The sequence below is a fragment of the Actinomadura sp. B10D3 genome (assembly GCF_039871695.1).
Lineage (GTDB): Bacteria > Actinomycetota > Actinomycetes > Streptosporangiales > Streptosporangiaceae > Spirillospora > Spirillospora madurae.
The window spans coordinates 1-55,721 of the sequence record NZ_JBDPLY010000003.1 but is presented as its reverse complement, the minus strand read 5'-3'; the positions used below and the strand labels follow the sequence as shown (position 1 = coordinate 55,721).

Below are 55,721 nucleotides of genomic sequence, written 5' to 3'. Positions count from 1 at the left end.
ACCTGGTCGCCTTCCCGGAGATGGCGCTGACCGGCTACCCGGTGGAGGACCTCGCGCTGCGCACGTCCTTCGTCGAGGCGTCCCGGCGCGCGCTGGAACGGCTCGCCCGCCGCCTCGCCGACGAGGACCTCGGCGACCTGCCGGTCGTCACCGGGTACCTCGACCGGCGAGCGGTCGGCCGCACCGCCCGGGCCGCACGCTCGGGGCAGCCCGCCGGGGCGCCGCTCGACGGCGCGGCGTGGCTGCACGGAGGGGAGGTCCTGGCCCGCTCGGCCAAGCACCACCTCCCGAACTACGGGGTGTTCGACGAGTACCGCATCTTCGTGCGCGGCGACCGGCTGCCCGTCGTCCGCGTCCACGGCGTCGACGTGGCCACCGTCATCTGCGAGGACCTCTGGCAGGACGGCGGCCCGGTCAGCGTCACCCACGCGTCCGGGGCGGGCCTGCTGCTCTCCATCAACGCCTCCCCCTACGAGCGCGACAAGGACGACGTCCGCCTCGACCTGTGCGCCGAACGCGCCCGCGAGGCCGGCTGCGCGCTCGCCTACGTCAACATGGTCGGCGGCCAGGACGAGCTCGTCTTCGACGGCGACTCGGTCATCGTCGGGCCCGACGGGACCTCACTCGCCCGCGCACCCCAGTTCACCGAGCACCTCCTCGTCGCCGACCTCGCGCTCCCGGCCGCCGACCCGTCGCGCGAACCCGGCAGCACGCCGGTCGACGCCCTGGACGGCACCACGATCACCATCGACCGGCACATCCTGTCGCCGGACCCGCTGCCCGCCTACCCGGCTCGGCCCCCGGCCGTCGCCGAGCCGCTGGACGACCTCGCCGAGGTCTACGCGGCGCTGGTCCTCGGCACCCGCGACTACATCCGCAAGAACGGCTTCCGCTCGGTCGTCCTCGGCCTGTCGGGCGGCATCGACTCCGCCCTGGTCGCCACCATCGCCTCGGACGCGATCGGCCCGGAGAACGTCCACGCGGTCCTGCTACCGAGCCGCTACTCCTCCGAGGGGTCCGTCGTGGACGCCGAGGAGCTCGTCAAGCGGCAGGGGATCAACTCCCGCATCGTCCCCATCGCCGACATGGTGGAGTCGTTCGAGAAGCATCTGGACCTGCACGGCCTCGCCGAGGAGAACCTCCAGGCCCGCATCCGCGCCAACGTGTGGATGGGCCTGTCCAACGAGCACGGCCACCTGGTCCTCACCGGGGGCAACAAGAGCGAGCTGGCGACCGGCTACTCCACCCTCTACGGCGACTCCGCGGGCGGCTTCGCCCCCATCAAGGACGTCTTCAAGCTCACCGTCTGGGAGCTCGCCCGCTGGCGCAACGCCCAGGCGGGCCGCGAGCCGGCGCTCCTGCACCGGTTCGCGCAGGAGCCCATCCCGCAGGCGATCATCGAGAAGGAGCCGTCCGCGGAGCTGCGCCCCGACCAGCGCGACCGCGACACCCTCCCCGAGTACGCCGAGCTCGACCCGGTGCTCACCGACTACGTCGAGGGCGACATGGGCCGCGACGCGCTGGTCGCCGCCGGCCACGACCCGGCCCTCGTCGAGCGCGTCATCCGCCTGGTCGACATCGCTGAGTACAAGCGCCGCCAGTACCCGCCCGGCCCGAAGATCACCCCGAAGAACTTCGGCCGCGACCGCCGCCTCCCCATCACCAACGCCTGGCGCGAGAAGTAGCGCCCGGCGCGAGCAGGTGGCGCGCGCTACTCGCGGTGGTGGTTCTCGCCCGGCCAGGCCTCGTCCGGCCAGGCGGGGACCTGCTCGGAGGCGTCGGGGTCGATGCCGGGGACGATCTGCTCGCACCAGACGACCTTGCCCGCGGCGGTCCGGCGGGTGCCCCAGCGGTGCGCGAGCTGGCTGACGACGAGGAGGCCGCGGCCGTTCTCGTCGTCGTCCTCGGCGCGGCGGAGGCGGGGCAGCGCGGCAGAGCGGTCCAGGACCTCCAGGACGAGCGTGCGCTCCAGCAGGAGGCGCAGCTCGATCGGGCCGGGGGCGTAGCGGAGCGCGTTCGTGATCAGCTCGGACGCCAGCAGCTCGGTGGTGTAGTCGAGCTCGTCCAGCTCCCACTCCTCCAGCCGCGCCCTGACCAGGCCGCGGGCGCGGCGGACGGCGGCGGGGTCGGCGGGCAGCGTCCAGGAGGCGTAGCGGTCCTCGGGGAGCCGGCGCAGCCGGGCGATGAGGACGGCGATGTCGTCGCGGTGCTGGTCGGCGTAGACGCCGGCGAGGGTGGCCTTGGCGAGGTCCTCCATCGAGCGGTCGACCGAGTCGGGCCCGAAGATCCGCTGCAGCCGGGCGAGGCCGTCGTCGATGTCGCGGCCCCGGTTCTCCACGAGGCCGTCGGTGTAGATCACGAAGAGGCTGCCGTCCTCGACGGTGAACTCGCGGCTCTCGATGGCGGCGCCGCCGGCGACGCCGAGCGGCGGCGCGGGCGGCACCTGGAGGTACTCGTTGTCGCCGCCCGGTGCGGCCAGCAGCGGCGGCAGGTGCCCGGCGGAGGCGATCTCGATGGTGCCGGTCGTCGCGTCGTAGACCGCGTACACGCAGGTCGCGAAGTGCGGCTCCTGCTCGCCCAGCTCGATCATCAGCTCGTGCATGACGTGCAGCGCGTCGGCGGGCGGCAGCTCCAGGTTCGCGAGCGTGTGCAGCGCGGTGCGCAGCCGCCCCATCGTCACCGCGGCGCGGACGCCGTGCCCGGCCACGTCCCCGACGATCAGGGCGACCCGGGCGCCCGGCAGCGCGATCGACTCGTACCAGTCGCCGCCGACCTCGACGAGCTTGCTGCCCGGCAGGTAGCGGTGCCGGACCTCGACCGAGGACGGCGCGGACAGCCGCATCGGCAGGAGGCTGCGCTGCAGCGCCAGCGCGGTCGCGCGCTCCCGGCTGTACCGCCGGGCGTTGTCGATGACGATCGCCGCGCGGGCCGCGAACTCCATGCCGATCTCGACGTCGTAGGCGTCGAACTTGCGGAACCCGGGGACGCGGGTGCAGGCGATGAAGCCGAGCAGCGTGTCGCGCGCGATCATCGGCAGCAGCACCATCGACACGTTGGACAGCAGCTCGCCCGCCGGACCGCGCCGCCACAGCCGGCCGATCTCGCTCGCCCGGTCGAGGTCGATGTGCGGCAGGTGGACGGGCCGGGCGGTCTCCATCACCTGCCGGTAGGGGGTGCCCTCCGGGAAGACCAGCACCTCGCCGACGGGGAACGTGGACGTCCACGCCGGGTTGCCGTCGTCGGAGGTGACCGCGATGCGGCGCAGCACCGCCGAGCCCGACTCGGTGTGCACCTCGTCGGCGGCGACCAGGCTCTCCAGCACCAGCACCGACGCGGCGTTGCAGAAGTGCGGGACGACGACGTCGACGAGCCCGCGGGCGGACTGGTCGAGGTCGAGGGTCGCGCCGAACCGGGTGAGCGGGTCGTCCATCAGCGCGCGCCGCATGAGCGCGGGGTCCTGGTAGCGCTCGCTCGGCGGCAGCTCGACCCGGACGAACAGCAGCGCGGCGGGCGCCGTGCCCGAGTCGCCGCCGACCATCGGCTGGACGGTGACGAGCGCGCTCGCGGTCGCGCCGTCGTCGCCGCGCAGCACGGCCATCACGCCGTTGCGCTCCTGGCCGGCGTCGTTCGGCTCCAGCAGCGCCTCCAGCTCGGCCTTCGCCTCGTCGCCGACCAGGTCGGTGGCGGGGCGGCCGATCAGGTCGCCGGGGGCGCGGCCGAGGACCCCCTTGGCGTTCGGTCCGCACTGCACGATGCGCCGGGCACCGTCTATGCCCAGGACAAGGGTCCGGGACGCCGAATCGGTGGCGGGCGCCTCGCCTCGCGGCGCCATCACGGATCTCACCTGCGCGCTCCAGACAGCCGGTCGTCTCAGCACTACCCAGCGACAGTATGGGGCATGACACCGCCGCAGTGGGAGAAGATCACGCTTACCACGCCGAATTGGGCGCGGTTCACCCGCCCCGGGGTCATCGCGGCCCGGTCCCGATGCCGCGCAGGAGGGTGTCGACGGCGGCCTCGGCGTAGCCGGCGGGGACCGTCTCCTTCGGCCGCCGGGCGGTCAGGGAGCCGAGCAGCAGCGACAGGACGACCTCCACGTCGAGGTCGGCGCGCAGCTCGCCGGTCTCGATCCCGTGCCGGATCACCCGGCGGATGATCTCGCGGCGCGGCTCGATGACGTCCTGCTGGTAGCGGGCGTACAGGTCGGGATACTTCTCCGCGCTTCCGGTGACGTTCCAGAAGCACCGCGAGTACCTGCTGTGCCGGCGGCCGGCGAGCCGGCGCGCGATCGCGGTGAGGTCCTCCCGGGCGGACCGGCCGGACGGCTCGGGCAGCGGCTCCTTGACGGCGCCGAGCGCGTGCACGATCAGCGCCTCCTTGCTCGGCCAGCGCCGGTAGATGGTCGTCTTGCCGACGCCGGCGCGGGCGGCGACCGCCTCGATGGAGACGCCCGCCACCCCCGACTCCTCGGCCAGCAGGTCGAGGGTCGCCTCGACGATGGCCTTGTCGGCGCGCTCGCTGCGGGGCCGGCCCGCCTGCCGCCGCTCGGTCTCAGCGCTCGGCCCGGTCTCAGTGCTCATCGCGGATCACGCTCTCACACGCCGGCCCGCTCCGGTCGCGACTCCGGCTCCGGCGCCGGGGCGGGCTCGGCGGGCGCCGCGGCGCGTCCCGGCATCCACTTCAGGACGACCAGGGCGCCGATGAGGGAGACGACCGCGGCGGCGGCCGACGCGGCGTGCATGCCGTGCACGAAGGCGGCGTCGGCGGGACCGACGAGGCTCTGCCCGGCCGGGCCGAGCTGCGCGGCGACGGCGTGCGCGCCCTCGATCGACTCGCCGGCGGCCTCGCGCGCGCCCGCGGGCAGCGCGGCCAGCCGGTCGCGCAGGTCGCCGCGGTAGACGGACGCGACGACGGAGCCGAGCACGGCCACGCCCATCGCGACGGCGACCTGCCGGGCGACGTTGTTGATGGCCGACCCGCCGCCCGCCTTCTCGCGCGGCAGGGCCGACATGACCGACTCGGTCGCGGGCGGCATGACGTTGGCCATCCCGGCGCCCTGCACGAAGAAGATCGCACCGAGGACCCACAGCGAGGTGTGGGTGCCGACGAAGTGGTAGCTCGCCAGCGCGACGGTGACCAGCGACAGCCCGGTCGTGCAGACCGCCTTGGCGCCGAAGCGGCGGACCATCGCGGCGCTGCGCGGCGCGAAGGCGAGCTGGGCGATGGCGAACGGGAGCACCATCGCGCCGGACTGCAGCGGGGTCAGGCCGCGCACCGACTGCATGTAGAAGTTGGCGAAGAAGAACACGCCGGTCGCGGCGAAGAAGCACAGCGCGATGGAGGCGACGGCGGCCGACATCCGCGGGTCCCGGAACAGCTTGACGTCGAAGGCCGGGGACGCGGTGCGGGCCTCGTGCCACGCGAACAGGGCGAGCACGGCCAGGCCGGCGAGGATCGGGCCGAGCACGGGCGTCTCCAGCCAGGTCCCCTTCTCACCGCCCTCGATGATCCCGTACGACAGGGTGACCAGGCCGACGACCGACAGGACGACGCCCAGCGGGTCGAGCCGTCCGGGCCGGGGGTTGCGCGACTCGGGGACGAGGAAGGCGATCAGGAGCACGCCGGCCGTGATGACCGGCACGTTGATCAGGAAGACCGAGCCCCACCAGAAGTGGGCGAGCAGCAGGCCGCCGGTGAGCGGGCCGATGGCGACGGCGAGGCCGACCGCGCCGGCCCAGATGCCGATCGCGCGGGCGCGCTCGTGCGGCTCGAACACGTTGGTGATGATCGACAGGGTCTGCGGCATCACCGCGGCGCCGCCGAGGCCCATCAGGGCACGGGCGTAGATGAGCTGCTCGGGGGTCTGGGCGTACGCCGACAGCAGCGAGGCGACGGCGAACACGATCATGCCGCCGGCGAGCACCCGCCTGCGGCCGAGCCGGTCGCCGATCACACCGAAGGTGAACAGGAGCCCGGCGAAGACCAGCGTGTAGGAGTTGATCGCCCATTCGAGCTGGCTCTGGGTCGCGCCGAGCCCCTTCTGGGGGTCGGCGATCGTCTTGAGCGCCACGTTGAGGATGGTGTTGTCCAGCACCACCACCAGCAGGCTCATGGTCAGGACGCCGAGGATGTACCACCGGCGCCGCTGGATCGTCTGTGGGTCCATACCGATACGGAACCGTATCGTTTCTGAACTCATTCCCGGAATCTCAGGGAATCTCGGGGTCTACCGAAATCGTTTCTCTAGTGGCACGATCGGTTCCGTCTGGGTACGCCACCGTGGCGCCTCAAGACCGGAGGTTCACACGCATGTCCTCATCCGTCGCACCCCCTGCACAGCCGACCGCACTGTACGGCGGTACGAGCGGGCGAAGGGTCACCGTACGCGACATCGCCGCCGCCAAGGAGCGGCACGAGAAGTGGCCGATGCTGACCGCGTACGACGCCCTCACCGCCCGGATCTTCGACGAGGCCGGCATCCCGGTGCTCCTCGTCGGCGACTCCGCCGCGATGGTCGTGTACGGCTACGACTCCACGATCCCCGTCACCGTCGACGACCTGATCCCGCTGACCGCGGCCGTCGTCCGCGGGTCCAAGCGCGCGATGGTCGTCGCCGACCTGCCGTTCGGCTCGTACCAGACGGGCGTCCCCGAGGCGCTGTCGGCCGCCACCCGGTTCCTCAAGGAGACCGGCGCGCACGCCGTCAAGCTGGAGGGCGGCCGCCGGATCCTCCCGCAGGTCGAGGCGATGGTCGCCGCGGGCATCCCGGTGATGGGCCACCTCGGCCTCACCCCGCAGTCGGTGAACGTCTTCGGCGGCTACCGGGTGCAGGGCCGCGGCCAGGACGGCGACGAGCTGATGGCGGACGCCAAGGCGCTGCAGGCCGCCGGCGCGTTCTCCCTCGTCCTGGAGTGCGTGCCCGAGGACCTCGCCGCGCGGGTCACCGCGTCGCTGTCCATCCCGACGATCGGCATCGGCGGCGGCAACCAGACCGACGCGCAGGTCCTCGTCTGGCAGGACATGGCCGGGCTCACCCCGCGCACCGCGAAGTTCGTCAAGAAGTTCGCCGACATGAACACCCTGCTCGGCGAGGCGGCGCGCACCTACGCCGAGGAAGTCGTGAGCGGCGCCTACCCGGCGCCCGAGCACTCCTACCGCTAGCCGGACCCTGTCCCGCCGCCGCCCACCCGGCCGTGCGGGACGTCCCCGCCCGCACGGCCGCCCCCGCCCCGGCGTGGCCGTGCGGGCGTTCCGGCGTCCGGGCCCGCTCGCCCGAAGGGGCCGGCTACTGGTCGGGGTTGGAGCGGGCCGGTTCGGGAGGCTGCGTCCCGCTCTCGCGGGTCTGGCCGTCGCGCGGCGCCGGGACGCGGCGCGGCTCCGCCCCGTCCGCCATGATCTCGCCGTGCAGCGTCTCCACGGCGGAGCGCAGCACGTCGGGGCCGGCGACGTTCATCAGCAGCAGCCCGAGGTTGAGGGCCATCTGCCCGTCGGTCATCTCGCTGCCGGCAAGCGCGTCGACGGCGGTGCGCAGGTCGGCCTGGTCCTCGGCGGACACGTTCTGCAGCAGGCCGAGGCAGTAGGTCGGCAGCGCCAGCCGCGACTTGGCGAACGAGACGCCCCGCATGATCTCCCCCGCCTCGTGCGCGCGGGTCTTGGCCTGCATCCGGTCGACGCCCCGGTCGGCGGCGGCGAGCAGCGAGGTCAGCAGCGTGCTCGGGCCGACCGCCACGTCCTCGTCCCCGACCCGGACGGTGAACACCGCGCTGCGGAACACCATCATCGAGCCGAGGCTCGCCACGAGCACCTGCGTGGCCGCGGCGACGTCCCCCGACCGGACCCCGAACCGCCAGTCGAAGGTGTGCAGGAGCAGCAGCGAGCCCGCGCCCGCTCCCCCGTTGATCAGCACGTACGCCCAGGTGCTCGGCACCCGGACCAGCGTGGTGGGCCGGTCCCGGTAGCGGCTGACGAGCTCGGCGATGCCGACCAGGCAGCTCAGCGAGACGGCGACGACGTATCCGATCATCGGGCCCGGTCACTCCCCGGTCAGCCGGACGACCTCGTCGATCTCGCGTTCCACGGCGACCAGGCCGCGCTCGCGCAGCATGTCCACGGCCTCCGCGACCTCCATCAGCCCGAGCCGCGTCGCATGGTGGATCTGCTCCAGCGAGAGCGGGCCGCCGGCCGATTCCAACTGCCCCAGCACCCGCCGGCACGCGTCCTCGGCGCCGGGCTCGGCATGCGGGGGGGTGTGGCCGGGCTCACCCGCGGGCGCCGCACCGGGGGGCCGGCGCCCCGCGTCCCGTCCCGAAGGCGTGAGGAACGCGCTCCACGGATCTGCCGACCGGATCTCTCTCATCTCCACCCCGCATGTCGCCACCACGATGGTACGTCAGCCCTTGGACGCGGCATGCGTCCGGTCCGCTCCCTATTTCCGCGAGGAACGCACCACGATCAGCAGGTCGCCCGGTTCGAGGGCGCCGCACCCGGCGTCGTCGAACGGCAGCATCCGGCCGTCCCGGACGAGCGCGAGCGCCGGCTCCCGCACCGCGCCGAGCGGGCCGCCGACCTCCTCCGGGCGGACCTCCCGCTCCACCAGGTCGAGGCCGCTGCCCTGGTCCAGCAGGTCCTCGATGACCTGGCTGACGCTCGGCTGGGTGCTGGACACCCCGAGCAGCCGCCCCGCCGCCTCCGACGAGGTCACCACGCGGTCGGCGCCCGACTGCCGCAGCAGCGGGACGTTCTCCGACTCGCGCACCGACGCCTGGATGCCGGCGTGCGGGTTGAGCTGCCGGGCGGTCAGCGTGATCAGCACCGCGGTGTCGTCGCGGGCGCTCGCCACCACGATCTCGCGGGCCCGGTGGACCGACGCCTGCTTCAGCACCGAGCTGCGCGTCGCGTCCCCCACGATGCCGACGAACCCGGCCTCCGCCGCCTCGGCGACCACCCGCGGGTCCGGGTCGACGACGACGATCGAGCCGGGCTCCACCCCGCTGCTCAGCAGGGTCTTGATGGCGCTGCGGCCCTTCGTGCCGTAACCGGCCACCACGATGTGGTCGCGCACCTGCGCCCTCCAGCGTGACTTGCGCCAGTCGTCGCGGGTGCGCTCCGCCAGCACCTCGAGGGTCGTGCCCACGAGGACGATGAGGAACAGCACCCGGACGGGCGTGATGAAGACGATGTTGACGAGCCGCGCGCCGGCGCTGACCGGCGTGATGTCGCCGTACCCGGTGGTGGAGATGGTCACCGAGGCGTAGTAGAAGGCGTCCAGCAGCGACACCGTCCCGTCGCTGCCGTCGCGGTAGCCGCCGCGGTCGGCGTACACCACCGCCACGACCGCGAACATCAGCAGCAGCGCGATGCCGACCCGCCGGGCGACCGCGCGCAGCGGCCCCTGCCCGGGGGACGGCAGCAGGACAAGCGGGCGCCGCGCCGCGTCCGCGTCGTCGATGCTCGGCACCGTCCCGAGACTAGCGATCAGACGTCGGTGATGCGCAAGCCCGCGTGCGCCTTGTAGCGGCGGTTGATGGAGATGAGGTTGGCGGTGAACGCCTCGATCTGGCCGGCGTTGTGCAGCCGGCCGCCGTAGACGCCGCGCATGCCGGGGATGCGGCCGGCGAGGGCCTGGACGAGGTCGGTGGCCTCCCGGTCGTTGCCGAGGACGAGCACGTCCAGCTCCATCCCGGCCACCCCGGGGTCGAGCAGCAGCTTGGCCGACACGTGGTGGAACGCGGCGACGACCCGGCTGTCCGGCAGGACGGCGGCGGCCTGCTCGGCGGCGCTGCCCTCCTCGACCGGCAGCGCGAACGCGCCCTTGCCCTTCTCGAAGCCGAGCGGGTTCACGCAGTCGACGACGATCTTGCCGGCCAGCTCGGCGCGCAGCGACTCCAGCGTGGCCCTGTGGCCGTCCCACGGCACCGCGACGATCACCACGTCGGACTCCCCGGCCGCGACCGGGTTCTCCGCGCCGGAGACCGGCAGGCCCTCGCCCTCACCGGCCAGCTCGTCCGCGGCGGCCTGGGCGCGCTCCGCCCTGCGCGACCCGATCGTCACCCGGTGCCCGGCGAGCGCGAACCGGCGCGCGAGCCCCTTGCCCTGGTCGCCGGTCCCGCCGAGGATGCCGATGGACAGGCCGCTCACGTCAGGGAGGTCGTAGGGAGTCTTCTGCTGCTGCTCAGTCATGCGGCCGAGTCTGCCAGGCGGCCCGTGCGGCGGGCCGCGGAGGGTTCCGGCATGGCGGAAAACCGCCTGACCAGGACGTCCGATGCGGCACCATGGTGGCCGTGGACGCCGAGCAGATCACGATGTTGCGCGAGGTCCTGTCGACGACCGGCTGGCTGGAGCAGACCCGGGAGTTCGGGCACGCGCTGCGGACCACCTCCCGCACGCCCGGCGGGCTGCTGCTGGTCGGCACGCCCGCCGGAGACCCCTGGCACCTCGCGGCGCACCTGGACGACGAGAGCCGGCTCGGCGACGCCCCCGGCCTGGCGCCCACGCTGGTGCGCTGGAAGCCCCCCGCGGACGCTCCCGGGCACCTGCGGATCGGGCTGGAGCGGCTGGAGGCGGCGCGGCGCGGCGAGACGCTGTTCGTCGTCGCCGAGGAGGACGCGCCCGCCCCGCTGCTGGAGCGGGTCGACGACGCGCGCCGCACCGGCGCCACGGTCCTGGCCCTGGAGGGCGGCGACCGCGAGCTGCGCGGCCTCGCCCACGAGGCGCTGACCGTCCCGCCGGGCGAGGCCCTCCTGTCGTTCGACGGCGCGCAGCACCTCGTCAGCGCCGCGGCCGGCGAGGAGCCGGGCCGCGGGCCGCGCGGGCTCCGGCACCGGCTCGCCCGGCTGCTCGACGCGGTGTCGGGCCCGGTCGTCGACTGAAGCCCGCCGCGTCGGTCCCCGCCGTTCAGGCCCGCCGTTCAGTCCTCGCCGTTCTGCCTGCGCCACGCCTCGTCGCGCTCGCGCGCGAGGGCGAGCGCGCCGGCGGCGGCGCCCTCGGTCTCGTACGGGCCCATCCGGTCCTTGCCGGGGCAGCCGGGCCCGTGCTCGACCTTCATGTGCTTCAGGCAGAACCACCAGTCACCGTCGTCACCGGCCATCGGCGCTCCTCTCGATCACGCGTTCGCGGGGATTCGTTGCCCCGATCCCGCTGACTACACTCCATCACTATGACGACCCAGCTTCTCCGGCCCGGCCGGGTTTCCCCGATGCGCAAGGTCCCGTCGAGCATCCCGCGCCCGGAGTACGTGGGGAAGAAGCGGCCGAAGACGGGCGAGCCGGACGTCAAGACACCCGAGATCATCGAGAAGATGCGGGTGGCCGGGAAGATCGCCGCGCAGGCGCTGGAGGAGGTGGGCCGGCACGTCCGGCCCGGGATCACCACCGACGAGCTGGACGCCGTCGGGCACGAGTTCCTCCTCGACCACGGCGCGTACCCGTCCACGCTCGGGTACCGCGGCTTCCCGAAGTCGCTGTGCACCTCGATCAACGAGGTGATCTGCCACGGGATCCCGGACGACACGGTCCTGCGCGACGGCGACATCATCAACATCGACATCACCGCCTACATCGACGGGGTGCACGGCGACACCGACGCGACGTACCTGTGCGGGGACGTCGACGAGGAGTCGCGGCTGCTGGTGGAGCGGACCCGCGAGGCGGCGATGCGGGGCATCCGCGCGGTGAAGCCGGGGCGGGCGCTCAACGTGATCGGGCGGGTCATCGAGTCCTACGCCAAGCGGTTCGGGTACGGGGTCGTCCGCGACTTCACCGGCCACGGCATCGGCACGACGTTCCACTCCGGCCTGGTCGTGCCGCACTACGACGACCCGCGGGCGACGACGATCATCGAGCCGGGGATGACGTTCACGATCGAGCCGATGCTGACGCTCGGCACGCACGACTACGACATGTGGGACGACGGCTGGACGGTCGTGACCAAGGACCGCAGGCGGACGGCGCAGTTCGAGCACACGCTCCTGGTGACCGGGGACGGCCACGAAATCCTCACCCTGCCGTGACCCATCTCTTGATCTAGAGTCCGATTCGCCCCCACTTCCGGCCGGGAGACCCTCTGGAGATGAACGCCCCAGCGCCGTACGAGCCGAGGGTTCCGTCCGACAGCATGCCCCCCGGACGCGCGGCGCTGAGCGTGACGTGGGCGGCCCTGCCCTTCCTGACCCTCGGGTACGCCACGCCGTTCACCTTCGCGGCGGCGCTGCTGTGGCGGCGGAGCATGCATCTGCTGGTGTCGACCGCCGTGTACGCGGGCGTGTTCGCGCTGATGCTGGCCCTGCTGCCGGACATCGGCGAGGAGGAGGGCACCGAGCGGGCCGTCGGGGTGCTGCTGTTCCTGCTGGCGGTGGTCGGCTGCGGGCACGCGTTCCTGATCCGGCGCCGGGTGTTCGATCCGCACGGGCTGTCGGCGGTGGACAACGAGGCCGTCGTCGAGCGGGTCAAGCGCCGGCGGCTGCTGCGGGAGAAGGCGCGCGAGCTGGCCGCGTCCGACCCGGGCCTCGCCAAAGAGCTGCGCATCGGACGCCCCGACCTGCCGCGCCAGTACAACGACGGCGGGCTGATCGACGTCAACCACGCCCCCGCGGAGGCGCTGACGCTGCTGCCCGGCATCACCCCGGAGCTCGCGGCGAAGATCGAGCGGGTGCGCGCGGAGACGGGCGGGTTCATGTCCGCCGAGGAGCTGTCGGCGGTGGCGGGGCTGCCGCCGTCCCTCACCGGCGACGTGGCCGACTACGCCGTCTTCATCCGCTGATCGCGGGTATGCACCCGGCGTGAGCCCGAAGAAGCCGGAGAACAACGCGAAGCCCCCCGCGCGCGAGGGCGACCGGCTCGCCGAGTACCGGGGCAGGCGGGACGCCGGGAGGACGCCGGAGCCGGTCCCGGACGAGAAGGCCCTGCCGCACGGTGACGACGACACGTTCGTCGTCCAGGAGCACCACGCGAGCAGCCTGCACTGGGATCTGCGCCTCGAACGCGACGGCGTGCTCGTCTCCTGGGCCGTCCCGAAGGGCCTGCCGTGGAGCCCCGACACCAACCACCTGGCCGTGCACACCGAGGACCATCCGCTGGAGTACGCCTCCTTCGAGGGCGAGATCCCGCGCGGCGAGTACGGCGCCGGAAAGATGATCATCTGGGACCGCGGGACGTACGAGACGGAGAAGTGGTCCGAGCGCGAGGTGAAGGTGGTCATCCACGGCTCGCGCGTGTCCGGCCGGTACGTGCTGTTCAGGACGCGGGGCCGGAACTGGATGATCCACCGGATGGACCCGCCGGAGGATCCGGACGCCGAGCCGCTGCCGGAGTCGCTGCGGCCCATGCGCCCGGTCGAGAAGGCGCGGCTGCCGCGCGACCAGGAGGCGTGGGGGTTCGAGTTCGCGTGGGGCGGCAGGCGGATGCTCGCCTACGTCGAGGGCGGCCGGACGCGGTTCACCGACGAGCGGGGCCGGGCCGTCGACGGCCCCGGCGGGCTGGGCTCCCGGCTCGGCGCCGAGCTGGGGGCCCGGCCCGCGGTGCTCGACGGGGAGCGGGCCGTCCTGGACGGCCGCGAGACGTACATGATCTACGACCTGCCGCACCTGGACGGCCGGCCGCTGCTGGACGTCCCCTACCGGGAACGGCGGGAGCGGCTCGACGACCTCGGGCTGTCGGGGCGGCTGTGGCAGACCGCCCCCTGGTTCCCGGGCGACGGCGGCGCCGTCCGGGACGCGGCCCGCGAGCAGGGTTTGCCCGGCGTGGTCGCCAAGCGCCTCGACTCCCCCTACGCGCCCGGCGAGGAGTCGGACGCCTGGCGCTTCATCCCGTCGTAGCTAGTACCCGACCGTGATGCGGCGCTGGACGGCCTCGCCCTTCTCCAGCTCGTCGACCAGCGCGACGGCGTAGTCCTCGGCGCTGATGCTGCTGGCGCCCTCGGCGTCGGTGAGGAGCTGGTCGCCGCCCACGCGGAACGTGCCGGTGCGCTCGCCGGGCTCGATGACCGCGGACGGCGAGATGTACGTCCAGTCCAGGTCGCCGGCCTCGGCCCGGATGACGCCGAGCTGCTCGGCCGCCGCGAGCGACTCGGCCTTGTAGACGGCGGGGAATTCGGGGGTGTCCACGAGCCGGACGCCCGGGGCGGCCTCCAGGCTGCCCGCGCCGCCGACCACGATCAGGCGCCGGACGCCGGCCCGCCGCAGGCCGTCGAGCACGCCGCGGGTGACGGCCAGCAGCGGCCCCGTCGTCTCCGAGCCGTCCCGGGGCGGCGGGACGGTCAGCACGGCGGCGTCGTGGCCCGCGGCCAGCCGGGCGATCGCGGCGGCGTCGCTCGCCTGCGCGGCGGCCGTCCCCTCGTTCCCGGTGCGGGTGACGCCGGTGACCTCGTGGCCGCGCTCGCGCGCCTCGGCGGCGATCCGCCGCCCGATCATGCCGGTCGCGCCGATCAGCAGGATCCTCATGTGACCTCCTCCGATGTCGTCGAACGTGACGGTATCCATCGGATACTGGTTACTTCAACGTGCCATTGGTACCCTATGGAAACCATGAGAGGTGACGCGTTCGACCCGAACTGCCCGACCCGGCTGATCCTGGACCGCATCGGCGACAAGTGGTCGGTCCTCGTCGTGCTCCTCCTGGCCGGCGGGCCGCGCCGGTTCACCGAGCTGCGCGACACGATCGGCGGCGTCACCCCCAAGGTCCTCACCCAGACGCTCCGCGCGATGGAACGTGACGGCCTCCTCACCCGGACGGTCTTCGCCGAGGTCCCGCCGCGCGTCGAGTACGCCCTCACCCCGCTCGGTCATTCGCTCCAGACGCCGATCAAGGCCGTCAGCGACTGGGCCGAGGAGAACGTCGAGGCGGTCGTGTCCGCCCGCGAGAGGCACGCCGGCTAGCACGGAACCGGCGGGCCGCGCCCCGCATCAAAGGGACACGGCACCCCGTACGGCGCGTCGCCGCTGAAAACGATCAGGAGCGGAATAGAGTCCCGCCCTGAGACGGGCGGCGGTACGCGCTGAAAGGCGGGGGAACAGCACATGATGGGCAAGACGCACGCCCTGAGCGGCGCGCTGGCATGGCTGGCGGCCGTCCCGGTGATCGCGCAGGAGCGGCTGCTCGGCGACCACGCGGTCTCGCTGTCGGTGGAGCAGATCGCCGCCGGCGCCGTGGTGTGCGCGGGCGCGGCCATCCTGCCCGACATCGACCACCACAACGGGCGCATCGCCAACACCTTCGGGCCGATCACCGGCCACATGTGCAAGTGGATCGGCAAGGTGTCGGGCGGGCACCGGCAGGCGACCCACTCGATCCTGTTCGCGGTCGGCATCGGCTGGGCGATGGACGCCCTCGCCACCCACTACGTGTACGCCTGGTGGGCCTGCCTCTTCATGATCGTCGGGCTGGGGCTGCGCGGCGTCGGCCTCGACTTCGAGGGCAAGGAGCCGCAGTCCGCCCTCGCCGACTGCGCGCTCGCGCTCATCGCGGTCTGGCTGATGCACAACCTCGACATGAGCTTCGTCGGGTTCGCGGTCACGCTCGGGTGCCTGGCGCACGTCGCCGGCGACTGCCTGACGCCGCGGGGATGCCCGGTGTTCTGGCCGCTGCCCTGGCGGATCGACGTCCCCGTCATCCCGAGGACGGACGGCAAGGTCGAGCGCTGGGTGGTGATGCCGTTCCTGTCCCTCGGCATCGCGATCCTCGCCGTCCGCTCGGTCCTCGGCGACGCCACCGCCCAGTGGCTCACCCGGGGCTGATCAGCCGAGCAGATCGGAGAACCGGTCGCAGTTCGTCGTCTCCCTCGCGTCCGGGTCCGCCTCGTTCATGATCTGCACATCGGACACGCCGGGAGCGGCCTGCGCGGTGCACACCACCTGCGCCAGTGCGATGCGGGACCAGCGGCCTCCCGACCGCACGGCGCCGTCCGCGCCGAACCGGACATCGGCGAGCCGGACGACCAGCACGCTCCGCTCCGCCAGGTACGGCCAGAGGCCGCCCGGGCCGCGGACCTCGGTGTGCAGGCCCTGGCGGCGCTCGCCGACGGTGACGGGCACGGCGAGCTGCGACAGGGACAGGTAGGGATGGCCGGGCAGCCCCGGCCGGACGACCTTGACCAGCCGCGCCTCCCGCACCAGGTAGAGCGTCATGGTGGACGCCCGCCCGTTGGCGATCGGCTTGGTGCCCGCGCTGAGGATGCCGGTCGGCCGCACGCCGCAGCCGAGCGTCGCCGCGACGGCCGCCGCCGCGAGCACCGCCGCGATGGCCCTACGCATCGCGTCTCCCGTCCGCGTCCTCGGAGCGGGCGGGCAGCCACAGTGTGAACACCGCTCCCCCGTCCGCCCTGTTGGCCGCCTCCAGTGCGCCGCCGTGCAGGACGGCGTTCTCCTTCGCGATCGACAGCCCGAGGCCGCTGCCGTCGCTGCGGGAACGGGCCGCCTCCGCCTTGACGAACCGGTCGAAGACCACGGCGAGCAGGTCCGCCGGGATACCGGGCCCCCGGTCGGCGACCACGATCTCCACGCCCGGAACGCCCGCGCGGTCTCCCTCGCCGAAGCGCACCGAGACCGGCGGGCCGCCGTGCCCGAGCGCGTTCCCGACCAGGTTCGCCACGATGACGTCGAGGCGGCGCGGGTCGACCCGGGCGGCCAGGCCGTCCGGCCCCTCGACCTCCACCTCGCCCGTCCAGCCGCGCGCCGACAGCGTGCCTGCGACGGCGGCCGCGAGATCCACCCCGTCCAGGACGAGCGCGGCCGCGCCGGCGTCGAACCGGCTGATCTCGATCAGATGCTCGACCAGCCGGCCGAGCCGGCGCGTCTCGTCCGCGACGAGTTCCGCGGCGCCGCCGTCGGGCGAGCCCGCGGCCTCCTCGGCCAGCACGCCGGTCATCGCGATCATCGAGGTGAGCGGGGTGCGCAGCTCGTGCGAGACGTCGGCGACGAACCGGCGGGACGCCTCCTCCATCGCGCGCAGTTCCGTGACCGTCCGTTCGAGCGTCTCCGCGGTGCCGTTGAAGGTGCGGGCGAGGTCGGCCAGCTCGTCCCGGCCGCTGACCCGCACCCGGCTCCCCAGCTCGCCCTCGCCGAGGGCGCGGGCCGCCGCGCCCAGGCGGCGCACCGGCCGCAGCACCCCGCGGGTCGCCAGCAGCGCGAGCAGGAGCGCCGACAGCAGCGCCAGCGCGTCGGCGGTCGCGAGGACCCTGGTGAAAAGGCGCAGGTCGGCGGCCTCCCGGCCCAGGCTCACCGAGACGAAGACCAGCGGCGGGGTTTGGCGCTCCGGCTCGTCCCATGTCGTGGCGTAGCCGGTGACGTGCGCGCCGACCAGCAGGTACGGATGCGCGGCGGCCGACCGGTCCTTGACGACGATGCGCTGGAAGACGAGGCCGCGCATCGCGCGCCGTGCGAACTCCTCGCTGACCGGGACGTCGAGGGACCCGGGCGGCGGGAGGAGGACGGGCCCCCGCAGCCCGGCGGGAACCACCGCCACTTTGCGTCCCTCCATGTCGAGGGCCGCCTTCAGGTCCGCGCCGAGGGTGACCTGCGAGTCCGGCGGGATCTTCTCCGGGACGTTCTGGGCGAGCGTGCCGCGGACGTCGGCCAGCACCGCGTCCTGCGCGCGCTGCAGCATCGCCCGGCGCAGCAGCACGTAGGACATGCCGGACGCGAGCACGGACGCCAGGAGCGCGACGGCGACGAAGGCCGCGGCGAGCCGTGCCCGCAGCCCGGTGAACCGCAGACCGCGCATCACGGCGCGGTGAAGCGGTAGCCGAAGCCCCGGACGGTCTCGATCAGCCGCGGCTCGGCCGGCTCGTCCTCGATCTTGGCGCGGACGCGCTGGACGCAGGCGTCGACGAGCCGGGAGTCGCCGGGATAGGTGTGCTCCCACACCTCGGCGAGGAGGTGCTGGCGGGTGAGGGCCTGGCCGGGACGGCGGGTCAGCTCCAGCAGGAGCCGCAGCTCGGTCGGCGTCAGGCGCAGGTCGGTGCCCGCCTTGGTGACCTTCAGCGAGGTCCGGTCGATGACGAGGTCCCCGTGGACGGACCGGTCGAGGCGGGTGCGGTCGGCGCGGCGCAGGACGGCGCGGATCCGGGCGTCCAGGACACGCGGCTCCACCGGCTTCACCACGTAGTCGTCGGCGCCCGCCTCCAGCCCGAGGACGATGTCGAGGTCGTCGCCGCGCGCGGTCAGCAGGATCACCGGGAGCGCGTCCTCCCGGCGGATGCGCCGGCACACCTCGATCCCGTCGATGCCGGGCAGCATCACGTCCAGGATCGCGATCTCGGGGCGCCGCGCCCGCAGCGCGTCCAGCCCGTCCTCGCCGGTGGACCGGGAGGTCACGCCGTGCCCCTGGCGGGTCAGCGCCAGCTCCAGGGCCGTCCGGGCGGACGGATCATCCTCGATAAACAGAATGCTCGCCACCTGGACATTATTGGGCGCCCGTGCACCTCCCGGCGCGCTGTGTCACGAGATCCGGACATCGCCGCCACAAGATCATGACAGCGCGGCGGAACCGTGGGGCGCATGACGCTCGCGCTCGTTCCGCCCTTCCAGGACGTCCGGCCGGCTCCCCCGCGGCCCGCCCTCCGTCCTTCCCGCGCCCTGCCGTGGCTGCTCGCGGCCGGGTTCCTCGCGCAGGCGGCGGCGCGGTTCTGGTCCGCCTGGGCCCGGACGGCGCCGGCCGCGAACCCGGACGAGACCGGCTACCTGGTCGCCGCCCGCTGGCTGGCCGGCGGGCCGGGGGCCGACCTCTCGGGGAACACCCTCTACCAGGGCGGGTACCCGCTGCTGCTGGTGCCGGCGTACTGGACGTCGCACGACCCGGCGACCGTCTACACGATCGTCATGGTGATCAACGCGCTGCTGGGCGCGGCGCTGTTCCCGCTCGGGTACGCGGCGGCGCGCCGGCTCGGTCTCGCCCGGCGGCCCGCCCTCCCGCTCGCCTTCGGGGCGGCATCGCTGCCCGCCACGACGTTCTTCGGCGCCTTCGCGCTCGCGGACGCCGTGCTGCCGGCGGTCGTCCTCGCCTGGCTGCTCGCCCTCGACCGCTTCGTGCGGAGCGGCCGCACCGTGGATGCGGCGACCGCGAGCCTGATCGCGGCCTACGCGGCGACCGTGCACACCCGCGGGATGGTCCTCCTCGCCGTCCACGTCGCCGCGCTTGCCGTCACGGCGGTGGCCCGGCGCCGGCGGATCCGCGCCGCCTGGCCCGGGTGCGCGGCGGGGATCGCCGGGTACGCGGCCGGGGCGGCGCTGAACGCCTCCGTCCGCGCCGAGCTGTATCCGGGCGGCGCACGGGACCTCGCCGGGATCCTGGAGTCGCGGCTCACCACGGTTCCCGGGCAGGCGTGGGCGCTGTCGGGAGCCGCCGGCCAGCTCTGGTACCTGGTGGTCTCCACCTGGGGCCTCGGCGGGGCGGGCCTCGCCGCCGTCACCGCGATGCTCCTGCGGCGGCGTGCTCCGGCGGCCGACCGGCTCATGGCGGGCGTGCTGCTCGCCGCCACCTGCGCGATCGCGTACGCCTCGTCGGCGGCGCTCCCGGACGAGCACCGCGTCGGCAACTTCGCCTACGGGCGGTACCTGTCCTGCCTCGCGCTCGTCTACGCCCTCGCCGGCGCCGCCGCGCTCATGCGGGCCGGCATGCGGACGGCGATCGGGCTGGCGGCGGCCTCTGCACTCCTGGCGGTGGTCACCGGGCTCTGGGTCGCCGCCTACGCGGGCGCGCGGCTCCGCACGCACACGTTCATCGCGTTCGACTTCCCCGAGGTCACGTTCCTGGCCGGCGACCGCGGCGCGCTGCACCTGCGCGCGACGACGCTCGCCGCTTGCGTCCTGCTCTGCGGGCTGGCCGCGTCGTCCAGGCTGGGCAGGCGGCAGGCAGTGCCGGTGACGGCCGCCGCACTGGCCGCCGTCAACGCCGCCGCGCTGGCCTTCGCCCTGGGGCTCCCGGCGCGGCGCGCCCGCCCGGCGCCGCCGTTCCCCGGCCCGGAGGCGGGCGGCGTCGTCGCGGACAGGTCGCTGCACTGGGCGGTCAGGACCGCACTCCACCATCCGGTGTGGTGGACGCGCGTCGGCACCGTCGACATCCGGGACGGGCGGCCTCCCGCGCCGGGCGTGTGCACCGTGCTGGTCCCCCTGCCGGACGGGAGGCCGCCCGCGCGCTCATGGCCCGCCCGCCCCGCGGGCTGGCGGCCGCACGAGGAGCGCACGTGGTCGATCGGCTGGGTGAGCTGGCACGCCCCCTCCTGCGGGGACGCGGATCAGTAGCGCGTCACCAGGGCGATGCGGTCGTGGTCGACCAGGAAGCCGTCCGAGACGAAGGTGACCTCGCCGCCGTACTCCAGCGTCGTCTCGATCACGTCGTCCACGGCGTCGTCGACGACGTCCGCGCCCTTGAGGACGCCGGGCTTGCCCTCCACCGGGACGAGGTCGCCCTCCGACCGCACGGCGGGCGCGTAGTAGCCGCGCTCGACGACCAGGTGCTCGCCGCGCCCCTCCTCGACCAGGCGCGCCACCTCGCAGAGCCCGCTCGCGTAGCGCTGGATGCTGCGCGCGGCCTCCAGCTCCGACAGCACGCCGACCTCGCGGAGGTCCTCGTAGGCGGCGAGCGCCGGGCGGGCCGCCTCGGCGAGCACGCTCGGCGGGGCGCCGTCGAAGCTGCCCTCGACGCGGCCGGCCACGGTGACGTGCGGTCCGGCGACCTCGTCGAAGAGCGCCTGGTGCCGGGTCACGCCGGCGACGATCAGCGGGCGGGGGTCGCGCGCGAGGACCCGCTCGACGGCGGCCACCGCGTCCCGCACCGCCTGGCGGCGGCGCTCGCCGTCACCGCCCTGGGCGGGTCGGCGCGCCAGCCGCCCGGCGCTCGCCTCGTCGATCGGCGCGGGCGCGAGCGGGAACCCGTCGCGGGTGTGCTCGGTCAGGTCGCCGCCGAGGCCGTCCCAGAGCCGCGTCCGGTGGTCCGACAGGGACAGCAGCCAGTAGCGCGGCGTGCGGGTGAAGTCGGCGACGAGGTCGCGGGTCGCGAACCCGGTGTCGACGACCACCCGCTCGTCCACGGGCTGCCCGATCGTGAACGCGTGGTGCTCGCCGTTCGGGGCGGCGAACAGCGCCAGCCCGTCGGAGCCGTGCCGCGGGCCGGCCTCCTCCGCCGCGCGCTCCAGGCCCCGCAGGACCTGGTCGGCGGCGTCGGGCGCCACCCGGGGATCGTCCCGGAGCCGGTGCCGCACCTCCGCGAGCAGGTTGCGCAGCCGGATCCGGTCCTCGCGGTTCTCCCTGCCGGACCGGTGCGTCGGCATCAGCACCGACACCGCCGGATAGGGCCTCGGCTTGCGCAGCTCGGACAGGGTGACGGCGTCCATGATCCCCCGATCGTCGGACCTGTCGGTTATGTCTCTTTTCTAGCTACTCGCAGGTAAACCGGGCGTAAGCGCTACCCGAAGGCACGTTCGATCACCGGGCCGAGGACGTCCATGAACGGGGAATGCACCGTGACGTAGGTGAACCCGAACCGCTCGCGCCGCTCCCGGATCTGCTCGGCGATCTGCGCCTCGGTGCCGAGGAGGACGAACGGGGTGTCCAGGATCTCCTCCACCGGCATCTCCGGCATCCGCTCCGCGTGGATCCGCTCCGCCTCGGCGCGCCGGTCGGGAGTGACCTGGACGTGCTGGACGAGCACGTTCCACTCGATGCCGTCCGCCCGCCCGCCGGCGTGCTCGCGGACGAACCGGACCCGTTCCTCGGCCTCGGCGGCGGTGCCCAGCCGGAACGTCCCCGGCGGCCGCCCCTTCACCTGGTACGCCCCGGCGATCCCGACGATGTCGGCATGGCGGGCGGCGGTCCGCAGGACGGTGTCGCCGGTCCCGCCGACGAGCAGCGGCGGGCCCGAGCCGCCGAACCCCACCCGCTGGACGGGCGCCAGCTCGGCCAGCCCGAAGTGCTCGGCGATCGGCCGGTGCGCCGCGTAGCCGTCGCCGCCGAACAGCCGGCCCAGCTCCGCGATCAGCCCGGTCATCCGCTCCGCGCGGGCGCCGAACGGCTCCCAGGGGATGCCGGCCGCGTCGAACTCCCACTTCATGTGCCCGGCGCCGAGGCCGAGCTCCAGCCGCCCGCCGGTGAGCCGGTCGGCGGTGGCGACCTCGCGGGCGAGCAGGTGCGCGTTCCAGAACCCGGCGTTCAGCACCAGCGTCCCGACGCGCAGCCGCTCGGTCGCGTCCGCGGCGGCGACCAGCGTCGGGAACGGCGCCGGGGCGCCGAGGTGGTCGGGCACGAGCGCGGTGGAGTAGCCGTAGCGCTCGGCCCGGCGGCAGCGCTCCACGAAGTCGGCGTGCGAGGCGATGTCGAAGACGTTGAACCCGAACCGGAAGTCCCTCATGGGCTCACCCTGTCAAATCAGCCGGGGGTGATGAAGCCCGTCTCGTAGGCGAAGATCACCGCCTGGGTACGGTCGCGGGCCTGCAGCTTGGCGAGGATGTTGCCGACGTGGGTCTTCACCGTCTGCGGGCTGACGAACAGCTCCTGGGCGATCTCGGCGTTCGAGCGGCCCTTGGCCATCAGCCGCAGCACGTCCCCCTCCCGCTCGGTCAGCCGGTCGTGCCAGCGCGCGCCGCCGCCCCCGGCGCCGGACGTCCCGTGCCGCGCCGCCAGCTCCCGGATCGCCGCCGGGAACAGCAGGCTGTCGCCGTGCGCGACCATCCGGATCGCCTGCAGGATCTCCTCCGGCCGCGTCCGCTTGAGCAGGAAGCCGTTCGCGCCCGCCTTCAGCGCGTCGTAGACGTACTCGTCGTTCTCGAACGTGGTGACGACGATGATCCGCGGCGGCTCCGGCACGGTGTCCAGGATGTGGCGGGTCGCCTGGATGCCGTCGAGCCGCGGCATCCGCACGTCCATCAGGATCACGTCCGGGCGCAGCCGCTTCACCTCCCCCGGCACCTCCGACCCGTCGGACGCCTCGCCGACGACCGCCAGGTCGTCCTCGGCGTCGATGATGGCGGCGAGGCCCGCCCGGATCAGCCGCTCGTCGTCGACCAGCAGAACCTTGATCGTCATGTTCCGGACCTTAGCGGCAGCGAGACGCGGAACCGCCAGCGGTCGCCCTCGGCGCCCGCGGTCATCTCCCCGCGCAGCACGGTGACGCGCTCGCGGACGCCGCCGAGGCCGCGCCCGCCGCCGTGGTCGGCGCCGTCGCCGCGATGGGCGCCGAGCGGATTGCTCATCTCCACCTCCAGCCGTTCCCCGTCCGTGCCGAGCCGCAGCCGCACCGGGACCCTCCCCGCGTGCCGCAGCGCGTTGGTCAGGCCCTCCTGGACGATCCGGTACGCCTCCCGCGACACCGCCGCCGGGACGTGCTCCACGTCGGGGTCCACCTCCGCGTCCAGTGTCACTCCGGCGATCCGCGTCTGCTCCAGCAGCCGGTCGAGATCCTTCAGCGTGGCCTGCGGCGCCGGGCGGGACGGGTCGTCGCGCAGCAGCCCGAGCACGTGGTCGAGGTCCTCCAGCGCGGCGCGGGCCGACTCCTCGATCGCGCCTAGCGCCTCGCGGGCGAACGCGGGGTCGCTGTCGAGCACCCGCCCGGCCGCCCCGGCCTGTAGCGTCACCACGCTGAGCGCATGCCCGACCGAGTCGTGCAGTTCCCTGGCCAGCCGGTTGCGCTCGGCGAGCTTGACCGCCTCGGCCTCCATCGCGGTGATCCGCTCGGCGGCCGACGGCCCGAGGAACCAGGGCGCCACCCGGGACAGCAGCGCCCCCGCCACGACGATCAGCGCGAGCAGCACCGCCAGGGACGCCGTCCCGATCAGCGGCGCGGGCCACTGGTGCCAGGAGTCCTCCCAGCCCCAGGAGTCCAGGAACCGGGTGTCCCAGGTCACCGCGGGCGCCAGGATCATCACGACCGCGAACGGCGGCACCGCCAGGCTGAGCCCGCTGACGACCACGCCGGTGGCCAGGTGCAGCGTGAACCACGCGCCGGCCCGGATCCGGCTCTCCCACGAGGCGGCCGACCCCGGCACGAGCGCCCTCGCCGGGCCCCGGAGCAGCTCCTTGGCGAGGGAGCTCTCCAGGAGCCGCACGGTCGGCACGAGGCCGGTGACGAAGGTCGCCGCCGCCGGCAGGACGACCAGGATCAGCACGATGATGACGATGGGGTCGCGGACCCGCAGCACCGGCGCCAGGCTCATGGCGAGGAACCAGTACGGCATGAGCAGCGCGCCGCCCACGACGAGATGGGACCAGCGCCGCCAGGTCGTCCGCTCGATCAGCGGCCGGAGGACACGGAGCACATACCGATCCTGGCAGACCGGGCGCGCCGGCCCCTCCCCCGCCAGGGGGAACCGTGTCAGGCCTTGGGCTGTTTGCCGGGTTTCGCCCGTTCCCCGGCCGACTCCCGGTCGCGCTCGGCGAGCTTGGCCAGCCGGGCGTTGTAGGCGGCCAGCTCGTCGTCCTCGCCGCCCCCGCCGGCCTTCGCGGCGCGGTCGGCCTTGCGGTCCATGCGCCGGGCCTGCCGCTGGTCGTCCAGGTACCACTGGATCGCCAGGACGATCAGGACGATGAACGTCGGGACCTCGCCGAACCCCCACGCGATCGCGCCGCCGGTGTGCTGGTCGTGCAGCGTCGTCGTGCCCCACGGCGGGTCGACGGAGGCGTACCAGCCGCGGGCGAGCGCCTGGCTCATGTTCATCAGCGCGATGCCGAAGAACGCGTGGAACGGCATCGTCACGAACAGCAGCAGGAGCCGCCCGGGGTAGGGCAGCTTCCTCGGCGCCGGGTCGACGCCGAGCAGCACCCAGAAGAACAGCGACCCGGCGGCCAGGAAGTGCGCCGTCATGGCGATGTGCCCGAGGTGGTTGCGCATCGCGGCCTCGAACAACGGCGTGAAGTACAGCGCGAAGGTGCTCGCCACGAAGATGACGGTCGCGACCGCGGGGTGCGCGATGACCTGGAGGTACCGGCTCTTCAGCATGGCGGACAGCCACTCGCGCGGGCCGCGGTCGCCGCGGATCCGGGCGGGCCTGAGCGCCCGCAGCGCCAGCGTGACCGGCGCGCCGACGACCAGGAAGATCGGTGTCAGCATGTTCAGCACCATGTGCTGCGCCATGTGCACGCTGAACAGGATCGGCGCGTACTTGGCGACGCCGGTCTGGGTGACGGCCACCATGGTCAGGAGCCCGAGGAACCAGGAGGCGGTGCGGGGGGCGGACCAGGAGTCGCCGCGCCGCCGCAGCCGGACCACCGCGGCCAGGTAGAGGCCTGCGAGGACGACGACGAGGACGGCGAAGAACAGGTCGAACTGCCACAGCGTCAGCAGCCGCGCCGGGGTGATCTCCGGGGGCATGTCGTAGCCGAGCTGCGCCTTGACCGCCGACTCCGGCTCGGCCGGCGGGGGCGGCGCGGTGCGCGCCAGGGCGACCGCGAGGCCCATGGTGGCGGCCATCACGGCCGTCTCGACCGTGGCGAACCGGCCGAACGACCACGGCCGGCCGGCGGCGAGGGCGGGCAGCGTGCGGCTGCGGTGCCACCAGCCGAACCAGCCGAGCACCGCGAACGCGATGATCTTGCCGAGCGCGAGCCGCCCGTAGTTCGTCTCGACCAGTTCCGCCGGGTCGGGCAGCCTGGCGACGACGTTCACCAGGCCGCTGACGCCGACGGTGATGTAGCACCACAGGGCCATGCGGCTGAACCGGTCCGCCATGAGCGGGAGCCGGTCGCGGCGCAGCAGGGCGTGCACGCAGACGACGGCGAGCCCGCCGACCCACGGCGCGACCGCGGCCACGTGCAGGGCGACGCCGGTCGTCGCGACGGAGTGGTTGGCGGCCGAGGCCGAGTGCCCGGTCAGCGGCGCGGGCAGCAGCGCGATCCCGGCCAGGGCGAGCAGGCCGAACGCGGCGGCGGGCGTGGTGGTGGTGCGGGCCAGCAGCGCCACGACCACGGCGAGCAGCACGACGATCATCAGGGCGGTGCCCTGCGGGAGCGAGCCGACGTAGCTGCTCAGCTCGCTGCCGGTGAGGACGGTCCCGGCCGGCTGGCCGAGGACGTCCGCGACCGTGAAGACCAGGGTGGCGGCCGCGGCGGCGGCCCACCCCGCGGCGATCCAGGAAGCGGCGTTCAGGTACCCGACGGCGTCCTTGGACAGCCGCGGGGCGCCGCGCCCGCCCTCGACCGGCAGAAACGCGGCGGCGGCGAGCAGGGCGCCGACGGCGAGCGCGGACAGCAGGTCCATCGCCGCCCGCGAGGCGGGCAGCCCCCACCGGGTGAGGGCCCCCGCGTCGCCGAGGCCGGGGACGACCTTCTCGGTGACCGAGCCGCCGAGCACGAGCCCGGCCACCAGGGCGGTGGCGGACGCGGCCAGCGCGGCCCCGCCGCCCGCCCAGACGGCCCGGCTGCTCCTACTCACTTCCGGTCGTCACCTGCTCCTTCTCGCTCTCGGCCGGAGCCGGCTTCTGCGTGCGCTTGGCGCGGAACACGATGGCGACGCCGATGCCGGCGCCCACGAGGAGCCCGGCGCCGATCAGGACCCACAGCACCATGCCGGAGCCGGAGTCGTCCTTCTTCTCCTCGGCCTGCTGCTGGTCGATCTTGAGCGGCTGCTCGTCGGCGGTGGCGGCGTCGCCCGTCTGCTGCTCCGCGCCGACCCCGCCGGCGCCGGGCGCCCCGGACGCCCCGGCACCGCCCTCGCCCACGCTGAACGTCAGGTCGTTCTTCTCGATCGGGTGGCCGTCCTCGCCGACGACCCGGTAGGCCACCGTGTAGGAGCCGGCGGGCAGCGGGCCCGACAGCTTCTGCGTGACGGTCGTTCCGGAGCGCTCGGCGGCACCCGCCTGGAACTCCTTCTTCGCGCCGTCGGTGACGACGACCTTCGCGAGGCGGATCTTGTCGCTGAAGACGAGCTTGACCTCGGATACGGAGGCCGCCGTGGCCCCCTTCTCGGGCGTGCTGCTGACCAGCTCCGAGTGGGCCAGCGCTGGCGGTGCCGCGAACGTGCCGAAGGCGAGCGCGAGGGCGGCGACGAGTCCGAGACGGCGCACGGGCCGCCGGGGCTTGAAGATGTTCATGGATGGCCGGGTTCTCTAGTGAGTCGAAGGGCTTCGTCTACCCTACTGAGCCCGCCACCATGGCACGTTCCGGGTCGGACGATGGGGCGTTTCGCCAGAAGGCCCGCCGCTAGCAGTCGCACCCGCAGCAGCAGCCGTCGCAGCAGCAGCCGTCGCAGTTGCAGCCGTCGCAGCAGCAGTCGCAGCCGTCGCAGTTCCGGGTGCACCAGCACCGGTTGCCGCAGGACTCGCCGTGGTGGGCGCTCCACTCCGGCTGGAAGACGCCGCAGGTCACGCAGACGAGCGTCCCGGTGAAGCACGGGATCGGCCAGCCGGGGCGCGGCGGCCGTGGGCCGCGCTTCGCCAGGGCCTCGGGGGCGAAGGCGCGCTCGACCGAGCGGCCCGTCTCGCGGTCGAGGAGCGCCCGGACGAGCCGCGGCTTCTCCAGTTCCAGCTCGGCGAGCGCGAGCCGCAGGCCGTGCAGCGCGTCGTCGGCGTACCGGCGGGCCTCGGCGAGGTCGGTGCCGGTGGCGAGGAGCGGGTTGTACGCGCCCGCCGCCTCGTCGTCCGCGAGGTCCTCGACCGCGTCGATGAGGTGCGCGAGGCGGCCGAAGAACCGGCCCGCCTCGGCGAGGGTCCCGGCGTTGCCCTCCGTGCCGGCGAGGACGGCGGTGTGCGCGAACACGGCCGCGACGGCCGTCTCGGTGGGCTCGGTCAGGTCCAGCAGCCCGAGGCCGGGCGTGGACTCCAGGGCGGGCTGCCGCGCGACGGCGTCGCGCAGCACCGCGGGGTCGAAGCCGACGGCGGCGCCGGTGCGCCCGCCCGCGGCGTCCCACCGCCCGGCCACCCGGCCCGCCGCCGCGGCGACGAGGCGGCGGGCGTAGGGCCCGTCGCCGTCGGCCACATGGTCGCGGGTCTTGCCGGCCGCCAGGAGCAGGGACGCTGCGGCGGCGAGCTGTGCGCCCTGCGCCTTGGCCGTGACGACCTCGGCGGTGCGCATCCCGCGCAGCGCGCACGGCCCGGCCTTGCGGCGCGGCGACAGCTCCGGCGCCTGCGCCTCCACCAGGACCGACACCAGCAGCCCGTCGTAGTTGGTGACGAGCCGCGCGGCCTGGCCGTGCTCGGCCCGCAGCGTCAGGCACAGCCCGCACAGATGGGCCATCCAGTCCTTGAACAGGGACCCGCACAGGACGTGCCGACAGGGACGTACAACACCGAACACGACTACTCTCCCATTTCAGGCATCCGCAGCACTATTTATGGACGCGGCGGAGCCCGAAACAGTTTCGGCTGCACACCGATATTTCCGGCTACACACCGACGCAGGTGAGCGCCCGGCGGTAGGCGGCCATGCGGGACTCCTCCGCGGTCCCCGTCTCGGCCAGCACCTCGGCCAGGTCGAACCACGCCTGCGCGGCCTCCCGGGAGGACTCCATCTCCTCCAGGCAGGTCGCGGCCCGGGTGAGCGCCTCGACGGCCCGGTCGCGGCGGCCGAGCCGCACCGACGCCTCGCCGAGCACCGTCAGCGCCCCGGCGGTCGCCCGGCGCGGGGCGTCCCCGAGCAGGTCGATGGCCTCCTCGGCGAGCGCCACCGCCTCGCCGGGACGGCCGAGCGCGGTCTCGGCGCGGGCCAGCTCCGTCAGGCACCAGGCGACGTCGATCTCCCCGGACGAGCTGGCGCTGATCTCGCCGCGCACCCGGGTGAGCAGCTCGCGGGCGTGGGCGGCCTGGTCGGGCCGGGCCCGCAGCAGGAGCCCGGCGTAGATGACGCGGAGCCGGTTGAGGTTGCGCGGGTCCTCGCCGTCGCCCGCGAGCATGAGCGCGCGCTCGGCGAGCGCGACGCCCTCCTCGTACTCGCCGCGGATCTCCGCGACGTAGGCGGCCTCCCAGTAGGCGACCATGCGGGCGCGGGGGCTGCCGATCCGCTCGGCCCGCTCGACGAGCTGGCCGGCGAGCTGGCGGGCCCGGACGAGGTCGCCGCGCTCGATGAACGCCGACAGCAGCGCCGCGCCGAGGTGCACGGCGGCGTCGGTGGAGTCGGCGCCGGTCGCGATGAGGTGCCGCAGCGCGCTCTCGGCGGCCTCCACGCCGGCGCTGATGTCGCCGCGCTCGCGCAGGCAGCGGCTCAGCGCGACGTGCACCTTCGCCCAGTGGTCGAGGTCGGCCTCGGCGGAGGCCTCCCGGGTCAGCGCCGTCAGCCCGGCGATGGCCTCCTCCAGCTCGCCGGCGGCCTCCAGCGCGAGGGCGTGCCCCCAGCGGGCCTGGTGCAGCATGTCCGGCAGCGCCACCGCGTCGGCGCTCGCGAGCACCTCGGCGAACCGGGCCCGCGCCTCGGCCGCGGCGCCGTTGCTGAGCGCGATCTCGGCGTAGTCGAGGGTGACGCGCAGCTCGTCGACCACGTCCTCGCTGACGCCGCTGACGAGATAGGTCGCCGAGCAGTTCAGCTTCGCCGCGAGCAGCTCCACCACGCTCGGGGCCGGCACCCGCTTGTCGCTCTCGATGAGCGAGATGTAGCTGTCGGACAGCTCGGGGAAGGCGAGCTGGGCCTGGCTCACGCCCTGCCTGATGCGCAGGGCGCGGATGCGCTGCCCCAGTGTCTCCCGATCCATCGTGTGACCACCGCCTACCAGGTGCTCGCCGGCCGCGTCGCGCGCAGGGCGAGGAAGAAGTCGACTCGATCCTCCAGTGTGCCGAGGTCCCGCCCGGTCAGGTCCTCGATTCGCCGGATTCGGTACCGAAGCGTGTTCACATGGACGTGCAGCCGTGTCGCGCTGCGGCTCCAGGAACCCGAGCAGGACAGGAAGACCTCCAGCGTGTGCACGAGATCGGCCTGCCTGCTGCTGTCGTACTCCTCCAGCGGGCCGAGGATCCGGGCGCGGAAGGACGAGCGCGTCCGCTCCGGCACGGAGGCCAGCAGCCGCGCGTAGGAGTCCAGGCACGCCGCCTCGGAGGAGTCTCGCATTCGCACCAGGGCAGGCTATAGCGGACGCGCTCCCCCGTCACGCTGCGGAGACCGGGAATCACGTCGCGGCACCGCCCGCGGAGCGGGACCGGTCCAGTACCGCCGCGGACCGGGCGGCTACCCTGTGCTCGCCTGATCACGCTGCGGAAATCGGAGCCCCCGTCATGTCCGACACGACTGCCGCCGGCACCGCGGACCCGCCGCCCGCGGGCGGGCGCGGGCCGCTGGAGCGCCTGTTCGACCTCACCGGGCGCGGCACGACCGTGCCGCGCGAGCTGCGCGGCGGCGTGACCACGTTCTTCGCGATGGCCTACATCATCCTGCTGAACCCGATCATCCTCGGCGGGGCGAAGGACGTCACCGGGGCGGCGCTGTCGATCCCGCAGCTGACCACGATGACGGCGCTGTCCGCCGCGGTCGCCACGGTGATCATGGGGCTGGTCGGGAACGCGCCGCTCGCCCTCGCCGCCGGGCTCGGCATCAACGCGGTCGTGGCGTTCCAGGCCGCGCCGGTGATGACCTGGCCGCAGGCGATGGGCCTGGTGGTGATCGAGGGCGCGGTGATCGTGCTGCTGGCGCTCACCGGCATCCGCGAGCGGATCATGAACTCGATCCCGCTGGCGCTCAAGCACGCGATCGCGGTCGGCATCGGCGCGTTCATCGCGCTGGTCGGCCTCTACGACGCGGGTTTCGTCACCTCCAGCGCGACGAGCCCGCCGCTGTCGCTCGGCACGGGCGGCCGGCTGGAGACGCTGCCGTCGCTGGTGTTCGCGCTCACCCTGCTGCTGATGATCGTGCTGTACGTGCGGCGGGTGCCGGGCGCGATCCTGATCAGCATCATCGCCGGGACGGTCGCGGCCGTGGCGATCCAGGAGAACGCGACCGTCAAGGAGGGCGGCTGGGGCGTGGTCACCCCGAACATGCCCGACAAGCTGTTCGCCGCCCCCGATTTCGGGCTGTTCGGGGAGATCGATCTGTTCGGCGGGTTCGGCCGGGCCGGGGTCATCACCGCGCTCGTCGTGCTGTTCACGCTGGTGCTGTCCGGGTTCTTCGACGCGATGGGCACGATCCTCGGCATCAGCGACGAGGCGGGCCTGGTCAGCGAGAAGGGCGAGGTTCCGCGGCTCGGCCGGATCCTGTCGGTGGACGGCCTGTCCGCCGCGTTCGGCGGCGTCACCAGTTCCTCGGCCAACACGGTGTTCGTCGAGTCGGCGGCCGGCGTCGGCGAGGGGGCCCGGACCGGCCTGGCCAACATCGCCACCGGCGCGCTCTTCGCGGTCACGCTGTTCCTCACCCCGCTCGCCGCGACCGTCCCCGCGCAGGCCGCCGCGCCGGCCCTGGTGGTGGTCGGCGCGCTGATGATGACGCAGGTCGCCAAGGTGGACTGGGACGACATCGACCTGACGATCCCGGCGTTCCTCACCATCGTGCTGATGCCGTTCACCTTCTCGATCACGACCGGGATCGGCGGCGGCATGGTGGCCTACGCGCTGATCAAGCTCGCCCGGGGCCGGTGGCGCGAGGTCTCGGTCTGGCTGTGGCCGGTCGTGGCCCTGTTCCTGGTGTTCTTCGTGCTCCATCCCATCGAGCAGTGGCTGAACGTGCGGTGAGCGTCGCGTGACGCGACTTCCCAGCCCATTTGAAACTCTGGGCCTCGGTTGCGGGTGTCAAATAGTGCCGTCATGGCGTAAGCAGAAGGTAGGGCCTTACCCCCTGGCGTGAAAGGCGTGGCTGTGGTGTCCCCGGACTCTCCCTCCCGCCCGTCGCCGCACGGTCACGTCCTGCTGGCACCGGACAGGTTCCCGGGAGGGCTGACCGCGGCGCGGGCCGCCCGGCATCTCGCCGCCGGGCTGCGGCGCGCGCGTCCCGGCGTCCCGCTGGTGGAGCTTCCCGTGGCCGACGGCGGCGACGGCACCGTCGAGGCCGCGGTGGCGGCCGGCTGGCGGCGGGTCGAGGTCGAGGTGTGCGGGCCGACGGGCCGCCCCGTCACCGCGCGGCTCGCGGTCAACGGCCGCAGCGCGGTGGTCGAGCTGGCGGAGGCCTCCGGCCTGCGCCGGCTGCCGGGCGGCGAGCCGCGGCCGCTCGTGGCCTCCAGCATCGGGACGGGGCAGCTGGTCGCGCACGCCGTCCGCCTCGGTGCCCGCCGGATCGTCCTCGGCCTCGGCGGCGGCGCCTGCACCGACGGCGGCGCGGGCCTCGTCCAGGGGCTCGGCGGCCGGCTGCTGGACGCGCTCGGCAAGGACCTGCCGCCCGGCGGGGCGGCACTGCGCTCGCTGCACGCGCTCGACCTGCGCGGCCTGCCCGACATGTCGGGCATCAAGGTGGTGGTGGCGGGCGACTCGGCGGGGCCGCTGCTCGGCCGCACCGGCGCCGCCGCGGTCGACGGGCCGCGCCGCGGCGCGACCCGCGACGAGGTGCGGCTGCTGGACGCGGGGCTGCGCCGCTGGGCCGACCTGGCGGAGGCGGCGGCCCGCCGGGCGGCCCGCGACCTGCCCGGCGCGGGCACCTCGGGCGGCGTCGCGTTCGCCGCGCTCACCTTCCTCGGCGCGACGATCGAGCCGGGCCCGTCCCTGATGCTGGACCTGCTCGGGTTCGCCGGCAAGGCGCGCGGCGCGCGGCTGGTGGTCACCGGCGAGGGCGTCCTGGACACCCGGTCGCTGCGCGGCAGCGCGCCGATCGGGGTGGCCCGCGCCGCCGCCCGCGCGGGCGCGCCCGTCGTCGCGGTGGCCGGCCGCCGCGGCCTCACCGGCGAGCAGCTGCGCAAGGCGCGCATCCAGGCGGCGTACGCGCTGGCCGACATCGAGCCGGACGAGGAGCGCCGCGTCCGCCGTGCCGGCCCGCTGCTGGAGCAGCTGACGGTGGCGATCGCCGACGAGTGGCTGCCGCCCGCGCACCCCTGAGATCGGAGCGCTCCAACGAATATTCGCCACTTCCCTGGCGACCGCGTGGTCAGCCCTTTACGATCTGACGGAGCGGCAGGTCATCGGGAACTCAACAGCGGCGCTAGGCAGGCACGGCACATGGCGGAACAGCAGTACGACTGGGCATCCCTCGGGATCGACGTCACCAAGCCGAGCATCGCTCGGACCTACGACGTGGTCCTGCGGGGCAAGGACAACTTCGAGGTCGACCGCGCGTTCGTGGCCGAGATCGTCAAGATCATTCCGGAGATCTACGACGTGGCCACCTACAACCGGGAGATCCTCGGCCGCGGCGTGCGCTACCTGGCCGCCGAGGCGGGCCTGCGCCAGTTCCTCGACCTCGGCTCCGGGCTGCCGACCGTGCAGAACACCCACCAGGTCGCGCAGAGGATCTCTCCCGGCGCGCGGGTGGTGTACGTGGACAACGACCCGATCGTGCTCGCGCACGGGCGGGCGCTGCTGGCCGAGAACGCGAGCACCACGGTCGTCACCGCCGACATCCGCGAGCCGGAGAAGATCCTCGCCCACGAGGACGTGCGCCGGCTGATCGACTTCGGCGAGCCCGTCGCGGTGATGCTCGTCGGCATCCTGCACCACCTGCACGACGACGAGGGGCCGCAGCGGATCGTGGAGACGCTGATGGACGCCGTCCCGTCCGGCAGCCACCTGTTCGTCACGGCCTTCTGCCGGTCCAGCCAGGAGGCGGCGGACGCCGAGGTGCAGTACCAGGGACTGCTCGGCACCGGCCGGTTCCGCACCCCGGAAGAGATCACCCGCTACTTCGACGGCTTGGAGCTCCTGGAGCCCGGCCTCGTCCCGCTGCCGCTGTGGCGGCCCGAGGAGGAGGTCCCGGACGAGCTGAGCGTCGGCCAGCGCCTCATGTACGGGGGCATCGCCCGCAAGCCGTGACGGCCGCGGACCCTCCACCGGAAGCGCTTTACACCGTGTCAACGGAACAGGCGATGCCCTGACATCCTGCACATGGCCGGAGGGTCCGTCCGCCCCGCACGCTGGAGGCACCAGTCCTGGTCGGCGTCGGTGGAGGAGCGTGCGGTGAAGGTCGGCGTCCCGCGAGAGATCAAGAACCACGAGTACCGGGTGGCGATCACCCCGGCGGGGGCGCACGAGCTCACCCGGCACGGCCACGAGGTGTTCGTCGAGCGGGGCGCCGGGCTCGGCTCGGCGATCCCCGACGACGACTACGCCGCCGCCGGCGCCAAGATCCTGGACGGCGCGGACGAGGTCTGGGCCGAGGGCGAGCTGATCCTCAAGGTGAAGGAGCCGGTCGCGCCGGAGTACCACCGGATGCGCGACGGGCAGGTCCTGTTCACCTACCTGCACCTCGCCGCGTCCCGGGCGTGCACCGACGCGCTCCTCGCGGCCGGCGTCACCGCGATCGCCTACGAGACCGTCCAGCTCGCGGACGGCTCGCTGCCGCTGCTCGCGCCGATGTCGGAGGTCGCCGGGCGCCTCGCCGCGCAGGTCGGCGCGTACAACCTGATGTCCTTCACCGGCGGGCGGGGCGTCCTGCCGGGCGGGGTCCCCGGCGTCGCGCCGGCCAAGGTCGTCGTCATCGGCGGCGGCGTGTCCGGCCTCAACGCCGCCCAGATCGCCGCCGGCATGGGCGCGGACGTGACCGTCCTCGACGTGGACGTCGACCGCCTCCGCCACATCGACGCCATCTACCAGGGCCGCCTGCGGACGCTGGTGTCCAGCGCCTACACGGTCGAGCAGGAGGTCCGCGCCGCCGACCTCGTCATCGGGGCCGTGCTGATCCCGGGCGCCCGCGCGCCCAAGCTGGTGTCCAACGACCTGGTCGCCGGCATGAAGGCGGGCTCGGTCCTGGTGGACATCGCGATCGACCAGGGCGGCTGCTTCGAGGACTCCCGCCCCACCACGCACGACGACCCCACCTACAAGGTGCACGGCTCGACGTTCTACTGCGTGGCCAACATGCCCGGCTCCGTCCCGAACACCTCGACCTACGCGCTGACCGGCGTCACCCTCCCGTACGCCGTCCAGATCGCCGACCGGGGCTGGCGCGCCGCCCTGGGCGCCGACGCCGCGCTCGCCCGCGGCCTCAACACCCACGCCGGCGCGCTCGTCTACGACCACGTCGCCGAGGCGCACGGCCTGCCCCACACGCCCCTCGCGTCGATCCTGGACTGACCCGTCCCCCTAGAGTTGCCTCGTGGGCGAACTGGTGCTGGTGCGTCATGGGGAGACCGAGTGGAGCCGTGACCGCCGGCACACCGGGCGGACGGACCTTCCGCTGACCGGGCGGGGCGAGGAGCAGGCGCGGTCGCTGCGCGAGGCGCTCGCCGGGCGGCGGTTCGCCCTCGTGCTGGCCAGCCCGGCGGAGCGGGCCCTGCGGACCGCGGAGCTGGCGGGCCTGCGGGTGGACGCGACCGATCCCGACCTGTGGGAGTGGGACTACGGCGGCTACGAGGGAATCACCTCGGCCGCCATCCGCGAGGAGCGCCCCGGCTGGTTCCTGTGGGACGACGGGGTGATCCCGGGCGACGCCGCGCATCCGGGCGAGACCGTCGAGCAGGTGGGCGGGCGGGCGGACGCGGTCCTCGTGCGGGTGCGGGAGGTGCTCGGGGGCGGCGACGTGGCGCTCGTGGCGCACGGCCATCTCCTGCGCGTCCTGACGGCGCGGTGGCTGGGACTGGAGCCCGCGCAAGGCCGGCTGTTCGCGCTCGGCACCGGGACCGTGTCGGCGCTCGGCACCGAGCACGGCAGGCCGGTGATCAGCGCCTGGAACGTCCCGGTACGGTAGCCGCGCCCAGCGCATAAGGTACCTGGTGGGGATGTCCCCCAGGGGTACCCGGGCCTGCGCCCCGGAAGGATTGCGAGGTTGGAGATGACGGCCAGCGAGGCCCCCGTCCGGGGGTACACCGCCACCAAGGACCAGCTGCAGACCCGGCTGGCGCGGATCGAGGGCCAGGTGCGCGGCATCGACCGGATGGTCGAGGAGGACCGCTACTGCATCGACATCCTCACGCAGATCAGCGCGGTCCAGGCGGCGCTGGACAAGGTGGCGCTCGGCCTGCTGGACGGGCACGTGCGGCACTGCGTGGCCGAGGGCGCCGAGGAGGGCAAGGGCGAGGCGATGTCCAACGAGCTGATGGCGGCCGTCGGGCGGCTCATGCGGCGCGGCTGACTCAGCCGCCGGGGCAGCCCTCCCCGCCCCGCTCGGGCCCGCTCGTGCGCTCGATGGTCTCGACCAGGACGCGCCAGCCGTGCAGGAACTGCGCCCGCTCGTCCGGCGTGAGCGACTCCAGCGTCATGCGGAACGGCCGCAGCCGGCGCCAGGTGAACCGCTCGACCATCTCGCGGTGCCGCTCGCCGAGGCTGACGATCATGCGCCGGCGGTCCCGCTCGTCCGGACGGCGCTCCACGAACCCGCCGCGCTCCAGCTCCCCGGCGAGCTGGCTGACCGTGGCGGGGCTGAGCCCCATCCGCCGGGCCAGGACGCCCACGGCCACGGGGCCCCGCAGGACGAGCTGGATCAGCACGGGCACGTGCCGGGGCCCGAGGCCGGCGGCGCGCACCCGGTCGACGAGCTCCTCGGAGCCGTCGTGCCCGCCCTTGATCCCGCGGATCATCCTGGCCATGAGCTGGACCATCGTCTCCAGGTCGGCGTCCACCGCCGCGGTGGCGGCAGATCGATCCTCGGACATACCTTGAAGTTCAACATATTCCGTGATGCACTGCAAAATGTTGAAGTTCAAGGCGTTTCACGTCTTGACCGACGGGGAGACGGGACGCGCGACCGCAGGCAGGGGGCGACCATGGCCGAGAGCCCGATCACCAAGGCGGCACCCCCGGAGGACACCTCCGGGAGCGACCGCCTGGACCGCCAGACCATCCTGCTCGGCCTGGTGATCGTGTCGGGGACCGTGATGGCGATCCTCGACACCACGATCGTCAACGTCGCGCTGGAGACGCTCGGCCGCGACTTCTCCACCGGCCTGTCGACGATCCAGTGGGTCATCACCGGCTACATGCTGGCGATGGGCACGGTCATCCCGCTCACCGGCTGGGCCGTCGACCGGTTCGGCGGGCGCCGCGTGTGGATGACCTCGATCGTGCTGTTCGTCCTCGGGTCGGTGCTGTCCGGCGCCGCCTGGAACATCGGGTCGCTGATCGTCTTCCGGGTCGTGCAGGGCCTCGGCGGCGGCATGCTGATGCCGACCGGCATGGCCATCCTGACGATGGCGGCGGGACCGCGGCGGATGGGCCGCATCATGAGCATCGTCGGCGTCCCGATGCTGCTCGGCCCCGTCCTCGGCCCGGTGCTCGGCGGCTGGCTCGTCGAGGACGTCGACTGGCGCTGGATCTTCCTCGTCAACCTTCCGGTCGGGGCGATGGCCCTGGCGCTGGCCTGGTGGAAGGTCCCGCGCCACAGCGGCGGGCACGCGGCGCCGGGGCTCGACTGGCGCGGGCTGGTCCTGCTGCCGCCCGGGTTCGTCCTGCTGATCTACGGCCTGTCCACGGCGAGCAGCAGCGGCGGGTTCGGGGAGCCGTCCACCATCGCCTGGCTCGCGGGCGGCGCCGTCCTGGTCGCCCTGTTCGCGCTGCACAGCCTGCGGCTCCGCGAGCGCTCCCTGATCGACGTGCGGCTGTTCGCCGACCGGACGTTCGCGACCGCGGCCGTCGCGGTGTTCTTCGTCGGCATCGCGCTGATGGGCTCGATGCTGCTGATCCCGCTGTACTACCAGATCGGCCGCGGCGAGGGCGCGTTCGCGGCCGGGCTGCTGCTGGCGCCGCAGGGGCTCGGAGCCGCGACCGCGATGCCGATCGCCGGGATGGTCACCGACAAGCTGGGCGCCGGCCGCATCGTCCCGGCCGGCATCGTCCTCCTGGTCGTCGGGACCGTCCCGTTCGCCCTGGTGGGGGCGGACACGTCCTACTGGCTGCTCGGCACCGCCCTCTACGTGCGGGGCCTCGGCCTCGGCTGCACGATGATGCCGACCATGTCGGCGGCGCTCACGACGCTGAGCCGGGCCGCGGTCTCGCGGGCCAGCAGCACCCTGAACATCATCGTCCAGCTCGGCGGATCGGTCGGCACGGCGCTGCTCGCCGTCATCCTGGCCCGCCAGATCGGCGACCGGATCCCGCGGGCCGCAGCCGGCGGGGACGGTGCCGCGGCGGGCATGAGCGAGATCCCCGAGCGGGTCCGCGAGCAGATCGCGCCGAAGCTGGCGGACGCGTTCGGCCACACCTTCTGGGTCGCGCTGATCCTCACCGCGGTGCTGATCCTGCCGGCGCTGCTGCTGCCACGGCACGCCGCCCACGAGAAGGACGCGGTGCCGGACGCTCCCCCGCCGGCCTGACCGGGCTCAGGAGGCGATCGAGAGGCCGCCCAAGCCCGCCTCGTGCTCGCGCGTGATGCGCCTGGCCCGCTGGGCGTCCGGCGAGTACCGGAACCGCTCGGGGACGACGTGCGTGGTGCGGTAGAGGCCCTTCAGCGTCAGCGTCGCGGCCAGGTCCGACGTCGGCAGCCCCGGCAGCCCGTACATGCGGCGGGCCCAGCGCGGCAGCGTGGAGACGACCAGCATCCCGAGGCCGGGCGCGGCGAGCTTCAGCGGCAGCAGCGGGCGCGGGAGGGCCGGGCTGAACATGCGGCGCAGCCCCTCGCGCGCCTCACGGCAGGCATGGATCCGGCGCCGCATCCGCGCGTAGTAGTCCCTCATCTCCTCGACCGTGGCGGGCACGTCCGCCGGGTCGAGGCCCACGACGGCGGCGGCGCGGCGCTGCTCGTCCACGAACGCGTCGGCGTCCCGCGCGGTCAGCGGCACTCCCGCGCGGCGGGCCACGTCCAGGTACGAGTCGACCTCGCCCATGTGGACCCACAGCAGGTTCTCCGGGTCGTCGATCGGGAACGTCTCGCCGGTCCGCATGTCCAGGCCGGTGAGCTTGGAGTGCAGCCGGCGGACGCGGCGGCCCACCCGCTCGACCTCCTCCTGTGTCCCGTAGGTGCGGACGCGCACGAACTCCACCGTCCGGCCGAGCCTGGCCCAGGCCGCGGCAGGGTCCATGAGCTCGGAGTTCTGCGCGGTCCCCCACATCGTGCGCGGATGCAGCGCCTGGAGCAGCAGCGCCCTGATCCCGCCGATGATCAGCACGGGCTCGCCCATGACCTCCCAGGTCACCGAGCCCGGGCCGAAGAGCCCGTGGTCGGCCCGCTCCTCGCTCTCGTCGTGCACGTCGCCCGCCTTCCGTCGCCGCGGCCGGGAGTCGGCACCGGCCCGGTAATCGAAGGCTTACCCTGCCACGCCGGACGTCACACGATCTAGTCCTCGATGGGGTCCTCTACCGCTTCGTCCGGTTCGCCGGGTTCGGTCTGCTCGCTGATCCAGGCCAGGTAGTCCATGCTGCCCGCCACCACCGGCGTCGCGATGATCTCCGGGGTGTCGTAGGAGTGGCCCTCGGTGATCAGGGAGGCCAGCTCGTCGAACCGGTCGGCGGAGGTCTTGAAGAGCACCATCCACTCCTCCGCCGACTCGATCTCGTCCTCCCACCAGTAGGTGCCGGCGATCGGCCCCACCAGCTGGGCGCAGGCCGCGAGCCGCTCGGCGACCGCCGACCTGGCCAGCTCGGCGGCCTCGGCGCGGGAGTCGGTGGTGGTCGTCACCTGGACATATGCGTGGGCCATGGCACGACTCCTTCCCGCTCCCCGCCCGCGCACGCACCAGGCACGCGCGCCTACCCGGCCGGACGGACGACGAGCGCGCTGCCGCCGCCCCGCCGGGAGGGCTCGGCGACCGCCTGGACGAGGCCGGGCCGCAGGAACTCCAGCCCGGTCGCGGCGCCGATCACGCCCGCCGGCGGCCCGGGGAACGGCTCCAGCCGGTGCCCCCGTGCGGCCAGGTCGCGGCCGTACCGGTCGATGAACGGCTGCTCGGCGAAGACCTGCGGGGTGTTGCGCTGCGTGGCGCGCGGCGCGTTCAGCGCGGTGGGCAGGTCCATGCCGAGGTCGATCCGGTTCAGCAGGATCTGCAGCACGGTCGTGATGATCGTCGAGCCGCCGGGCGTGCCGACCGCGAGCTTCGGCCGCCCGTCCTTGAGCACCAGGGTGGGGGACATGCTGCTGCGCGGGCGCTTGCGCGGGCCCGGCAGGTTCGGGTCGGGCGCCTGGCCCGGCGCGGGCGGCTGGAACGAGAAGTCGGTCAGCTCGTTGTTCAGCAGGAACCCGCGCCCGGGGACGGTGATGCCGCTGCCGCCGAACTGCTCGATCGACAGCGTGTAGGCGACGACGTTCCCCCACTTGTCGGCGACGTTGAGGTGGGTGGTCTGCGGGCCCTCGAACGCCAGCGCCCTCGTCTGGGTGCCCGGCGGGACGCACGGCGCGTAGGAGCCGTCGGGCGAGCCGGGGGCGACGGGGGCCGCCGCCGCCCGGTCCGGCTTGATCAGGCAGGCGCGCTCGCGGGCGAACCCGGAGGACAGCAGCTCGTCCAGGGGGACGTCCACCTTGTCGGCGTCGCCGACGTAGCGGCCGCGGTCGGCGTAGGCGAGCTTGGACGCCTCCAGGTAGTAGTGGAGGGCCGTGACCGGGTCGCGCGCGTCCAGGCGGAAGTTGCCGAGGATGGTGAGCGCCTCCCCCACGGTCGACCCGCCGGACGACGAGGGCGGCATGCCGTACACGTCCGTCCCCCGGTAGGGCACGTGGGTGGGCTTGCGCGGCACGGCCCGGTAGGCGGCGAGGTCACCGCGCTCCATGAGGCCGGGGCGGACGTCGCGCGTGGCCTCCGGGTCGACCGGGGGCTCGGCGACCGTCCGGGCGATCTCCCTGCCGAGCCCGCCCTTGTAGAACCAGCCCGTGCCGCGCCGTGCCAGCTCCCGGTAGGTGTCGGCGAGGTCGGGGTTGCGGAAGACCGAGCCGACCGCGGGCACCTTCCCGCCCGGCAGGAACAGCCGGCGGGTCGGGACGATGTCGCGGAAGCGCGCCTCGTTCGTCGCGGTCTGGTCGTGGAACTCCTGGTCCACGACGAAGCCCCGGTCGGCGACCTTGATCGCCGGACGCAGCAGGGTGCCGAGGTCGCGGGTGCCGAACCGGCGCAGCGCGAGGTCCCACTGCGCGAGGGTGCCGGGCACGCCGACCCCGAGCCCGCTGGTGACCGCCTGGTCGAACGGGAGCGGCCGCCCCGTCGCCGGGTCGATGAAGGCGTCCTGCCTCATCCGCTTCGGCGCGAACTCGCGCCCGTCGAGGGCGTGGACCCGGCGCGTCTTCGCGTCGTAGTAGACCATGTAGCCGCCACCGCCGATCGCGGCCACGAACGGCTCGGTGACCCCCAGCGTGGCGCCCGCCGCGACGGCCGCGTCCATCGCGTTGCCGCCGCGCCGCAGGACCTCCAGGGCCGTGCGGCTGGCGTCGGGGTCGACCGTGGACACGGCGCCGCCGTACCCCGTCGCGACCGGCTGCTTGACCGGGGGCCGCGGGTGGGGCGGGGCCGTCGCGGGCGCCGCGGCGGCGGGCGCGGCCGGGACGGCGAGGGACGCGGCGACGGCGAGCGCCGCGGCGGCGGCCGTGCGGCGGGACCCGCCCGAGGGCTTCGCCGCCCGCGCGGGCGGCGCGTGCGAGGGCGACACGTGCGAGGGCGACGGGGAGCGGAACACCGGACCTCCAGACGAATCGGCGTCCCTACGGTGCCACCGATCTTCGTCCGGCGCCACCGTCCGCACCGGCCGACCCCGGACGCGGCGCGGGGCCCGCGGCACCGAAAGATCATAAAGCGCTTTCCGCCTCTGGAAATGGGACCTATTGCCGCGGAACGCTCCACCGGAAAGTCATTCGGCCGCCCTCGCCCAGCGTGAGGGATCCACTGCGGCACGTCGCCGACCTGCGGTTTGGCAGGATGCGACAACGGCGAGACGGCGGGAATCAGGACGAAAACGTTGCGATTATGCTCATACCTGGTGAATTCTTAGGGACTTCGGCAAGCACCTCGCGATCAGCGGCGCGGGTTCAGGCCTTGGGGGACCACCTATGACCTTGGACATGCGCATGCGCAACAACATGTTCCGGCGGCTGCCGGTCGAGCAGGCCACCGGCCGGCTCTACGGCGGCAGGCATCGCCTCCGCGTGGTCTACCGGACCCGCGATCTCGTCGTGCTCGGGCTCGGCGTCATGATCGGCTCCGGCATCTTCAAGATCGCCGGCGAGCAGGCGTCCTCGACCGCGGGCCCCGGCGTGCTCGTGTCGTTCCTCGTCGCGGGCGGCGTGTGCGTGCTGGCGGCGCTGGCCTTCGCCGAGCTGTCCTCGATCGTCCCGGTCGCGGGCAGCGCCTACTCCTTCAGCTACGTCGCGTTCGGCGAGGTGTGGGCGTGGGTCGTCGGCTGGGCGCTGATCATGGAGCTGCTGCTGGCCGCGTCCGTGCTCGCCCGGGTCTGGTCGCTGTACGCCGCGCAGGCGCTGCAGGACTTCGGGGTGCCGGTCCCGACCTGGCTCGGTGAGCTCATCGGCCAGCAGAAGGGCCCCGACCTGTTCGCCCTCGGCATCCTGCTGCTGGTCATCCTGATGCTCGCGACCGGCAGCCGGATGAGCCTGAAGTCGCTCTGGTTCATGGTGATGGCCAAGGTCATCGTGATCGGGCTCGTCATCGCCACCGCGCTGAAGTTCTTCCAGCCGGGCAACCTCACCCCGTTCCTGCCGCCGTCCCAGCCCGCCCCCGAGGCCGACCAGACGGTGCTGGACGCCGTGCTCGGCGCGCTCGGCGGCGGCACCCCGCACGTGTTCGGGGTCTGGGGCATGTTCGCCGCGGCGCCCGCCATCGCGTTCGCCTACATCGGCTTCGACCTGATCGCGACCGCCTCGGAGGAGACCGACGACGCGCCCCGCAAGGTGCCGCGCGGCATCCTCACCGCGCTCGTCACCACGATCGTGCTGTACGCGGCCGTCGCGGTCGCGCTCGTGGGCATGGTCGGGATGGACGGCATCGCCAACCTCAACCCCGACAAGCTGCTGCTCGCCGCCGCCTTCGACTCGGTCGGCGCGGGCGCGATGGGCAAGATCGTCGACGTGGGCGCCATGCTGGCGCTCACCACCGTCATCCTGGTGCTGATGATCAGCCTGACCCGGGTGGTGTTCTCCATCTCGCGGGACGGGCTGCTGCCGCGCCCGCTCGCCGCGATGAGCCGCTACAAGGTGCCCTCCCGCGCCACGCTCCTCGCGGGCGGTGCGGCCGTGGTGATGTCGCAGACGATCGACGTGCTCACCCTGGAGCAGCTCGTCGTGATCGGCTCGCTGTTCGCGTTCCTGTTCGTCGCGGCGGCGGTGCTGGCGCTGCGCCGCTCCCGGCCGGACCTGCACCGGCCGTTCCGGATGCCCGCGGCGCCGCTGGTCGTGATCGTGACGATCTTCGCGATCGGCTGGCTGATGCTGAACCTGAACGTCGAGACGTGGGCCTACTTCGCCGTCTGGATGATCGTCGGCATCGCCATCTACCTGGTCTACGGGCGCCGCAAGAGCCAAATGAAGCTGCTGCTGGACGCGCCGCCGCCCGCGCGCCCGGTCGCCGCGCGGATGGCCCCCGCCCCGCCTCCGGGGGCGGCCCTTCCCCCGGGCGTGGCCCCGGCGTCCCCGGGCACGGTGCCGGGTCCGTGGGACATGCGCCCCACCCCCGGGCAGGTCGGCACGGGGACGTGGCCGGGCGAGGGGCGCCCCGCCGCACCGGAGAGCCCCTACCCCACCGGCCGGTACTCGGCGGGACGCCGTCCGGGCGGCCGGTTCGCGCCCGAGCCCTACCCCGCCGACCCGGCCACGCCGCCCCCGGGCCTTGGCCCGTCCGGGGCGTACTCCGCCGGACCGCCCGAGGACCCGTACGCGGTCGATCCGGGCGTGCCGAACCCGTACTCGTCCGGGCCCCACGAGAACCGGCCGTACGACCCACGGCCCTACGAGTCCGGGCCCTACGAGTCCGGCCCGTACGAGTCCGGCCCATACGAACCCCGGCCCTACGAGCAGGGCGGCCAGGAGCAGGCCCCCCGCCGGCCCAACCCGTACGGTCCCGGGTACGGCCCGGGCGACGAGCCCCAGGAACCGCCGCCGGGAGGACGGCATCGCCGCTGAGGCGGTATCGCCCAACACCCGTTTTGTAGAGTTCCGCCGAACGCCGAGGGCGCCCCCTTCCCGGGGGCGCCCTCGTTCCGTCTCGGGCGAGGGGGTGGACAACGGGTCACCTGCGAGCTATGTTCTTCTCAGATCGAGATGAACTCAACCTGAGACTTACTCAGTTCGAGACCGACGGGAGGGACACGATGGCAGCGGACCCGAGGCGCGACGAGAGAGAGTTCCTCGCGAACTACGACCCGCGCGACTACGACCCGGTCTCGGTGACGGTGGACGTGGTCGCCCTCACCATCCGCGACGGCGCCCTGCACGTCCTCCTCGTCCGGCGGGGCAACGCCCCGTTCGAAGGGATGTGGGCGCTCCCCGGCGGTTTCGTCCAGGCGGGCGGCCCCCTCCAGGGCACCGACGCCGAGGACCTCCCGGACGCGGCCGTCCGGGAACTGGCCGAGGAGACGGGGCTCAGCGCCAAGGGCGGCGCGCTCGGCCGCGTCCACCTGGAGCAGCTCGGCACCTACGGCGCCCCCGGCCGCGACCCGCGCATGCGGGTCATCTCCGTCGCCTACCTGGCCTTCGCCCCGGAGCTGCCCGACCCGGAGGCCGGCGGCGACGCCGCCGACGCGGCGTGGGTCCCGGTGGACGCGCTCGGCCTGACCGAGTCCGGCGACCAGCGGCCCGGCACGACCCGCCGGCTGGCCTTCGACCACGCGCGGATCCTGTCGGACGGGCTGGAGCGGGCGCGCGGCAAGCTGGAGTACGCCCCGCTCGCCACCGCCTTCTGCGGCGCCGAGTTCACGATCCCCGAGCTCCGCGCCGTGTACGAGGCGGTGTGGGGCGAGGAACTGCACGCCGGGAACTTCCACCGCAAGGTCCTGTCGGTGCCCGGATTCGTGGAGAGCACCGGCGCGACGTCCGACCGCGGCGGGCGGCGCGGCGGTCCCCGCCCCCGCCTCTACCGCGCCGGCGACGCGCGCCTCCTGCACCCCGCCCTCCTGCGCCCCAGCCGCGAGGAGGAGATCCGATGAGCGGGCACCGGCTGGAGGAGGCGCTGGCGCGGCTGGACCGGGCGCGGACGCCCGCCGACCTGTTCGGCGACGACGCGGCCGAGGCGGCGCGGCGCTACCGGCGGCTCGCCCGGCTCGTCCACCCGGACGCGACCGGCGGGCGGACCCGCGACGCGTTCATCCGCCTCAACGACCTCTGGCGGGGCTACCGCGGCGGCGACCCGGCGACGATCACCACGCGCCGACACGCGTACCGGCTGGACGGCGGCGCCGTCGGCGGCGACCTCGCGGAGCTGTACCGGGCGCGGGCCGGCCCCGGCCGCGACGTCCTGCTGAAGATGCCGCGCGACCCGCGCGACGGCGACCTGATCGAACGCGAGGCGGTGGCGCTCCGCCAGCTGCCGAAGGACGGCGACGGGAAGTTCCTGCCGTACGTTCCGCGGCTGGTCGAGTCGTTCCAGCACCGGGACGCGGCCACCGGCGCGCAGCGCCGGGTCAACGCGATCGCCGCGCTGGACGGGTTCCACAGCCTGGCCGAGGTCCGGCGGGCCCACCCGGGCGGCGTCGACCCGCGCGACGCGGCCTGGATGTGGCGGCGGCTACTGGTCGGCCTCGGCTTCGCGCACCGCGCGGGCGTCCTGCACGGCGCGGTGCTCCCCGAGCACGTGCTGATCCATCCGGAGGAGCACGGCCTGGTCCTGGTCGACTGGTGCTACTCCGTGCCCGGCTGCTACGCGCACACCGACCCGTCCGGACGCGTCCCGGCGATGGTCGACCGGTACGCCGGCTGGTACCCGCCCGAGGTGCCGGGACGGCGGGCGGCGAGTCCGGCGACCGACATCTTCATGGCCACCCGGTGCATGACCGAGCTGATGGGCGACAAGGCGCCCAAGGCGATGCGCTCGTTCGCGCGGGGCTGCACGCTCCCCGCGCAGAACCGGCGCCCCGCGGACGCCTGGCGGCTGCTCGCCGAATTCGACGAGCTGCTGGAGCGGCTCTACGGGCCGCGCCGCTTCCGCCCCTTCCACCTGCCTGCGACCCCCTGAAGGAGAGACCATGGGAAGCGGAAACTGGTCCACCGACGTCTACGCCGCCCGCGCGAGCTACCGCGCGTCCACCGGCGCCAGCGCGTTCGCCTACTCCGACGGCGGCGCCACCACCGTCCACCCCGACCTGGACCCGCGCGGCGTGACCGTCCGGGAGAGCCGGGACTCGGGCGACCACCCGGAGTCACTCGCGATCGGCGTCCTGTTCGATGTGACCGGCTCGATGGGGACCGTGCCGCGGACGCTGCAGACCAAGCTTCCCGACCTGCTCGGGCTGCTGCTGCGCAAGGGGTACGTCGAGCATCCGCACATCCTGTTCGGCGCGGTCGGCGACGCGACCTGCGACCGCGCACCGCTGCAGATCGGCCAGTTCGAGGCCGACAACCGGATGGACGACGACCTCGGCAAGATCCTGCTCGAAGGCGGGGGCGGCGGGCAGATGCGCGAGTCGTACGAGCTGGCCATGTACTTCATGGCCCGGCACACCTCGATCGACTGCTTCGACAAGCGCGGGAAGCGCGGCTACCTGTTCATGATCGGCGACGAGCTCGCCTACCCGAAGGCCGGGCGGCGCGAGATCGCCAAGGTCATCGGGGGCGAACCGGCCGAGGACGTCCCGGTCGCCGCGATCGTCCGCGAGCTGCAGCGGATGTACGACGTGTACTTCATCATCCCCGAGGGCGCCTACCACGCCGGCAGCCGCGAGCTGAAGGACTTCTGGCAGGGGCTGCTCGGCCAGAACGTCCTTTACCTGGACGACCTGGACGCCGTCTGCGAGACGATCGCGCTGACCATCGGGCTCGCCGAGGACGCCATCGACCTGGAGGAGGGCCTGGAGCACCTGGAGGAGGCCGGGTCGGACGCGGCCGCCACGGTGTCGCGCGCCCTCGCCCGGCTGGACGCCTCCCGCGCCCCGGTCGCGGTGTCGTCCACCCCATCGGGCCTGGACGCCGCCGCCCCGTCCGCGACGACCCGGCTCTGACCCCGATGGACCACGTGATCGTCGTCGACCTCGGCTTCGGGGACGCGGGCAAGGGCACGGTCGTCGACCACCTCTGCCAGGCGGGCCCCGCGGCCGCGGTCGTGCGGTTCAACGGCGGGGCGCAGGCGGCACACAACGTGGTCGCCCGGGATGGACGGCACCACACGTTCGCCCAGTTCGGTTCGGGGACGTTCACGCCGGGCGTGAGGACGCACCTGTCGCGGTTCATGCTCGTCGACCCGCTGGCGCTCGCGGCCGAGGCCGCGCACCTGCGGACGCTCGGCGTCCGCGACGCGCTCGACCGGCTGACCGCCGACCGGGACGCGCTGCTCACGACGCCGTACCACCAGGCCGCCAACCGCGCGCGGGAGGCCGCGCGCGGCGCGGCCCGGCACGGGTCGTGCGGCATGGGGATCGGCGAGACGGCGTCGTACGCCCTGGCCCGCGAGGACGCACCGCGCGCGGGCGACTGCCTGGCGCCCGCGCGGCTGCGGCGCCGGCTCGCCGCCGTCCGCGACTGGTACCGGGACGCCTTCCCCGGCGGGGAGGACGTCCCGGACGTCGACGACTGCGCCGCCGCCTTCACCGACTTCGCCGAGCGGGTGCGGATCGTCGGCGGTGCCCACCTGCACCGCCTGCTGCGCGCCGGGACCGTGGTGTTCGAGGGCGCCCAGGGCGTCCTGCTGGACGAGTGGCACGGCTTCCATCCGTACACGACCTGGTCGACGACGACGTTCGCCAACGCCGAGACGCTGCTCGCCGAGGCCGGCGGGACCGCGCTGCGGCTCGGCGTCCTGCGGACGTACGCGACCCGGCACGGGCCGGGGCCGTTCGTCACCGAGGACCCGGTGCTCACCGCGGACCTTCCCGAACCGCACAACGGCACGGGACGCTGGCAGGGCGCGTTCCGCGCCGGCCACCTCGACGCCGTCGCGCTCCGGTACGCGCTGGACGCGGCGGGCGGCGTGGACGGCCTGGCGGTCACGCATCTGGACGTCGCGGGGGCACGTCCGGATCTGCGCGTCTGCCTGTCCTACGAGATGGACGGCGACCGGGTCGGGCGCCTGGAGACGGGCCCGCCCGACCTCGGCCGCCAGGCCGCCCTCACCGCGCGCCTGCTCGGGGCGCGTCCCGTCTACGCGCCGCTCGGGGACGCGGTGGAGACGATCGAGGCCGTGGCGGGCGCGCCGGTCGTCCTGCGGTCCCACGGCCCGACCGCGGCCGGCAAGACCGGCGTCCCCGCACGTGGCGCCCGCGTGGCCACCTCCGGACGGCCATTGACCTGAGCCCCCGGCAGGTCCAAGATCGCAAGCGATCGCGCCGAGACCCGGCGGATCCTGCGGAGGTGGACGTTGCGTATCCCCCAGCGCACCCTGTCGGCCCTCGCGGCGCTCGCCGCCGCGGTCGCGCTCCTGACCGTCCCGGCGGCGGCGGCCGCCACCGCGGAGACCGGCGACGGCTGCGACCCGATCGACCCGGCCGCGTGCCTGCTGCCCTTCCCGAACGACTGGTACACGGTGGCGGACGGCGCCGCGTCCACGGGCCGGCGCGTCCACCTGCGCACGACGATCAAGAACGCGCTCGGCGTCCCCGTCGCACCGGGCGAGTGGAACCGCGCGGACGGCTTCTCCCCCGGGTCGATGCTGCTCAGCCGCGTCCCCGGCCTCGACCTGGCCCGCACCGGCGCCGCGCCGGTCACCGACATCGGCGCCTCGCTGCGCGACGACGCCCCGATCGTCCTCGTGGACACCGCGACCGGGGAGCGCTGGCCGTACTGGGCGGAGCTGGACGCCAACGCCCCGGACGACCGGAAGGCGCTGATCATCCGTCCGGCGCGGAACCTCCGCGAAGGCCACCGCTACGCCGTGGCGCTGCGCAACCTGCGGGACGCCTCCGGCCGCCCGATCGAGCCGAACGCCGCCTTCGCCAGGATCCTCGGCCCGGACCTGCCGGCCGCCGACCCGCTCGCCCGGCGCCAGCGGGACATGGGCCGGGTCCTCGCCGCCCTCCAGGCGAACGGGGTGGGCCGCGACGGCCTCTACCTCGCGTGGGACTTCACCGTCGCGAGCCGGCAGAGCCTCGCCGGCCCCGTGCTCCACATGCGCGACGACGCGCTGCGCGGGCTCGGGGACCGTTCGCCCTCGTTCCTCGTCACCGAGGTCAGGAACGACGTCGACGACAAGATCGCCCGCGAGGTGAAGGGGGTCGTCTGGGCGCCGAGCTACCTCGACCAGTACGGCGGCCTGCCCGGATCGTCCCTCCACCGGGGCCGGGACGGCCTGCCGTCGCGGCTGCCGGGCAACTCCCAGGCCGTCCCGTTCCAGTGCGAGATCCCGAGATCGGCGCTGGCACGGCCCGCGCGCCCCGCCCTCTACGGGCACGGCCTCCTCGGGAGCGAGGGCGAGGTCGACGCCGGCAACGTCAAGGCGATGGCGTCCGAGCACGGCTTCGTGTTCTGCGCGACCAAGTGGATCGGCATGGCGGACGAGGACGTCCCGAACGTCGTGTCCGCGCTCGCCGACCTCACCCGCTTCCGGACGGTCGCCGACCGCCTCCAGCAGAGCCTCGTGAACTTCACCTTCCTCGGACGCGCCATGACGCGCGGGTTCGCCGGGCACCAGGCGTTCCAGAACGGCGCGGGCGCGCCCCTCATCGACACCCGCGCCCCGCTGACCTACGACGGCAACAGCCAGGGCGGCATCATGGGCGGCGCGCTCACCGCCGTCTCCCCCGACATCCGCCGCGCCGTCCTCGGCGTCCCGGCGATGAACTACAGCACGCTGCTCAACCGCAGCGCGGACTTCCCGCAGTACGCCCGGGTCCTCGACCTGTTCTACCCGGACAAGCTGGACCAGCAGATCGGCATCGCGCTGATCCAGATGCTCTGGGACCGCGGCGAGGCCAACGGCTACGCCTGGCATATGACGGACGACCCGCTGCCCGGCACCCCCGCCCACCGGGTGCTGATGCACGTGGCGTTCGGCGACCACCAGGTCGCGCCGGTCGCCGCCGACGTCGAGGCCCGCACGATCGGCGCCCGCGTCCACGCCCCCGTCGTCACGCCCGGCCGGAGCCCGGACACGGTGCCCTACTGGGGCATCCCGACGTTCGGCGCCTCCCACGACGGCTCCGCGATGGTCGTCTGGGACAGCGGCTCCCCCGTCCCGCCGCTCACCAACACCCCGCCGACCGAGGGACGCGACCCGCACTCCGACCCGCGCAACAACGCCGGCGCCCGCCGGCAGAAGGCGACGTTCCTCAAGACCGGCACCGTCGTGGACGTGTGCGGCGGGGGGCCCTGCGTCATCACGCCCTGACCTGCACTGAGATGATCGGACCATGCTCCAGGTCTGCCCGAACGGAAGCCGGACCGAGGGCGTTCCCACGTCCCCGGACGAGATCGCCGCGGCGGTCCGCGCCGCCGTCGACGTCGGCGCCGAGGACGTCCACCTGCACCCGAAGGACGCCGGCGGCGCCGACACCATGGAGCCGTTCCACGTCGCCGAGACCGTCACCGCCGTCCGCACCGAGACGCCCGGCGTCCGCGTCGGCGTGACGACGGGCGCCTGGACGGCCGCCGACCCCGCCGCGCGCGCCGCGCTCGTCCGGTCCTGGACGGTCCTCCCCGACCACGCGTCGGTCAACTTCCACGAAGAGGGCGCCGAGCTGGTCGCCGAGGCGCTGTTCGAGCGGGGGGTCGCCATCGAGGCCGGGATCTTCTCCGGCACCGGCGCCGCGGAGCGGTTCCTCGCCTGGCCGCACGCTCACCACGTGCTGCGGATCCTCGCCGAGGTCACCGACCCCGACCCGGAGACCGCCACCGGCACCGCCAAGGAGCTCCTGCACGACCTCGGCACCCGGCTCTCCCGGCCGATCCTGCTGCACGGCGAGGACGGCGGCGCCTGGCCCGTGCTGCGCCTCGCCGTCCGGCTGAACCTGGACGTCCGCATCGGGCTGGAGGACACCCTCGACCTCCCCGACGGCTCCCCCGCCGCCGACAACGCGGCACTGGTCCAGACGGCGCGCGCCCTCATCCCCGTGAGCTGACGCGCCCCGTCCGAGCGGACGGCCCGCCGGGCGGCGTCAGGAACGGGGGTTGTGGCCCGCGGAGTCCATCCGCGCCCACTCGGCCTCCCACATCGCGTCGCGATGCCGGTCGCAGCGGCGCCGGACCAGGGCGTAGGCGAGCAGGATCGGCAGCGAGCAGCCGAGCACGGTGGCGCCGCCCGCGTAGGCGGCGTCGGTCACGGTGCGGCTGTGCGGGCGGGGGCGGACGGCCGGGTCGCCCTGCCGGTCCACCCAGATCGTCCGGTGGGCGCCGACCTTGGCGTTCTTCCAGCTCGGCAGCGTCCCCACCTTGGGCCTGCCGTCCGCGCCGGGCCAGCTGGCCTGGACGGTCTCGTGGATGTAGCGGTCGCCGGAGGAACCGATGCCGCCGGTCGAGGTCACCGTCGCGACGACCTGGTGGCGGTCGGCCCGCTCCCCCTTCTCCGCACGCATGCCCGCGTCGTACGACCATGACGCGGCCCAGGCCGCGAGCGGCGGCGCGACGCCGAGGAGCAGCAGGACGAGCCCGAGGCCGACCAGCCGCTGGACGCGGTCGACCTTGCGGCGCAGCTCGTTGCGCTCCAGGCCGAGACGCCTGCGCAGCCTGGTGAGCGGCGTGCCTCCGCGGCCGATGCGGGACCTGCGCATCTGCGTTCACCTCCCCGGGGAGTGCCCTCCCGGCAAGAGGCCTTAGCCATCCTTTCCCAGGATATTCCCGAGTTCGTTGATCGGCACATCGCCGGTGGCCGAATCCTTTCCCGGATCGCGCCCGTTATGCCCGGATGATGACCGAATTCGACCATCGTCCTGATCAGTGGCGGACCGGCGCGTGCCCACCGCCAGCGCCAGCAGGGCGCCGAGCGCGCACATCCCGGCGGTGATCCAGAAGATCTCCTGGTACTCGGTCCGCAACGCGTCCTGCAACGCCGCGTTGTAGGCCTTCATCCGTTGCGCGAACTCTTTGTCCGACATCAGGAAAGGCAGCGGCGGCTTCAGGTCGGACGTCAGCGCGTGGAACCGGTGGAACCCCCAGGCCGACAGCGCGGAGATGCCGAGCAGCATCCCCATCATCCGCGCCACCACCACCGCGGCCGACGCCACCCCGTGCCGCGCGGCCGGGACGAACGCCAGCACCGCCGACGACACCGGCGCGATCACCAGGCCGAGCCCGAGGCCGGTGACGACCAGGTCCACGTCCATGCGCGGCAGCGGCCCGTACCGCGCGTGCGCCAGGTCGGCCGGCCAGCCCGCGATCAGCAGGTAGCCGCCCGCGGCCACCGCCATCCCCGCGGCCATCGGCCAGCGCTCCCCCACCCGCCGCGCGACCAGCCCGCCGGCCACCGCCGCGACCGGCAGCGCCACCAGGAACCTCGTCAGCAGCAGCGCCCCCTCGGTCGCGTCCTTGTCCAGGACGGTCTGCGCGACCAGGACCACGTCCACCAGCGTCACCATCAGCGCCGCACCCGACAGCAGGCTCACGCCCAGCGTCGCCAGCAGCGGGACGCGCCGCACCCCCGACAGGTCGAACAGCCGCGTCCTCGCCCTGACCTCCCACAGGACGAACGCCACGAGCACGGCCGCGCCCGCGCCCAGCACCGGCAGGCCCCACGACGGCAGCGCCGCCTTCTGCGGCTCCGGGTTGTAGACGGCGGCGACCAGCAGCGCGAGCCCCAGCGCCAGCAGCAGGCCCCCGACGACGTCCACCCCCGGCCGCGGCCCCTCCCGGCGCCCGCCCGGCACCGCGAACTGCACGGCGGCCATGGCGACCGCCACCAGCGGCAGGTTGATCCAGAAGATCGCCCGCCAGTCCAGCGCCGCCGCGATGCCCGCCCCGTACAGCGGGCCGAGCACGCTCCCCAGCTCCTGCGCCGCCCCCACCGCGCCGAGCACCACCGGCCGCTGCCGCTCTGTCCACAGATCACCGGCCAGCGCCATCGTCACCGGCAGCAGCGCGCCGCCCGCGACGCCCTGCACCACCCGCCCCGCCGTCAGCACCGGGACGTCCTGCGCCAGCGCCGTCACCACCGACCCGGCCGCGAAGAACACCAGGCACGCCTGGAGCAGCGGCCGCCGCCCGAACCGGTCCGACAGCTGCCCCAGCAGCGGCATCGCCGCCACGTACCCCAGCAGGAACCCCGTCAGGACCGGCGTCACCCGCTCCAGCCGGTTCACCGGGATGCCGAGGTCCTTCACGACCGGCAGCAGCACCGTCGTCACGACATAGGCGTCCAGCGCCGCCAGCAGCACCACCGCGCCGCCGGCGCCGATCGCGACCCGGCGACGCTCCCTCACTTCGGTGCGCTGATCTTGTACGGGGCGTCGTACTCGGTGAACGAGATCACCACCGCGCCCTTGCCCCCCGGGAACGCCCCCCGCACCTTCACCGGCCGGTTGTCGGCCCGGCTCACCCACACCTGGCCGTCCATGTCCGCGGTGATACCCGGGATCAGCCCGGCGATCTGCGCCTTCGGCAGCTTCGCGCCCACCCGGTAGGTCTCCGTGCCGTCCACCTTCTCCACCGCCTGCGGCTCCGGCGCCCGCGCGGTCGACAGCAGCTTCGCGATGCCCCGCTGCGGATCCAGCACCGCCGAAGGGTCGTACACGCTGGACGCCAGAGCCTTCGGCAGCTTCCGCCAGCCGCCCGTACCCGCGTCCAGGAAGATGCTGTCGCCGACCGCGACGACCTTCATCTCCACGTTCTGGCCCTGCTGCTCCACCGTCAGCGTCCCCTCGGCGTCCCCACTCCGCAGCAGCTTCATCTCGCCGCTCTTCACGATCACCGGAGTGGTCCCGTCCGACTCCAGGGAGAACGCGATGCTCTTCACGTTCCCCATGGCCTGCGCGGACTGCCGCAACGCCTGCGCGGCGTCGAAGTTCGCCTTCTTCCCGGGCTCGCCTCCCCCGCCACCATCGCACGCACCGGCGAAGACCAGCGCCAGCAGCACGGGGACGAGAGCGAGAATGCGTCTGGACATACGCGGGACCCTACCGACGGGTACCCGCGCCCGTCCTCGGTACCAGGTATGACATCACCCCCTCCCGAGGATGACATCCCGATTCACGGTGGCCCTTGCAAAAAGGCCGCCGCTAAGATGACACCCGGCTGACCCGGCCCTCACCGGGAACGCCCCGGGGCGGTAGCTCAGCTGGTCAGAGCAGAAGACTCATAATCTTCCGGTCGCGGGTTCGAGTCCCGCCCGCCCTACGGAGTGGCCGAGCCCTGCCCGCGAAAAGCGCGGGCCGTCCTCCTCCGGCGTGTTGACCCGGGGGACGACCCCCGGACCCCCGATGTGGGGGCTCCGCCCCCACGCCCCCTCGGGGCTTCCCCCCCTTTGCCCCTGCCGGTCGCGCTAGGCGGGCCAGTTGGGGCGGCGCTTTCCCAGGAAGGCGGTCATGCCCTCCTGGGCCTCGGGGGTCTGGCTCGAGGCGGCCATGACCTCGATCGCGTAGGCGTAGGAATCCTGTTCCGGGCGGTCGAACTGCGCGTACATGGCCTGCTTGCCCAGGGCCTTGCTGCGGGGGCTGCCCTGCGTGGCGCGCTCCAGGAGCTCGCGGGTGGCCTTGTCCAGCTCGTCGTCCGGGACGGCGTAGTTGATCAGGCCCCACTCGGCGGCCGTGGCGGCGCTGAAGACCTCGCCGGTCAGCGCCATCTCCGCGGCGCGCTTGCGGCCGATGTTGTGCGCGATCGCGACGAGCGGGGTGTGGCAGAACCAGCCGCCCTTGCCGCCCGGGGCCGCGAAGCCCGCGCTCTCGGCGGCGACGGCCAGGTCGCAGCTGGCGGCGAGCTGGCAGCCCGCGGCGGTGGCGAGGCCGTGCACCCGGGCGACCACCACCTGAGGGACCGACTGGATCGTCTCCATCAGGCCGGTGCAGACGCGCAGGAGGTCGCGGACGTCGGCGTGGGACGCCCCGGCCATGTCGGCGAAGTCGTGGCCGGCGGAGAAGACCGGGCCGTTCGCCGCGAGGATCACCCCGCGGGCGTCCGTCTCCGCCACCTCGCGGAACGCGTCGGTGAGCGCCAGGAGGAAGCCGCGCGACAGGGCGTTGCGGCGCCGCGGGCGGTTCATCGTGATCGTCATGAAGGCGCCGTCGCGGTCAAGCAGGACGTCGTTGTCTTCGCTCATGGTCCTGACGTTACGTCAGACCCTCGTCGTACGGTGGTCGGGTCCACCGTGCCGAGGGGGTATGGCCTTGAAACTGCTCACCGCCACCAACTCCAGCCAGGGATTCCGCGACAACGACTTCGACTGGTGCGTCGAAGGCGAACTGGTCCACATCGGGATGGTGTGCGCCAGCGACCGCGACGACCCCGACGGCGGCTGCGGCTGCGGCCGCTCCTTCGCCGGGCTCAACTCGCACCGCGCCACGACGACCGCGATGGTCCGCGAGGTCCCCGGGTTCACCGGCGACGACTACGTCCTCGCGATCAGCTCCAGCCTGGAGCAGCAGGGCTGCGACCCCTCGTTCGCCGAGCACGAGGCGGCGCTGCTGCGCTGCCTCGTCCGCGACTGGCCGGTGGGGGTGGTCGTCGAGCGGCGGCTGGATGAGATCGTGGTACGGCAGGTAGTCCAGCCCTAGACGAGTGATTCCGAACACGGTCAGTGGTCATAGGCGGTCAGTGATCGGGTGACGGGTTGGCCGGTGCGGTGGTTGTGCCAGATTGCGGCGGCCATGGCCAGGATCCGCTGGGCGACGCGCAC

At 73.8% G+C, this 55,721-nt stretch carries 52 protein-coding genes, 1 tRNA gene and 2 pseudogenes (1 of these 55 running past the window's edge); 25 read left to right on the top strand and 30 right to left on the bottom strand.

The window, feature by feature from the left end; all coding sequences use genetic code 11:
* Positions 1-1,685, top strand: partial view of an NAD+ synthase gene (locus tag ABGB11_RS06370; RefSeq protein ID WP_347629771.1) — the 3' portion only. It extends 112 nt beyond the left edge of the window; the window shows 1,685 of its 1,797 coding nt (coding positions 113-1,797); its start codon lies off the left edge, out of view; the stop codon is at positions 1,683-1,685.
* 26 nt (positions 1,686-1,711) lie between these two features.
* Here the strand turns inward: ABGB11_RS06370 and ABGB11_RS06365 are convergent, their stop codons facing one another.
* From ABGB11_RS06365 to ABGB11_RS06355, 3 genes are all read right to left on the bottom strand, one after another.
* The gene (locus tag ABGB11_RS06365) at positions 1,712-3,844 is read right to left on the bottom strand and encodes a SpoIIE family protein phosphatase (protein WP_347629769.1); all 2,133 of its coding nucleotides are present in this window, start codon (positions 3,842-3,844) and stop codon (positions 1,712-1,714) included.
* A gap of 124 nt (positions 3,845-3,968) precedes the next feature.
* Positions 3,969-4,580: a TetR/AcrR family transcriptional regulator gene (locus ABGB11_RS06360; RefSeq protein ID WP_347629767.1), complete on the bottom strand. Its 612-nt coding sequence runs from the start codon at positions 4,578-4,580 to the stop codon at positions 3,969-3,971.
* Between the two features lie 14 nt (positions 4,581-4,594).
* A complete protein-coding gene (locus tag ABGB11_RS06355) occupies positions 4,595-6,166 on the bottom strand; it encodes an MFS transporter (protein WP_347629765.1) in 1,572 nt (523 codons plus the stop codon).
* A gap of 143 nt (positions 6,167-6,309) precedes the next feature.
* Between ABGB11_RS06355 and panB the strand changes: the two genes are divergently transcribed.
* Positions 6,310-7,161: a 3-methyl-2-oxobutanoate hydroxymethyltransferase gene (panB, locus tag ABGB11_RS06350; RefSeq protein ID WP_347629763.1), complete on the top strand. Its 852-nt coding sequence runs from the start codon at positions 6,310-6,312 to the stop codon at positions 7,159-7,161.
* A gap of 124 nt (positions 7,162-7,285) precedes the next feature.
* Here the strand turns inward: panB and ABGB11_RS06345 are convergent, their stop codons facing one another.
* From ABGB11_RS06345 to npdG, 4 genes are all read right to left on the bottom strand, one after another.
* Entirely contained in the window at positions 7,286-8,023 is a 738-nt protein-coding gene (locus ABGB11_RS06345) for a hypothetical protein (protein ID WP_347629761.1), read from the bottom strand.
* A 9-nt stretch (positions 8,024-8,032) separates the two neighbouring features.
* Positions 8,033-8,356: a hypothetical protein gene (locus ABGB11_RS06340; RefSeq protein WP_347629759.1), complete on the bottom strand. Its 324-nt coding sequence runs from the start codon at positions 8,354-8,356 to the stop codon at positions 8,033-8,035.
* Positions 8,357-8,425: 69 nt separating this feature from the next.
* Positions 8,426-9,457: an NAD-binding protein gene (locus ABGB11_RS06335; protein WP_347629757.1), complete on the bottom strand. Its 1,032-nt coding sequence runs from the start codon at positions 9,455-9,457 to the stop codon at positions 8,426-8,428.
* Positions 9,458-9,474: 17 nt separating this feature from the next.
* Positions 9,475-10,179, bottom strand: a complete 705-nt coding sequence (gene npdG, locus ABGB11_RS06330; protein WP_347629755.1) for an NADPH-dependent F420 reductase — start codon at positions 10,177-10,179, stop codon at positions 9,475-9,477.
* A 101-nt stretch (positions 10,180-10,280) separates the two neighbouring features.
* On the opposite strand from npdG, the gene ABGB11_RS06325 reads away from it, so the two are divergent.
* Positions 10,281-10,868: a hypothetical protein gene (locus ABGB11_RS06325; RefSeq protein ID WP_347629753.1), complete on the top strand. Its 588-nt coding sequence runs from the start codon at positions 10,281-10,283 to the stop codon at positions 10,866-10,868.
* A 38-nt stretch (positions 10,869-10,906) separates the two neighbouring features.
* Here the strand turns inward: ABGB11_RS06325 and ABGB11_RS06320 are convergent, their stop codons facing one another.
* Entirely contained in the window at positions 10,907-11,086 is a 180-nt protein-coding gene (locus ABGB11_RS06320) for a hypothetical protein (RefSeq protein WP_347629751.1), read from the bottom strand.
* A 69-nt stretch (positions 11,087-11,155) separates the two neighbouring features.
* Here ABGB11_RS06320 and map point away from each other — a divergent pair, with 69 nt between their 5' ends.
* The 3 genes from map to ABGB11_RS06305 are packed head-to-tail and all read left to right on the top strand — an operon-like array spanning position 11,156 to position 13,810.
* Entirely contained in the window at positions 11,156-12,007 is an 852-nt protein-coding gene (gene map / locus ABGB11_RS06315) for a type I methionyl aminopeptidase (RefSeq protein ID WP_347629749.1), read from the top strand.
* 59 nt (positions 12,008-12,066) lie between these two features.
* Positions 12,067-12,756, top strand: a complete 690-nt coding sequence (locus ABGB11_RS06310; protein ID WP_347629747.1) for a helix-hairpin-helix domain-containing protein — start codon at positions 12,067-12,069, stop codon at positions 12,754-12,756.
* A 19-nt stretch (positions 12,757-12,775) separates the two neighbouring features.
* Positions 12,776-13,810: a DNA polymerase ligase N-terminal domain-containing protein gene (locus ABGB11_RS06305; RefSeq protein WP_347629745.1), complete on the top strand. Its 1,035-nt coding sequence runs from the start codon at positions 12,776-12,778 to the stop codon at positions 13,808-13,810.
* Here ABGB11_RS06305 and ABGB11_RS06300 read toward each other — a convergent pair whose 3' ends face one another.
* On the bottom strand, positions 13,811-14,434 hold the full coding sequence (locus ABGB11_RS06300) for an NAD(P)H-binding protein (RefSeq protein ID WP_347629743.1): 624 nt from the start codon (positions 14,432-14,434) through the stop codon (positions 13,811-13,813).
* Positions 14,435-14,518: 84 nt separating this feature from the next.
* On the opposite strand from ABGB11_RS06300, the gene ABGB11_RS06295 reads away from it, so the two are divergent.
* Both ABGB11_RS06295 and ABGB11_RS06290 read left to right on the top strand, forming a co-directional pair.
* Positions 14,519-14,869 carry a helix-turn-helix domain-containing protein gene (locus ABGB11_RS06295; protein ID WP_347629741.1) on the top strand — a complete coding sequence of 117 codons (351 nt, stop codon included), beginning with the start codon at positions 14,519-14,521 and terminating at the stop codon, positions 14,867-14,869.
* A gap of 141 nt (positions 14,870-15,010) precedes the next feature.
* Positions 15,011-15,727, top strand: coding sequence for a metal-dependent hydrolase (locus ABGB11_RS06290; RefSeq protein WP_347629739.1), 717 nt, complete (start codon positions 15,011-15,013; stop codon positions 15,725-15,727).
* Here the strand turns inward: ABGB11_RS06290 and ABGB11_RS06285 are convergent, their stop codons facing one another.
* From ABGB11_RS06285 to ABGB11_RS06275, 3 genes are read right to left on the bottom strand one after another with little or no spacing between them, the layout of a single operon-like run.
* Positions 15,728-16,243, bottom strand: coding sequence for a hypothetical protein (locus ABGB11_RS06285; protein ID WP_347629737.1), 516 nt, complete (start codon positions 16,241-16,243; stop codon positions 15,728-15,730).
* A complete protein-coding gene (locus tag ABGB11_RS06280; RefSeq protein WP_347629735.1) occupies positions 16,236-17,711 on the bottom strand; it encodes a HAMP domain-containing sensor histidine kinase in 1,476 nt (491 codons plus the stop codon). The genes ABGB11_RS06285 and ABGB11_RS06280 overlap by 8 nt, the downstream gene beginning before the upstream one ends.
* Positions 17,711-18,385, bottom strand: coding sequence for a response regulator transcription factor (locus ABGB11_RS06275; protein ID WP_347629733.1), 675 nt, complete (start codon positions 18,383-18,385; stop codon positions 17,711-17,713). Before ABGB11_RS06275 ends, ABGB11_RS06280 begins: the two co-directional genes overlap by 1 nt.
* A gap of 102 nt (positions 18,386-18,487) precedes the next feature.
* Here ABGB11_RS06275 and ABGB11_RS06270 point away from each other — a divergent pair, with 102 nt between their 5' ends.
* Complete coding sequence (locus tag ABGB11_RS06270) at positions 18,488-20,230, top strand: hypothetical protein (protein WP_347629731.1); 1,743 nt, start codon at positions 18,488-18,490, stop codon at positions 20,228-20,230.
* On the opposite strand, the gene ABGB11_RS06265 is transcribed toward ABGB11_RS06270, so the two are convergent.
* The 9 genes and pseudogenes from ABGB11_RS06265 to ABGB11_RS06225 all read right to left on the bottom strand — a co-directional run.
* Positions 20,224-21,321, bottom strand: a complete 1,098-nt coding sequence (locus ABGB11_RS06265; RefSeq protein ID WP_347629729.1) for a hypothetical protein — start codon at positions 21,319-21,321, stop codon at positions 20,224-20,226. The two genes, ABGB11_RS06270 and ABGB11_RS06265, sit on opposite strands and share 7 nt — an antisense overlap.
* Before the next feature lie 71 nt (positions 21,322-21,392).
* The gene (locus ABGB11_RS06260; protein WP_347629727.1) at positions 21,393-22,334 is read right to left on the bottom strand and encodes a TIGR03621 family F420-dependent LLM class oxidoreductase; all 942 of its coding nucleotides are present in this window, start codon (positions 22,332-22,334) and stop codon (positions 21,393-21,395) included.
* Between the two features lie 17 nt (positions 22,335-22,351).
* Complete coding sequence (locus ABGB11_RS06255; RefSeq protein ID WP_347629725.1) at positions 22,352-23,008, bottom strand: response regulator transcription factor; 657 nt, start codon at positions 23,006-23,008, stop codon at positions 22,352-22,354.
* On the bottom strand, positions 23,005-24,237 hold the full coding sequence (locus ABGB11_RS06250) for a histidine kinase (RefSeq protein WP_347629723.1): 1,233 nt from the start codon (positions 24,235-24,237) through the stop codon (positions 23,005-23,007). The genes ABGB11_RS06255 and ABGB11_RS06250 overlap by 4 nt, the downstream gene beginning before the upstream one ends.
* A 56-nt stretch (positions 24,238-24,293) precedes the next feature.
* Positions 24,294-26,348 carry a bifunctional copper resistance protein CopD/cytochrome c oxidase assembly protein gene (locus ABGB11_RS06245; RefSeq protein ID WP_347629722.1) on the bottom strand — a complete coding sequence of 685 codons (2,055 nt, stop codon included), beginning with the start codon at positions 26,346-26,348 and terminating at the stop codon, positions 24,294-24,296.
* A complete protein-coding gene (locus tag ABGB11_RS06240) occupies positions 26,341-27,006 on the bottom strand; it encodes a copper resistance protein CopC (protein WP_347629720.1) in 666 nt (221 codons plus the stop codon). The genes ABGB11_RS06245 and ABGB11_RS06240 overlap by 8 nt, the downstream gene beginning before the upstream one ends.
* A gap of 109 nt (positions 27,007-27,115) precedes the next feature.
* On the bottom strand, positions 27,116-28,207 hold the full coding sequence (locus ABGB11_RS06235) for a DUF5685 family protein (RefSeq protein ID WP_347629718.1): 1,092 nt from the start codon (positions 28,205-28,207) through the stop codon (positions 27,116-27,118).
* Between the two features lie 88 nt (positions 28,208-28,295).
* Entirely contained in the window at positions 28,296-29,594 is a 1,299-nt protein-coding gene (locus ABGB11_RS06230) for a helix-turn-helix domain-containing protein (protein ID WP_347629716.1), read from the bottom strand.
* A 14-nt stretch (positions 29,595-29,608) separates the two neighbouring features.
* Positions 29,609-29,926 (bottom strand): annotated as a pseudogene (locus ABGB11_RS06225) (helix-turn-helix domain-containing protein); the annotation flags it as partial.
* 185 nt (positions 29,927-30,111) lie between these two features.
* Here ABGB11_RS06225 and ABGB11_RS06220 point away from each other — a divergent pair.
* The 6 genes from ABGB11_RS06220 to ABGB11_RS06195 all read left to right on the top strand — a co-directional run bounded on the left by ABGB11_RS06220 (position 30,112) and on the right by ABGB11_RS06195 (position 36,034).
* Positions 30,112-31,557, top strand: a complete 1,446-nt coding sequence (locus ABGB11_RS06220; protein ID WP_347629714.1) for an NCS2 family permease — start codon at positions 30,112-30,114, stop codon at positions 31,555-31,557.
* 126 nt (positions 31,558-31,683) lie between these two features.
* On the top strand, positions 31,684-32,847 hold the full coding sequence (locus ABGB11_RS06215) for a glycerate kinase (RefSeq protein WP_347629712.1): 1,164 nt from the start codon (positions 31,684-31,686) through the stop codon (positions 32,845-32,847).
* 120 nt (positions 32,848-32,967) lie between these two features.
* Complete coding sequence (locus ABGB11_RS06210; RefSeq protein WP_347629710.1) at positions 32,968-33,777, top strand: SAM-dependent methyltransferase; 810 nt, start codon at positions 32,968-32,970, stop codon at positions 33,775-33,777.
* A gap of 144 nt (positions 33,778-33,921) precedes the next feature.
* A complete protein-coding gene (ald, locus tag ABGB11_RS06205; protein ID WP_347630533.1) occupies positions 33,922-35,037 on the top strand; it encodes an alanine dehydrogenase in 1,116 nt (371 codons plus the stop codon).
* A 22-nt stretch (positions 35,038-35,059) separates the two neighbouring features.
* Entirely contained in the window at positions 35,060-35,650 is a 591-nt protein-coding gene (locus ABGB11_RS06200; RefSeq protein ID WP_347629708.1) for a histidine phosphatase family protein, read from the top strand.
* An 84-nt stretch (positions 35,651-35,734) separates the two neighbouring features.
* Entirely contained in the window at positions 35,735-36,034 is a 300-nt protein-coding gene (locus tag ABGB11_RS06195) for a metal-sensitive transcriptional regulator (protein ID WP_347629706.1), read from the top strand.
* 1 nt (position 36,035) lies between these two features.
* Here ABGB11_RS06195 and ABGB11_RS06190 read toward each other — a convergent pair whose 3' ends face one another.
* Positions 36,036-36,554 carry a MarR family transcriptional regulator gene (locus ABGB11_RS06190; protein ID WP_347629704.1) on the bottom strand — a complete coding sequence of 173 codons (519 nt, stop codon included), beginning with the start codon at positions 36,552-36,554 and terminating at the stop codon, positions 36,036-36,038.
* Positions 36,555-36,665: 111 nt separating this feature from the next.
* On the opposite strand from ABGB11_RS06190, the gene ABGB11_RS06185 reads away from it, so the two are divergent.
* Complete coding sequence (locus ABGB11_RS06185; protein WP_347629702.1) at positions 36,666-38,210, top strand: DHA2 family efflux MFS transporter permease subunit; 1,545 nt, start codon at positions 36,666-36,668, stop codon at positions 38,208-38,210.
* A gap of 6 nt (positions 38,211-38,216) precedes the next feature.
* Here ABGB11_RS06185 and ABGB11_RS06180 read toward each other — a convergent pair whose 3' ends face one another.
* The 3 genes from ABGB11_RS06180 to ggt all read right to left on the bottom strand — a co-directional run bounded on the left by ABGB11_RS06180 (position 38,217) and on the right by ggt (position 41,493).
* Positions 38,217-39,083, bottom strand: coding sequence for an oxygenase MpaB family protein (locus ABGB11_RS06180; RefSeq protein ID WP_347629700.1), 867 nt, complete (start codon positions 39,081-39,083; stop codon positions 38,217-38,219).
* 86 nt (positions 39,084-39,169) lie between these two features.
* Positions 39,170-39,532: a divalent-cation tolerance protein CutA gene (gene cutA / locus ABGB11_RS06175; protein WP_347629698.1), complete on the bottom strand. Its 363-nt coding sequence runs from the start codon at positions 39,530-39,532 to the stop codon at positions 39,170-39,172.
* Between the two features lie 50 nt (positions 39,533-39,582).
* Entirely contained in the window at positions 39,583-41,493 is a 1,911-nt protein-coding gene (gene ggt / locus ABGB11_RS06170) for a gamma-glutamyltransferase (RefSeq protein WP_347629696.1), read from the bottom strand.
* 370 nt (positions 41,494-41,863) lie between these two features.
* On the opposite strand from ggt, the gene ABGB11_RS06165 reads away from it, so the two are divergent.
* The 7 genes from ABGB11_RS06165 (at position 41,864) to ABGB11_RS06135 (ending at position 51,021) form a co-directional block, all read left to right on the top strand.
* Positions 41,864-43,945 carry an amino acid permease gene (locus tag ABGB11_RS06165; protein ID WP_347629694.1) on the top strand — a complete coding sequence of 694 codons (2,082 nt, stop codon included), beginning with the start codon at positions 41,864-41,866 and terminating at the stop codon, positions 43,943-43,945.
* A gap of 188 nt (positions 43,946-44,133) precedes the next feature.
* On the top strand, positions 44,134-44,967 hold the full coding sequence (locus ABGB11_RS06160) for an NUDIX domain-containing protein (RefSeq protein WP_347629692.1): 834 nt from the start codon (positions 44,134-44,136) through the stop codon (positions 44,965-44,967).
* A complete protein-coding gene (locus ABGB11_RS06155; RefSeq protein ID WP_347629690.1) occupies positions 44,964-45,992 on the top strand; it encodes a molecular chaperone DnaJ in 1,029 nt (342 codons plus the stop codon). Before ABGB11_RS06160 ends, ABGB11_RS06155 begins: the two co-directional genes overlap by 4 nt.
* Positions 45,993-46,002: 10 nt before the next feature.
* Positions 46,003-46,974 carry a hypothetical protein gene (locus ABGB11_RS06150; protein WP_347629688.1) on the top strand — a complete coding sequence of 324 codons (972 nt, stop codon included), beginning with the start codon at positions 46,003-46,005 and terminating at the stop codon, positions 46,972-46,974.
* A 5-nt stretch (positions 46,975-46,979) separates the two neighbouring features.
* A complete protein-coding gene (locus ABGB11_RS06145) occupies positions 46,980-48,260 on the top strand; it encodes an adenylosuccinate synthetase (protein ID WP_347629686.1) in 1,281 nt (426 codons plus the stop codon).
* A 66-nt stretch (positions 48,261-48,326) separates the two neighbouring features.
* Positions 48,327-50,291, top strand: a complete 1,965-nt coding sequence (locus ABGB11_RS06140; RefSeq protein ID WP_347629683.1) for a hypothetical protein — start codon at positions 48,327-48,329, stop codon at positions 50,289-50,291.
* Between the two features lie 22 nt (positions 50,292-50,313).
* Positions 50,314-51,021, top strand: coding sequence for a 3-keto-5-aminohexanoate cleavage protein (locus ABGB11_RS06135; RefSeq protein WP_347629681.1), 708 nt, complete (start codon positions 50,314-50,316; stop codon positions 51,019-51,021).
* A 36-nt stretch (positions 51,022-51,057) separates the two neighbouring features.
* Here ABGB11_RS06135 and ABGB11_RS06130 read toward each other — a convergent pair whose 3' ends face one another.
* Genes ABGB11_RS06130 through ABGB11_RS06120 form a run of 3 tightly spaced genes read right to left on the bottom strand, consistent with a single transcriptional unit; the run spans position 51,058 to position 53,996 of the window.
* Complete coding sequence (locus ABGB11_RS06130) at positions 51,058-51,669, bottom strand: hypothetical protein (protein WP_347629679.1); 612 nt, start codon at positions 51,667-51,669, stop codon at positions 51,058-51,060.
* Between the two features lie 42 nt (positions 51,670-51,711).
* The gene (locus tag ABGB11_RS06125; protein ID WP_347629677.1) at positions 51,712-53,313 is read right to left on the bottom strand and encodes an MFS transporter; all 1,602 of its coding nucleotides are present in this window, start codon (positions 53,311-53,313) and stop codon (positions 51,712-51,714) included.
* Positions 53,310-53,996 (bottom strand): LppX_LprAFG lipoprotein, encoded by a 687-nt coding sequence (locus ABGB11_RS06120; protein WP_347629675.1) that lies wholly within the window; start codon positions 53,994-53,996, stop codon positions 53,310-53,312. The genes ABGB11_RS06125 and ABGB11_RS06120 overlap by 4 nt, the downstream gene beginning before the upstream one ends.
* A gap of 156 nt (positions 53,997-54,152) precedes the next feature.
* Here ABGB11_RS06120 and ABGB11_RS06115 point away from each other — a divergent pair.
* Positions 54,153-54,226: transfer RNA gene (locus ABGB11_RS06115), tRNA-Ile, on the top strand.
* A gap of 145 nt (positions 54,227-54,371) precedes the next feature.
* On the opposite strand, the gene ABGB11_RS06110 is transcribed toward ABGB11_RS06115, so the two are convergent.
* Entirely contained in the window at positions 54,372-55,145 is a 774-nt protein-coding gene (locus tag ABGB11_RS06110; protein ID WP_347629673.1) for an enoyl-CoA hydratase-related protein, read from the bottom strand.
* 61 nt (positions 55,146-55,206) lie between these two features.
* On the opposite strand from ABGB11_RS06110, the gene ABGB11_RS06105 reads away from it, so the two are divergent.
* Positions 55,207-55,599, top strand: a complete 393-nt coding sequence (locus tag ABGB11_RS06105) for a hypothetical protein (RefSeq protein WP_347629671.1) — start codon at positions 55,207-55,209, stop codon at positions 55,597-55,599.
* A gap of 20 nt (positions 55,600-55,619) precedes the next feature.
* Here the strand turns inward: ABGB11_RS06105 and ABGB11_RS06100 are convergent.
* Positions 55,620-55,721: pseudogene (locus tag ABGB11_RS06100) on the bottom strand (IS982 family transposase); the annotation flags it as partial.

Excerpts from the sequence above, each read along its gene's own strand:
- ABGB11_RS06360 (WP_347629767.1), bottom strand. The coding sequence starts at position 4,580 with ATGAGCACTGAGACCGGGCCGAGCGCTGAGACCGAGCGGCGGCAGGCG.
- ABGB11_RS06355 (WP_347629765.1), bottom strand. The coding sequence starts at position 6,166 with ATGGACCCACAGACGATCCAGCGGCGCCGGTGGTACATCCTCGGCGTC.
- panB (WP_347629763.1), top strand. The coding sequence starts at position 6,310 with ATGTCCTCATCCGTCGCACCCCCTGCACAGCCGACCGCACTGTACGGC.
- ABGB11_RS06345 (WP_347629761.1), bottom strand. The coding sequence starts at position 8,023 with ATGATCGGATACGTCGTCGCCGTCTCGCTGAGCTGCCTGGTCGGCATC.
- ABGB11_RS06340 (WP_347629759.1), bottom strand. The coding sequence starts at position 8,356 with ATGAGAGAGATCCGGTCGGCAGATCCGTGGAGCGCGTTCCTCACGCCT.
- npdG (WP_347629755.1), bottom strand. The coding sequence starts at position 10,179 with ATGACTGAGCAGCAGCAGAAGACTCCCTACGACCTCCCTGACGTGAGC.
- ABGB11_RS06320 (WP_347629751.1), bottom strand. The coding sequence starts at position 11,086 with ATGGCCGGTGACGACGGTGACTGGTGGTTCTGCCTGAAGCACATGAAG.
- map (WP_347629749.1), top strand. The coding sequence starts at position 11,156 with ATGACGACCCAGCTTCTCCGGCCCGGCCGGGTTTCCCCGATGCGCAAG.
- ABGB11_RS06310 (WP_347629747.1), top strand. The coding sequence starts at position 12,067 with ATGAACGCCCCAGCGCCGTACGAGCCGAGGGTTCCGTCCGACAGCATG.
- ABGB11_RS06300 (WP_347629743.1), bottom strand. The coding sequence starts at position 14,434 with ATGAGGATCCTGCTGATCGGCGCGACCGGCATGATCGGGCGGCGGATC.
- ABGB11_RS06295 (WP_347629741.1), top strand. The coding sequence starts at position 14,519 with ATGAGAGGTGACGCGTTCGACCCGAACTGCCCGACCCGGCTGATCCTG.
- ABGB11_RS06290 (WP_347629739.1), top strand. The coding sequence starts at position 15,011 with ATGATGGGCAAGACGCACGCCCTGAGCGGCGCGCTGGCATGGCTGGCG.
- ABGB11_RS06285 (WP_347629737.1), bottom strand. The coding sequence starts at position 16,243 with ATGCGTAGGGCCATCGCGGCGGTGCTCGCGGCGGCGGCCGTCGCGGCG.
- ABGB11_RS06280 (WP_347629735.1), bottom strand. The coding sequence starts at position 17,711 with ATGCGCGGTCTGCGGTTCACCGGGCTGCGGGCACGGCTCGCCGCGGCC.
- ABGB11_RS06270 (WP_347629731.1), top strand. The coding sequence starts at position 18,488 with ATGACGCTCGCGCTCGTTCCGCCCTTCCAGGACGTCCGGCCGGCTCCC.
- ABGB11_RS06265 (WP_347629729.1), bottom strand. The coding sequence starts at position 21,321 with ATGGACGCCGTCACCCTGTCCGAGCTGCGCAAGCCGAGGCCCTATCCG.
- ABGB11_RS06260 (WP_347629727.1), bottom strand. The coding sequence starts at position 22,334 with ATGAGGGACTTCCGGTTCGGGTTCAACGTCTTCGACATCGCCTCGCAC.
- ABGB11_RS06255 (WP_347629725.1), bottom strand. The coding sequence starts at position 23,008 with ATGACGATCAAGGTTCTGCTGGTCGACGACGAGCGGCTGATCCGGGCG.
- ABGB11_RS06240 (WP_347629720.1), bottom strand. The coding sequence starts at position 27,006 with ATGAACATCTTCAAGCCCCGGCGGCCCGTGCGCCGTCTCGGACTCGTC.
- ABGB11_RS06230 (WP_347629716.1), bottom strand. The coding sequence starts at position 29,594 with ATGGATCGGGAGACACTGGGGCAGCGCATCCGCGCCCTGCGCATCAGG.
- ABGB11_RS06220 (WP_347629714.1), top strand. The coding sequence starts at position 30,112 with ATGTCCGACACGACTGCCGCCGGCACCGCGGACCCGCCGCCCGCGGGC.
- ABGB11_RS06210 (WP_347629710.1), top strand. The coding sequence starts at position 32,968 with ATGGCGGAACAGCAGTACGACTGGGCATCCCTCGGGATCGACGTCACC.
- ABGB11_RS06195 (WP_347629706.1), top strand. The coding sequence starts at position 35,735 with ATGACGGCCAGCGAGGCCCCCGTCCGGGGGTACACCGCCACCAAGGAC.
- ABGB11_RS06190 (WP_347629704.1), bottom strand. The coding sequence starts at position 36,554 with ATGTCCGAGGATCGATCTGCCGCCACCGCGGCGGTGGACGCCGACCTG.
- ABGB11_RS06185 (WP_347629702.1), top strand. The coding sequence starts at position 36,666 with ATGGCCGAGAGCCCGATCACCAAGGCGGCACCCCCGGAGGACACCTCC.
- cutA (WP_347629698.1), bottom strand. The coding sequence starts at position 39,532 with ATGGCCCACGCATATGTCCAGGTGACGACCACCACCGACTCCCGCGCC.
- ABGB11_RS06165 (WP_347629694.1), top strand. The coding sequence starts at position 41,864 with ATGACCTTGGACATGCGCATGCGCAACAACATGTTCCGGCGGCTGCCG.
- ABGB11_RS06160 (WP_347629692.1), top strand. The coding sequence starts at position 44,134 with ATGGCAGCGGACCCGAGGCGCGACGAGAGAGAGTTCCTCGCGAACTAC.
- ABGB11_RS06155 (WP_347629690.1), top strand. The coding sequence starts at position 44,964 with ATGAGCGGGCACCGGCTGGAGGAGGCGCTGGCGCGGCTGGACCGGGCG.
- ABGB11_RS06150 (WP_347629688.1), top strand. The coding sequence starts at position 46,003 with ATGGGAAGCGGAAACTGGTCCACCGACGTCTACGCCGCCCGCGCGAGC.
- ABGB11_RS06145 (WP_347629686.1), top strand. The coding sequence starts at position 46,980 with ATGGACCACGTGATCGTCGTCGACCTCGGCTTCGGGGACGCGGGCAAG.
- ABGB11_RS06135 (WP_347629681.1), top strand. The coding sequence starts at position 50,314 with ATGCTCCAGGTCTGCCCGAACGGAAGCCGGACCGAGGGCGTTCCCACG.
- ABGB11_RS06130 (WP_347629679.1), bottom strand. The coding sequence starts at position 51,669 with ATGCGCAGGTCCCGCATCGGCCGCGGAGGCACGCCGCTCACCAGGCTG.
- ABGB11_RS06120 (WP_347629675.1), bottom strand. The coding sequence starts at position 53,996 with ATGTCCAGACGCATTCTCGCTCTCGTCCCCGTGCTGCTGGCGCTGGTC.
- ABGB11_RS06110 (WP_347629673.1), bottom strand. The coding sequence starts at position 55,145 with ATGAGCGAAGACAACGACGTCCTGCTTGACCGCGACGGCGCCTTCATG.
- ABGB11_RS06105 (WP_347629671.1), top strand. The coding sequence starts at position 55,207 with ATGGCCTTGAAACTGCTCACCGCCACCAACTCCAGCCAGGGATTCCGC.